The 53,523-nt window shown below is 69.0% G+C and carries 71 protein-coding genes, 1 tRNA gene and 2 pseudogenes (1 of these 74 only partly in view); 10 read left to right on the plus strand and 64 right to left on the minus strand.

The annotated features are described in order from the left end of the window. A partial coding sequence (locus BMZ18_RS16500; protein ID WP_139204009.1) for an integrase core domain-containing protein occupies positions 1 to 294 on the plus strand: 294 nt, incomplete at its 5' end. 396 nt (positions 295 to 690) lie between these two features. On the opposite strand, the gene BMZ18_RS16505 is transcribed toward BMZ18_RS16500, so the two are convergent. From BMZ18_RS16505 to BMZ18_RS16515, 3 genes are all read right to left on the minus strand, one after another. Continuing rightward, on the minus strand, positions 691 to 1,677 hold the full coding sequence (locus BMZ18_RS16505; RefSeq protein WP_068365726.1) for an SDR family oxidoreductase: 987 nt from the start codon (positions 1,675 to 1,677) through the stop codon (positions 691 to 693). A 58-nt stretch (positions 1,678 to 1,735) separates the two neighbouring features. Next, positions 1,736 to 2,962 (minus strand): cytochrome P450, encoded by a 1,227-nt coding sequence (locus BMZ18_RS16510; RefSeq protein ID WP_068365727.1) that lies wholly within the window; start codon positions 2,960 to 2,962, stop codon positions 1,736 to 1,738. Positions 2,963 to 3,028: 66 nt separating this feature from the next. After that, a complete protein-coding gene (locus BMZ18_RS16515; RefSeq protein WP_068365728.1) occupies positions 3,029 to 3,496 on the minus strand; it encodes a type II toxin-antitoxin system Rv0910 family toxin in 468 nt (155 codons plus the stop codon). Positions 3,497 to 3,643: 147 nt separating this feature from the next. Between BMZ18_RS16515 and BMZ18_RS16520 the strand changes: the two genes are divergently transcribed. From BMZ18_RS16520 to BMZ18_RS16540, 5 genes are all read left to right on the plus strand, one after another. Next, positions 3,644 to 4,864, plus strand: coding sequence for an acyl-CoA dehydrogenase family protein (locus BMZ18_RS16520; protein WP_068365729.1), 1,221 nt, complete (start codon positions 3,644 to 3,646; stop codon positions 4,862 to 4,864). A gap of 60 nt (positions 4,865 to 4,924) precedes the next feature. Then, the gene (locus BMZ18_RS16525) at positions 4,925 to 5,620 is read left to right on the plus strand and encodes a TetR/AcrR family transcriptional regulator (RefSeq protein ID WP_068365730.1); all 696 of its coding nucleotides are present in this window, start codon (positions 4,925 to 4,927) and stop codon (positions 5,618 to 5,620) included. Between the two features lie 342 nt (positions 5,621 to 5,962). Then, positions 5,963 to 6,802 carry a tyrosine-type recombinase/integrase gene (locus tag BMZ18_RS20220; RefSeq protein ID WP_211267512.1) on the plus strand — a complete coding sequence of 280 codons (840 nt, stop codon included), beginning with the start codon at positions 5,963 to 5,965 and terminating at the stop codon, positions 6,800 to 6,802. Positions 6,803 to 6,861: 59 nt separating this feature from the next. Then, positions 6,862 to 7,395 carry a DUF2637 domain-containing protein gene (locus tag BMZ18_RS16535; protein WP_068365731.1) on the plus strand — a complete coding sequence of 178 codons (534 nt, stop codon included), beginning with the start codon at positions 6,862 to 6,864 and terminating at the stop codon, positions 7,393 to 7,395. After that, positions 7,392 to 7,925 (plus strand): DUF1942 domain-containing protein, encoded by a 534-nt coding sequence (locus BMZ18_RS16540; RefSeq protein ID WP_068365732.1) that lies wholly within the window; start codon positions 7,392 to 7,394, stop codon positions 7,923 to 7,925. The genes BMZ18_RS16535 and BMZ18_RS16540 overlap by 4 nt, the downstream gene beginning before the upstream one ends. A gap of 170 nt (positions 7,926 to 8,095) precedes the next feature. On the opposite strand, the gene BMZ18_RS16545 is transcribed toward BMZ18_RS16540, so the two are convergent. Then, positions 8,096 to 9,022 carry a tyrosine-type recombinase/integrase gene (locus BMZ18_RS16545; RefSeq protein WP_068365733.1) on the minus strand — a complete coding sequence of 309 codons (927 nt, stop codon included), beginning with the start codon at positions 9,020 to 9,022 and terminating at the stop codon, positions 8,096 to 8,098. 395 nt (positions 9,023 to 9,417) lie between these two features. Here BMZ18_RS16545 and BMZ18_RS16550 point away from each other — a divergent pair, with 395 nt between their 5' ends. Further along, a complete protein-coding gene (locus BMZ18_RS16550) occupies positions 9,418 to 9,690 on the plus strand; it encodes a hypothetical protein (protein WP_068365734.1) in 273 nt (90 codons plus the stop codon). Positions 9,691 to 9,807: 117 nt separating this feature from the next. Here the strand turns inward: BMZ18_RS16550 and BMZ18_RS16555 are convergent, their stop codons facing one another. From BMZ18_RS16555 to BMZ18_RS16805, 56 genes and pseudogenes are all read right to left on the minus strand, one after another. Then, a complete protein-coding gene (locus tag BMZ18_RS16555; protein ID WP_068365735.1) occupies positions 9,808 to 10,116 on the minus strand; it encodes a hypothetical protein in 309 nt (102 codons plus the stop codon). A 170-nt stretch (positions 10,117 to 10,286) separates the two neighbouring features. Continuing rightward, positions 10,287 to 10,454: a hypothetical protein gene (locus tag BMZ18_RS19795; protein ID WP_156511651.1), complete on the minus strand. Its 168-nt coding sequence runs from the start codon at positions 10,452 to 10,454 to the stop codon at positions 10,287 to 10,289. Next, positions 10,454 to 12,454: an SGNH/GDSL hydrolase family protein gene (locus BMZ18_RS16560; RefSeq protein WP_074922311.1), complete on the minus strand. Its 2,001-nt coding sequence runs from the start codon at positions 12,452 to 12,454 to the stop codon at positions 10,454 to 10,456. The genes BMZ18_RS19795 and BMZ18_RS16560 overlap by 1 nt, the downstream gene beginning before the upstream one ends. Before the next feature lie 6 nt (positions 12,455 to 12,460). Beyond that, positions 12,461 to 12,685: a hypothetical protein gene (locus BMZ18_RS16565; protein ID WP_068365737.1), complete on the minus strand. Its 225-nt coding sequence runs from the start codon at positions 12,683 to 12,685 to the stop codon at positions 12,461 to 12,463. A 10-nt stretch (positions 12,686 to 12,695) separates the two neighbouring features. After that, positions 12,696 to 15,227, minus strand: a complete 2,532-nt coding sequence (locus tag BMZ18_RS16570; protein WP_068365738.1) for a hypothetical protein — start codon at positions 15,225 to 15,227, stop codon at positions 12,696 to 12,698. Then, positions 15,228 to 16,286, minus strand: a complete 1,059-nt coding sequence (locus BMZ18_RS16575) for a hypothetical protein (protein ID WP_068365739.1) — start codon at positions 16,284 to 16,286, stop codon at positions 15,228 to 15,230. After that, positions 16,276 to 16,680 carry a hypothetical protein gene (locus tag BMZ18_RS16580; protein ID WP_068365740.1) on the minus strand — a complete coding sequence of 135 codons (405 nt, stop codon included), beginning with the start codon at positions 16,678 to 16,680 and terminating at the stop codon, positions 16,276 to 16,278. The genes BMZ18_RS16575 and BMZ18_RS16580 overlap by 11 nt, the downstream gene beginning before the upstream one ends. Beyond that, on the minus strand, positions 16,680 to 17,111 hold the full coding sequence (locus BMZ18_RS16585) for a hypothetical protein (RefSeq protein ID WP_068365741.1): 432 nt from the start codon (positions 17,109 to 17,111) through the stop codon (positions 16,680 to 16,682). The genes BMZ18_RS16580 and BMZ18_RS16585 overlap by 1 nt, the downstream gene beginning before the upstream one ends. Then, entirely contained in the window at positions 17,101 to 17,583 is a 483-nt protein-coding gene (locus BMZ18_RS16590) for a hypothetical protein (RefSeq protein WP_139204010.1), read from the minus strand. The genes BMZ18_RS16585 and BMZ18_RS16590 overlap by 11 nt, the downstream gene beginning before the upstream one ends. 20 nt (positions 17,584 to 17,603) lie before the next feature. After that, complete coding sequence (locus BMZ18_RS16595; protein ID WP_074922312.1) at positions 17,604 to 18,104, minus strand: holin; 501 nt, start codon at positions 18,102 to 18,104, stop codon at positions 17,604 to 17,606. A gap of 39 nt (positions 18,105 to 18,143) precedes the next feature. Then, complete coding sequence (locus BMZ18_RS16600; protein ID WP_074922314.1) at positions 18,144 to 19,805, minus strand: N-acetylmuramoyl-L-alanine amidase; 1,662 nt, start codon at positions 19,803 to 19,805, stop codon at positions 18,144 to 18,146. Between the two features lie 43 nt (positions 19,806 to 19,848). Beyond that, entirely contained in the window at positions 19,849 to 21,435 is a 1,587-nt protein-coding gene (locus BMZ18_RS16605) for a Gp37-like protein (protein ID WP_068361746.1), read from the minus strand. Further along, positions 21,432 to 22,286, minus strand: a complete 855-nt coding sequence (locus tag BMZ18_RS16610; RefSeq protein ID WP_068361744.1) for a hypothetical protein — start codon at positions 22,284 to 22,286, stop codon at positions 21,432 to 21,434. The genes BMZ18_RS16605 and BMZ18_RS16610 overlap by 4 nt, the downstream gene beginning before the upstream one ends. Beyond that, complete coding sequence (locus BMZ18_RS16615; protein ID WP_068361741.1) at positions 22,283 to 26,044, minus strand: phage tail tape measure protein; 3,762 nt, start codon at positions 26,042 to 26,044, stop codon at positions 22,283 to 22,285. Before BMZ18_RS16615 ends, BMZ18_RS16610 begins: the two co-directional genes overlap by 4 nt. Before the next feature lie 11 nt (positions 26,045 to 26,055). Beyond that, positions 26,056 to 26,340: a hypothetical protein gene (locus tag BMZ18_RS16620; RefSeq protein ID WP_068361738.1), complete on the minus strand. Its 285-nt coding sequence runs from the start codon at positions 26,338 to 26,340 to the stop codon at positions 26,056 to 26,058. Positions 26,341 to 26,402: 62 nt separating this feature from the next. Continuing rightward, on the minus strand, positions 26,403 to 26,753 hold the full coding sequence (locus BMZ18_RS16625; RefSeq protein WP_068361735.1) for a hypothetical protein: 351 nt from the start codon (positions 26,751 to 26,753) through the stop codon (positions 26,403 to 26,405). A gap of 105 nt (positions 26,754 to 26,858) precedes the next feature. Then, positions 26,859 to 27,431 (minus strand): phage tail tube protein, encoded by a 573-nt coding sequence (locus BMZ18_RS16630; RefSeq protein WP_068361731.1) that lies wholly within the window; start codon positions 27,429 to 27,431, stop codon positions 26,859 to 26,861. Between the two features lie 91 nt (positions 27,432 to 27,522). Further along, positions 27,523 to 27,921, minus strand: a complete 399-nt coding sequence (locus BMZ18_RS16635; protein ID WP_068361728.1) for a hypothetical protein — start codon at positions 27,919 to 27,921, stop codon at positions 27,523 to 27,525. A gap of 3 nt (positions 27,922 to 27,924) precedes the next feature. Then, positions 27,925 to 28,242 (minus strand): hypothetical protein, encoded by a 318-nt coding sequence (locus BMZ18_RS16640; RefSeq protein WP_074922315.1) that lies wholly within the window; start codon positions 28,240 to 28,242, stop codon positions 27,925 to 27,927. Positions 28,243 to 28,260: 18 nt separating this feature from the next. Then, on the minus strand, positions 28,261 to 28,527 hold the full coding sequence (locus BMZ18_RS16645; protein ID WP_074922317.1) for a hypothetical protein: 267 nt from the start codon (positions 28,525 to 28,527) through the stop codon (positions 28,261 to 28,263). A 5-nt stretch (positions 28,528 to 28,532) separates the two neighbouring features. Further along, complete coding sequence (locus tag BMZ18_RS16650) at positions 28,533 to 28,892, minus strand: hypothetical protein (RefSeq protein WP_068361719.1); 360 nt, start codon at positions 28,890 to 28,892, stop codon at positions 28,533 to 28,535. Next, a complete protein-coding gene (locus BMZ18_RS16655; RefSeq protein ID WP_068361716.1) occupies positions 28,889 to 29,299 on the minus strand; it encodes a hypothetical protein in 411 nt (136 codons plus the stop codon). The genes BMZ18_RS16650 and BMZ18_RS16655 overlap by 4 nt, the downstream gene beginning before the upstream one ends. Positions 29,300 to 29,322: 23 nt before the next feature. Beyond that, complete coding sequence (locus BMZ18_RS19800; protein ID WP_156511603.1) at positions 29,323 to 30,003, minus strand: hypothetical protein; 681 nt, start codon at positions 30,001 to 30,003, stop codon at positions 29,323 to 29,325. Continuing rightward, entirely contained in the window at positions 30,000 to 30,932 is a 933-nt protein-coding gene (locus BMZ18_RS16665) for a phage major capsid protein (RefSeq protein ID WP_068361710.1), read from the minus strand. Before BMZ18_RS16665 ends, BMZ18_RS19800 begins: the two co-directional genes overlap by 4 nt. 37 nt (positions 30,933 to 30,969) lie before the next feature. Then, a complete protein-coding gene (locus tag BMZ18_RS16670) occupies positions 30,970 to 31,413 on the minus strand; it encodes a hypothetical protein (RefSeq protein WP_068361707.1) in 444 nt (147 codons plus the stop codon). Then, on the minus strand, positions 31,413 to 32,672 hold the full coding sequence (locus BMZ18_RS16675) for a head maturation protease, ClpP-related (protein WP_068361704.1): 1,260 nt from the start codon (positions 32,670 to 32,672) through the stop codon (positions 31,413 to 31,415). Before BMZ18_RS16675 ends, BMZ18_RS16670 begins: the two co-directional genes overlap by 1 nt. After that, positions 32,669 to 34,033, minus strand: a complete 1,365-nt coding sequence (locus tag BMZ18_RS16680) for a phage portal protein family protein (protein WP_211267474.1) — start codon at positions 34,031 to 34,033, stop codon at positions 32,669 to 32,671. The genes BMZ18_RS16675 and BMZ18_RS16680 overlap by 4 nt, the downstream gene beginning before the upstream one ends. Positions 34,034 to 34,047: 14 nt before the next feature. Further along, positions 34,048 to 35,565 (minus strand): terminase large subunit domain-containing protein, encoded by a 1,518-nt coding sequence (locus BMZ18_RS16685; RefSeq protein ID WP_068361698.1) that lies wholly within the window; start codon positions 35,563 to 35,565, stop codon positions 34,048 to 34,050. Further along, positions 35,513 to 35,956 carry a hypothetical protein gene (locus BMZ18_RS16690; RefSeq protein WP_068361695.1) on the minus strand — a complete coding sequence of 148 codons (444 nt, stop codon included), beginning with the start codon at positions 35,954 to 35,956 and terminating at the stop codon, positions 35,513 to 35,515. Before BMZ18_RS16690 ends, BMZ18_RS16685 begins: the two co-directional genes overlap by 53 nt. Continuing rightward, positions 35,934 to 36,788, minus strand: a complete 855-nt coding sequence (locus tag BMZ18_RS16695) for a terminase large subunit domain-containing protein (RefSeq protein ID WP_068361692.1) — start codon at positions 36,786 to 36,788, stop codon at positions 35,934 to 35,936. The genes BMZ18_RS16690 and BMZ18_RS16695 overlap by 23 nt, the downstream gene beginning before the upstream one ends. Positions 36,789 to 37,072: 284 nt before the next feature. Then, positions 37,073 to 37,384, minus strand: a complete 312-nt coding sequence (locus BMZ18_RS19460) for a hypothetical protein (protein WP_139204013.1) — start codon at positions 37,382 to 37,384, stop codon at positions 37,073 to 37,075. 103 nt (positions 37,385 to 37,487) lie between these two features. Beyond that, positions 37,488 to 37,733: a hypothetical protein gene (locus tag BMZ18_RS16705; RefSeq protein ID WP_170851505.1), complete on the minus strand. Its 246-nt coding sequence runs from the start codon at positions 37,731 to 37,733 to the stop codon at positions 37,488 to 37,490. A gap of 5 nt (positions 37,734 to 37,738) precedes the next feature. Next, the gene (locus BMZ18_RS19805; protein WP_074922318.1) at positions 37,739 to 38,449 is read right to left on the minus strand and encodes a hypothetical protein; all 711 of its coding nucleotides are present in this window, start codon (positions 38,447 to 38,449) and stop codon (positions 37,739 to 37,741) included. Further along, positions 38,446 to 38,832 carry a hypothetical protein gene (locus tag BMZ18_RS16715; RefSeq protein ID WP_068361680.1) on the minus strand — a complete coding sequence of 129 codons (387 nt, stop codon included), beginning with the start codon at positions 38,830 to 38,832 and terminating at the stop codon, positions 38,446 to 38,448. The genes BMZ18_RS19805 and BMZ18_RS16715 overlap by 4 nt, the downstream gene beginning before the upstream one ends. Position 38,833: 1 nt before the next feature. Then, positions 38,834 to 39,964 (minus strand): hypothetical protein, encoded by a 1,131-nt coding sequence (locus tag BMZ18_RS16720; protein WP_068361677.1) that lies wholly within the window; start codon positions 39,962 to 39,964, stop codon positions 38,834 to 38,836. A gap of 125 nt (positions 39,965 to 40,089) precedes the next feature. Beyond that, positions 40,090 to 40,515, minus strand: coding sequence for a hypothetical protein (locus BMZ18_RS16725; RefSeq protein WP_139204015.1), 426 nt, complete (start codon positions 40,513 to 40,515; stop codon positions 40,090 to 40,092). After that, positions 40,512 to 40,982 (minus strand): hypothetical protein, encoded by a 471-nt coding sequence (locus tag BMZ18_RS19470; RefSeq protein ID WP_139204016.1) that lies wholly within the window; start codon positions 40,980 to 40,982, stop codon positions 40,512 to 40,514. The genes BMZ18_RS16725 and BMZ18_RS19470 overlap by 4 nt, the downstream gene beginning before the upstream one ends. Then, positions 40,979 to 41,440, minus strand: coding sequence for a hypothetical protein (locus BMZ18_RS16735; protein ID WP_068361672.1), 462 nt, complete (start codon positions 41,438 to 41,440; stop codon positions 40,979 to 40,981). Before BMZ18_RS16735 ends, BMZ18_RS19470 begins: the two co-directional genes overlap by 4 nt. Before the next feature lie 11 nt (positions 41,441 to 41,451). Further along, the gene (locus BMZ18_RS19475; protein WP_139204017.1) at positions 41,452 to 41,697 is read right to left on the minus strand and encodes a hypothetical protein; all 246 of its coding nucleotides are present in this window, start codon (positions 41,695 to 41,697) and stop codon (positions 41,452 to 41,454) included. Between the two features lie 94 nt (positions 41,698 to 41,791). Then, on the minus strand, positions 41,792 to 41,959 hold the full coding sequence (locus tag BMZ18_RS19810; protein ID WP_156511600.1) for a hypothetical protein: 168 nt from the start codon (positions 41,957 to 41,959) through the stop codon (positions 41,792 to 41,794). After that, complete coding sequence (locus BMZ18_RS16740) at positions 41,959 to 42,210, minus strand: hypothetical protein (RefSeq protein ID WP_068361670.1); 252 nt, start codon at positions 42,208 to 42,210, stop codon at positions 41,959 to 41,961. Before BMZ18_RS16740 ends, BMZ18_RS19810 begins: the two co-directional genes overlap by 1 nt. Then, entirely contained in the window at positions 42,207 to 42,959 is a 753-nt protein-coding gene (locus tag BMZ18_RS16745) for an alpha/beta fold hydrolase (protein WP_068361667.1), read from the minus strand. Before BMZ18_RS16745 ends, BMZ18_RS16740 begins: the two co-directional genes overlap by 4 nt. 90 nt (positions 42,960 to 43,049) lie before the next feature. Continuing rightward, positions 43,050 to 43,145 (minus strand): annotated as a pseudogene (locus BMZ18_RS20360) (hypothetical protein); the annotation flags it as partial. Beyond that, positions 43,142 to 43,678, minus strand: a complete 537-nt coding sequence (locus tag BMZ18_RS16750) for a hypothetical protein (RefSeq protein ID WP_068361664.1) — start codon at positions 43,676 to 43,678, stop codon at positions 43,142 to 43,144. The pseudogene BMZ18_RS20360 and the gene BMZ18_RS16750, both read right to left, overlap by 4 nt. Then, entirely contained in the window at positions 43,675 to 44,253 is a 579-nt protein-coding gene (locus tag BMZ18_RS16755; RefSeq protein WP_068361661.1) for a 3'-5' exonuclease, read from the minus strand. Before BMZ18_RS16755 ends, BMZ18_RS16750 begins: the two co-directional genes overlap by 4 nt. Further along, on the minus strand, positions 44,253 to 44,429 hold the full coding sequence (locus BMZ18_RS19815) for a hypothetical protein (protein ID WP_169817709.1): 177 nt from the start codon (positions 44,427 to 44,429) through the stop codon (positions 44,253 to 44,255). The genes BMZ18_RS16755 and BMZ18_RS19815 overlap by 1 nt, the downstream gene beginning before the upstream one ends. After that, positions 44,426 to 44,791 (minus strand): hypothetical protein, encoded by a 366-nt coding sequence (locus BMZ18_RS16760; protein WP_068361658.1) that lies wholly within the window; start codon positions 44,789 to 44,791, stop codon positions 44,426 to 44,428. The genes BMZ18_RS19815 and BMZ18_RS16760 overlap by 4 nt, the downstream gene beginning before the upstream one ends. Beyond that, a complete protein-coding gene (locus BMZ18_RS16765) occupies positions 44,781 to 45,131 on the minus strand; it encodes a hypothetical protein (RefSeq protein ID WP_068361655.1) in 351 nt (116 codons plus the stop codon). Before BMZ18_RS16765 ends, BMZ18_RS16760 begins: the two co-directional genes overlap by 11 nt. Before the next feature lie 193 nt (positions 45,132 to 45,324). Continuing rightward, positions 45,325 to 45,486, minus strand: coding sequence for a hypothetical protein (locus BMZ18_RS19820; RefSeq protein WP_156511599.1), 162 nt, complete (start codon positions 45,484 to 45,486; stop codon positions 45,325 to 45,327). Then, positions 45,486 to 45,809 (minus strand): hypothetical protein, encoded by a 324-nt coding sequence (locus BMZ18_RS16775; RefSeq protein ID WP_068361649.1) that lies wholly within the window; start codon positions 45,807 to 45,809, stop codon positions 45,486 to 45,488. The genes BMZ18_RS19820 and BMZ18_RS16775 overlap by 1 nt, the downstream gene beginning before the upstream one ends. Continuing rightward, positions 45,806 to 47,376, minus strand: a pseudogene (locus BMZ18_RS20345) (DNA cytosine methyltransferase). The gene BMZ18_RS16775 and the pseudogene BMZ18_RS20345 overlap by 4 nt, the downstream one beginning before the upstream one ends. A 94-nt stretch (positions 47,377 to 47,470) precedes the next feature. Beyond that, positions 47,471 to 47,719, minus strand: coding sequence for a hypothetical protein (locus tag BMZ18_RS16785; RefSeq protein WP_068361647.1), 249 nt, complete (start codon positions 47,717 to 47,719; stop codon positions 47,471 to 47,473). Next, on the minus strand, positions 47,716 to 48,111 hold the full coding sequence (locus BMZ18_RS16790; protein WP_068361644.1) for a hypothetical protein: 396 nt from the start codon (positions 48,109 to 48,111) through the stop codon (positions 47,716 to 47,718). Before BMZ18_RS16790 ends, BMZ18_RS16785 begins: the two co-directional genes overlap by 4 nt. Further along, positions 48,108 to 48,446, minus strand: coding sequence for a hypothetical protein (locus BMZ18_RS16795; protein WP_068361640.1), 339 nt, complete (start codon positions 48,444 to 48,446; stop codon positions 48,108 to 48,110). The genes BMZ18_RS16790 and BMZ18_RS16795 overlap by 4 nt, the downstream gene beginning before the upstream one ends. Next, the gene (locus BMZ18_RS16800) at positions 48,443 to 48,625 is read right to left on the minus strand and encodes a hypothetical protein (RefSeq protein ID WP_074922323.1); all 183 of its coding nucleotides are present in this window, start codon (positions 48,623 to 48,625) and stop codon (positions 48,443 to 48,445) included. The genes BMZ18_RS16795 and BMZ18_RS16800 overlap by 4 nt, the downstream gene beginning before the upstream one ends. A 63-nt stretch (positions 48,626 to 48,688) precedes the next feature. Further along, a complete protein-coding gene (locus BMZ18_RS16805; protein WP_139204020.1) occupies positions 48,689 to 48,883 on the minus strand; it encodes a helix-turn-helix domain-containing protein in 195 nt (64 codons plus the stop codon). 92 nt (positions 48,884 to 48,975) lie between these two features. Here BMZ18_RS16805 and BMZ18_RS16810 point away from each other — a divergent pair, with 92 nt between their 5' ends. Next, complete coding sequence (locus BMZ18_RS16810; RefSeq protein WP_074922331.1) at positions 48,976 to 49,302, plus strand: helix-turn-helix domain-containing protein; 327 nt, start codon at positions 48,976 to 48,978, stop codon at positions 49,300 to 49,302. Here BMZ18_RS16810 and BMZ18_RS16815 read toward each other — a convergent pair. Then, a tRNA-Lys gene (locus tag BMZ18_RS16815) sits at positions 49,264 to 49,336 on the minus strand. The genes BMZ18_RS16810 and BMZ18_RS16815 overlap by 39 nt on opposite strands. Before the next feature lie 90 nt (positions 49,337 to 49,426). Beyond that, positions 49,427 to 49,648: a DUF3618 domain-containing protein gene (locus tag BMZ18_RS16820; protein WP_068105176.1), complete on the minus strand. Its 222-nt coding sequence runs from the start codon at positions 49,646 to 49,648 to the stop codon at positions 49,427 to 49,429. Between the two features lie 85 nt (positions 49,649 to 49,733). On the opposite strand from BMZ18_RS16820, the gene bcp reads away from it, so the two are divergent. After that, on the plus strand, positions 49,734 to 50,204 hold the full coding sequence (gene bcp, locus BMZ18_RS16825; protein WP_068361633.1) for a thioredoxin-dependent thiol peroxidase: 471 nt from the start codon (positions 49,734 to 49,736) through the stop codon (positions 50,202 to 50,204). Here bcp and BMZ18_RS16830 read toward each other — a convergent pair. Together BMZ18_RS16830 and BMZ18_RS16835 are read right to left on the minus strand one after the other, a co-directional pair. Continuing rightward, positions 50,182 to 51,540, minus strand: coding sequence for a dipeptidase (locus BMZ18_RS16830; protein WP_068361630.1), 1,359 nt, complete (start codon positions 51,538 to 51,540; stop codon positions 50,182 to 50,184). The two genes, bcp and BMZ18_RS16830, sit on opposite strands and share 23 nt — an antisense overlap. Before the next feature lie 24 nt (positions 51,541 to 51,564). Next, positions 51,565 to 52,698, minus strand: a complete 1,134-nt coding sequence (locus tag BMZ18_RS16835) for a hypothetical protein (RefSeq protein ID WP_068361627.1) — start codon at positions 52,696 to 52,698, stop codon at positions 51,565 to 51,567. Positions 52,699 to 53,048: 350 nt separating this feature from the next. On the opposite strand from BMZ18_RS16835, the gene BMZ18_RS16840 reads away from it, so the two are divergent. Next, on the plus strand, positions 53,049 to 53,523 hold the 5' portion of the coding sequence (locus tag BMZ18_RS16840) for a TetR/AcrR family transcriptional regulator (protein WP_068105175.1). 191 nt of this gene lie beyond the right edge of the window; 475 of the gene's 666 nt are visible here — the first part of the coding sequence; the start codon lies at positions 53,049 to 53,051; the stop codon falls past the right edge of the window.

The raw sequence follows: 53,523 nt of genomic DNA on the forward strand, positions 1-53,523 counted from the left end.
CAATACACCAGTTGGGTTTTCGGTCAACGACTGCGCACGGCAGGACTGCTCGGGTCGATGGGTCGGGTGGCCTCGAGCGTCGACAACACGATGATGGAGTCGTTCTGGTCGACGATGCAACGCGAGCTGCTCGACACCCGATCGTGGGACAGCCGAGACCAGCTTGCCTCCGCGATCTTCGAATGGATCGAGGCCTGGTACAACCCGCATCGCCGGCACTCCGGGATCGGCTACTCCTCGCCAGTGGACTACGAACACGCCTACCATCGACGGGTCACCTCACAAGTGGCCTGAACACCCAACCCGAACTGTCCGGGAAACCGGGTCAAGCTCCGTTCCGACACCTCGCGCCCGGATTGGAAACACGTAGCGCAGAACCTGGACGCCGTGCACCTCTCGCTGGCCGGTCTCCTCGCAGCGCACCCCCGGCTATCCGAGGTACCCCCGAACGACAGTCGCGACGGGTACCGCCACAGTCAATCCAGCCCACGGGCCGGCGTCGGACACTGGTCCACCGTCAGTACCGCGTGGATGAGACTGCCCCACAACTACGAGTGGAACGCACTGCACCGGTTCCGCTGACCGCGGTCCGTGGCCTGCCGTGCCTTATCGCCCCGCGGCGCAGCGCCACCGACCGCGCGCAGGGTACGCCCTGCGCGCACCGGCCGGCGCTGCGCACCGCGAGCCAGGTCAGTCCGTGGTCACGTGTCCCCGCCGACGGGCTTCACGCCGCGCGAATTCCCGGTAGCTGGTCGCGGGACGCTCCAGCAATTCGGGCAGCACGGTCAGGTCACCGGCGGGGAGCCCGTTCTTGTCGTAGTACTGCATCATCCTGACGTAGCAATCCTGCGACTCCCTCGGCCAGTTCCGAACACCCTTCGCGTTCGAGGACTGGCGTGCGCCGCGCACGATCTGCAGCGGCGCCGCGACGGGGTTGTTCCGGAGCGTCGTCCCCACCAGCGCGCCGAGGGACGCGACGCTCCACAGGGGGTTGGTGACCACGTTCGGTGAGAACTTCACGGCCGAGACCTTGTGCCCCAGAACCGCACTCCACTCGGCGGCCATCTCGTGGCGGGTGAGTTCCTGCGTGGACAGGTCGTACACGCCGCCGGCGTGCTTCTCGACGGGAGCCGCCAGGATGCGGGCACTGACCTCGCCGACGTCCTCGGCGTCGACTACGCCCATCACCGAGTTCGGCGACGTCGGGTACGGAAGCGCGCCGCCACGAACGAATTCCCAAAAATCCAGGTAGTTCTGCATGAAGTGCGACGCGCGAAGAAAGGTCGACGGGATTCCCGAGTCCTCGAACACGGTCTCGACGCGACCCTTCTCCTGGTGGTGGAACATCTCGGCGATATCGGGGTGGATCACCGAGTGGTACACCACGTGCTCGACGCCGTGCTTGCGCGCCGCCTCGACGATGTACTCCGCGATGAAGACCTCACGAACGATGCTCGTGGGGTTGGCGTGGTAGATCCTCGTCACGCCGTCCGCGGCAGCGACGATGTCGTCTCGCGATCGGACATCGCCCACGACGATCTCCGTCGCACCGTCCGAGAGCGCAACGCGCCCTTGGTCGGCGTTCTTCACGAAAGCCCGACTCGCAATCCCGCGCTCGTGCAGACCTCGCAGCAGCGAGCGGCCCACGCTCCCGCCGGCGCCGGTGATGAGGATCATCGTGCAACCTTCCTGTCGGTGAATCGAATTGGTGGTGTTCGGTGCGCTGCTCGTGCGCCTACGGCGACTGCGTGCTCCGCGCCGGGAGGTGAATGAATCCCCGCGAGATGAGGTCGGGCTTCCACTCGGGTTTCTTATCCGCGACGATCTCGAGGTCGCGGAACTCGCCCGCCAGCATCTCCGCGGCGATCTGCCCCTCGAGGCGCGCCAGCGGCGCGCCGATGCAGAAGTGGGCTCCGACGGCGAAGGACAGGTGCGCCTTGTCGTCGCGGTCGAGGTCGAATCGGTCGGGGTCGTCGAAGCGGGCGGGGTCCCGATTGGCCGATCCGACTCCCAGCGCCACCATCGCGCCGGAGGGAATCTCGGTGTCACCGATCGTCACCGGCTCGCGTGTCTTGCGGGCGATGATCTGCAGTGGTGCTTCGAACCGCAATGTCTCTTCGACGAAGTGCCGCGCCCTGGTCGGGTCCGCGGCGATGATCTCGCGCAATTCGGGGGTTCGGGCGAGCTGAACGGCCATGTGGCTCAGCAGGTTCGTCGTGGTTTCGTTACCCGCGAGGAGCAGGTGCATCAGATTGCCACGCAGCTCGTCCGTCGTCATGCCGCCGTCGGCCTCGTCGATGGCGGTGAGGGCGGACAGGAAATCGTCCTGCGGCTCGGCTCTGCGCTGGGCGATCAGATCGTCCAGGTAGGACACGAGCGGCGCCACGTCTCGGAGCATGTCGGCGCGGGCGTCGCCCTGCACCTCGGGCTCGAAGACGACCCGGAAGCGATCCGCGAGGAGCCGAACGAACTCACGATCCTCCTCCGGAATGCCGAGATAGTCCGCCACGACCAAGCTCGGCAGCAGGTAGGCGAAGTCCTGCGCGAAGTCGAAGGTGCCCTTCTCGCGGCACCGCTGCAGGAGGTCTCGACACAGGGCTTTCACCTGGTCCCGCCGCGATGCCACTTTCGGCGGAGCGAACGGGGGACCGAGCACTTTCCGCATCGTCGAGTGGGGCGAATCGTCCTTGTACATCATGATGTTCGAGAAACTCTCGACCACGGACTTCTGCACGGCGTCGGACGGATCGTGCATCGACACAGGCTCGTCCCAGAAGCTCTCGTGACCGAAGATCGCCGGCTTCTTCATGCAGAAGGACACGTCGTCGTAGCGCGTGACCAGCCACGCGTCGAAGCCGCCGACCTCCTCCATGAACGTCACTGGCGACGACTCCCGCATCATGTCGTACAACGGGTACGGGCCGGCATCGAACTCGTCGTGGAGAGCAACCGGTCGGGACATTCGACGACTCCTGCTTCGTGAGGTGGGGCGACCGACGTCGAGGTCGGTTGCGACGGTCCGTGGAGGTCAGTGCCGGGAGGGCGTCTCGGTGCTGCCGTCGACCGACGCCACGTACGTCGCGAGGCCGTCGAGCGTCTGCCTCAGCCGTTTCGTGAACGTTCCGTTGAGCGCTTTGCCGATGGGACCGACGAGAAGCGGGCTGGTGACGTCGAGGTCGATGGTCACCGTCGTGGTCTCGCCGGTGGGCTCGAGGCCGAGTCGCATGTGAATCTTCGAGCCGGTCGATCCGGCGCCCCGGAAGACGACCTCACTGGGGGTCCGGCACGTCTTCACCTCGAAGGTGATCGTGTCGACGAGGGCGGCCACCTTGATCTTCTCCACCATCGTCGATCCCACGTCGACGGGGCCCGACGGCATCTCCTCCCAGCCTTCGTGCAGCGCGTGCCAATGCTCGAACTTGGAGACATCGGAGATGACGTCCCACACACGCTGCTGCGGCGCGGGAACGATCCTGTCGCAGGAGATGGCGACCATGCGGGCCTTCCTTTCGAAACGGGGAAGCTCAGTGAGCCACTTTTGTGACTCGAAGTCAATATTGACCTCGAGTCAAAACTGTCTTACGTTCGGGCCCATCGACCACCGCGCCTCGTCTGAAAAGGCGCCCGATCGGAAGGCGGTCCGATGACCACCACTGCATTCGAGCCCTCGACCACCGCCCCTCGCCTCGACAGCGGGGCGGATGTGTTGGACAACCTGCGCGCCCTGCTCCCTGACCTGCGAGCAGGTGCCGCGGCCAACGAGCAGGCGCGTCGACTCTCCGACGACACCGTGGCGGCTCTGCGTCGTGCCGGCGCCTTCCGCATCGCCGCACCCGCCCGTTTCGGCGGGCTCGAGACGAACCTGCGCACCATGCTCGACGTCCCCTCGACCATCGCCGAGGGCGACGGCGGAGCGTCCTGGGTGACCACCCTGTCGAACATCAACCACTGGGCGCTCGGGCTGTTCGACGAGCGCGCGCAGGCCGAGGTCTACGCCGACGGGCCGGACGTCGTGATCTCCGGCGTGGTCTCACCGACCGCCACGGCCCGCCGCGTCGAGGGCGGCTACCGAGTCAGCGGCCAGTGGCCCTACGCCTCGGCCAGCCTGCACGCGACGTGGTGCACCGGTGGAGTGGTGGTACTCGACGAGGACGATTCCGTGCTCGACCAGGGCATGGCGCTGATCCCCAGCAGCGACTACACCGTCGACGACACCTGGTACGTCGCCGGCATGCGGGCCTCGGGCAGCAACACCGTCGTGGCCGACGACGTGTTCGTTCCCGAGCACCGGATGCTGTCGATGATGGGCGCGTTCAGCGGGTCCTACGTGGCCGAACGCACCGACTCGGCGTTCGCACGGTCGGCCTTCGGCCCGATGCTCGTGATGGTTCTGGTGGGCCCGCAGCTCGGAATGGGCCGCGCCGCACTCGATCTCGTCACCACCAAGGCAGCGGAGAAGTCGCTCGCCTACACCGTGTTCGAGCGGCAGGCGGATTCCGTCGCGTTCCAGATGATGGTCGCCGAGGCCGCACTGAAGATCGACACCGCGCATCTGCACGCCTACCGGGCGGCGGACGATGTGATGCGGTGGGCCGAAGCCGGGGTGTACCCGGACCTCGTCTCCCGTGCCCGCGTGCGTGGTGACGCGGCGGTGGCGCTGCGCGGCGTCACCGAGGCGCTCAACATCCTTCTCGACGCCACCGGGGCCGGTGCGTTCGCCGATGTGAATGCCCTGCAACGGATCTGGCGCGACTCGAACGTCGGAGCTCGGCACGCGGTGATGCTTCCCCGAGTGTCCGTCGAGACCTACGGCAAGGCGTTGCTGGGTGTCGAGCTGCACGACCACATCACCCCCATCATCTGATGGCGACGTCGCGGACGTCCGCGGACGTGGCGGTAGCCCCCACCTCGTTACGATGAGCCGATGTCCCGGCCCGCCACGAGAAGAGAAGCCCGCACCGCCAAGGCCGCGGAAACCCGTCGACGGCTGATCGAGACGGCGGTTGCCCTGTTCTCCGAGAACGACTACGACAAGGTGGGTGTCGGCGACATCGCCGACGCCGCCGATGTCGCGCACGGCCTCCTGTTCCACTACTTCACGAACAAGCGTGGCATCTACCTCGAGGCCATGCGCGCAACGGCCGAGTCGATGACGGCAGTCTTCACCGACATTCCCGTCGCGACGCCGGATGTGGCAGTCCGAGCGGCCCTGACGGCTCATCTGAACTACCTGCGTGGCCATCGGGGTCTCGCCCTGCGCCTGGTTCTGGGCGGACGAGGCGCCGACCCCGAGGCCTGGCAGGTGTTCGAGGACGCCCGCACCGCGGCACTGCAGGCCGCCGCGCACCTCCTCGGGCTCGAGGCCGACCGGCCCGCCGTACGGCTGGTCGGTCGCACCGCCGTCGCGGCGATCGACGAAGCCACCGTCCAGTGGCTGCACCTCGACGACGACGCGACCGAAGGGATGGACGTGGCCGATGTCGTCGAAACGCTCGTTCACCTCGTCGCCGGCTGCCTCCGCGCAGCACCGATACTCGACCCGACCGTCGACGTCGAGCCGGCCGTCCTCGCCCTGATCGGTCCTGCAGCACCGGTCGACGGCGACGGTACGGAGGCATAGTTCCGGATCGACTCCCGCGCTGCGCAGCGCCCGGAACCCGAACACAGAAAAGCCCCCCATCAGCGATGGGGGGCTTTGCCTGTGCGCCCACAGGGACTCGAACCCCGGACCCAGTGATCAAGGTCCGAACGTCCTCGACCTGCGGCGACGCCGCGCGCTCGAACCGGCCTTCTTCCCCGCTTCGTTGCCGGCCACGGCATGACCGGCTCGGAGCCGACGCCGATTCGGATGGGTCGGACAGTTGGGACATTTCACAATGAATCGGGCGACACGCCGGACCGAAGTCTCAACCTGAACAAAACGTCCAGACCGGCTCGCTCGGCACCGGTACCGATGGATGGCATGAAGATGCTGACGATTTCCAAGGCATGGGCTTCCGCCATCGGCGCCTGGGACGAGTACCTCCGGTCCGCCGGCCACCCCAAGGACACCCGGTACACCCGCACCTACCATCTCCGCCGGTTCGGCGCGGACCACGCGAAGCTCAGCCCGTGGTCGGTCACCCTCGATCACCTGCTCGCGTGGACCGCCAACAAGGACTGGGCGCCGAACACGCGGCGCAGCTACCGCGTGAGCCTGCGCGTCTTCTTCACCTGGGCCCACGCGCGCGGTCACATGCAGTCGAACCCAGCCTTCGAGCTGCCGAAGGTGACCGTCCCGCGCGCGCTTCCCCGGCCGGCCCCGAACGACGTCGTCGACGACGGTCTCCGCACCCTCGACATCCGCGTCCGTCTGATGATCCTGATCCTGACCGACACCGGCATCCGCCGCGGCGAGCTGTGCAGGGTCCACATTCGCGACCTCGAGCGCGATCTGATGGGCTGGACCCTGCGCGTCGTGGGCAAGGGCGGCCACGTCCGCGTCCTTCCGATCGACGAGCGTCTCGCGAGCGCGATTCATCGGATGCCCGGCGGATACCTCTTTCCCGGCCAGATCGACGGGCACCTCTCGGCCGCCTACACCGGGAAGCTCGTTTCCCGCGCGCTCGCCGACGGATGGACCGCCCACACCCTCCGGCACCGCTTCGCGTCCCTGGCCTATGCCGTCGACAAGGACATTCGCGCCGTGCAGGAGCTGCTCGGGCACGCCTCGGTGAGCACCACGCAGATCTACACGCTCGCGCTGCCCGACGCGATGCGCCGCGCAGCCGCCGGTGCCCGGGTGGGCCTCACCGCGGCGTGACGCGGGACAGACCGACAGATAGTTACGTGCGCCACGCATTCACTCTCAGGAGCCCCACCATGCTGCTCGCCCGTCTCACCTCGCTCGCGATCCTCACCGTCGTCGCGACCCTCGCGTTCGTGCTCAGCTTCACCGCCCTCGCCGATCTCGCCGCACGGAACGCGGTGCCGAAGCATCAGGCCTGGATGGTGCCCGTCGTCGTCGACGCGACCATCGTGGCCGCCACCCTCGCCGTGGTGACGCTGCGGCACCGACGGTGGTACGCCTGGTCCCTTCTCGCGCTTGCGGCCACCTTGTCCGTCGCCGGCAACGTCGCGCACGCCTGGTCGGCCGGCGTCGTGGCGGTCGTCGTCGCCGCCGTACCTCCGCTGTTCGTTCCTCCTGGCCATGACCGAGCTGGCGGTGCTCCTGGCCCGCGACCCACAGCGGCGTACACCGGTGACGCCGCTACTTCCCCACGTCGACCACCCGGACGTACCCGACCTCGCCGGCTCCTGGCGGGCAAAGAACGCACCGCACCTCGTTCCGGCGGCGTAACACGCTGGGAAACACGCACACTGGAATCGACCGGTCTGGTAGGAATCCCGGCATGAAGCGCACCCTGATCCCCACCGTGCTCGTCGCCCTCGCCCTCACGGCCGCGTGCACCTCGACGTCCACACCCGAGACGGCCACCCTCGGCGGCGGAGACTCCCCCGCGACCAGCGCCCCCGCCGAGGGCGGCAGCAGCGGCGGGAGTGACGCCCCGGCCGCCGCCGGGTCTGCTCTGACCATCGACAGCAACGGCGCCACCCGCGAGGTGACCATCGAGGGCTACGGCCCCGCCACCCCGGCGCAGTACGGGCTCCCGGCGACCGGCGAGCTGGTCCAGGTGACCGTCACGATCCGCGGCATCGAGGGCACCACCCAGCTCAACCCGCTGTATTTCACGGCGCGCGCCGAGGACGGCACCAGCTACCAGGCCGCGCTCGGCGCGATCGACGGCCAGCTCGACGTCGGCACCGTTCCGGCCGGCGACGTGATCCGCGGGGCCGTGGCGTTCGACGTCACCGGCGCTCCCGTGCAGTCCATTCGCTACACCGACGAACTCGGCGGACAGTTGGGCACCTGGAACGTGCAGTAGGCACGGCGCACGACCTCCGGGCACAGCAAACGGCCCACCCGAGACGTCTCGGGTGGGTCGTTCCAAGTTCGGCACCGACAGAGATAGTTACCTGCGTGCAGCAACCACCCGATCACCCTCGCGCGGTGCGCGACGCTTCACGTTGCCAGCGGTCGAACTCGCGCTCGGCCTTAAGCGACTGCTCCGAGGTACGCCGCGAGGGTGTGCGAGGCGTGCGTGTCGAGATTTGCGCGGCCGCGGTCGTACACCGCGATCGTCGTCGAGATGTCCTTGTGCCGCATTGACACCTGCACCTCGCGCAGAGGGACGCCGGCGTCGATCGAGTTCACGCAGAACGAATACCGGAACGTGTGCGGGGAGACAGTCATCGCAATCCCGGCGACCCGCGCGACCCGCTTCACGATGCGGTCCGCCGACCGCCGCGTCATCCTCGTGCCGTCACGGCGCAGCAACAGCGGCCCGGACGTGCGGCCGGCGATCACCGCGTCGATCGCGCGCATAACCACCGGCGGCTGCGGCACCGTCGCGATGTCACCACCCTTCTGCACGAACTCCATCACCCGGTGGCCCTTGGAGAAGGACAGCACGTGGTCGACGTCGAGCGAGCACACCTCGGAGACGCGCATGCCGGTGTAGCCCATGATCACGACGAGGGCGTAGTCGACCGGGGAGCTGTCGTACGCGGCGCGCGCCACGGCCTGCATCTCCGCTCGGTTCAGGTGGATCTTCTCGCCCACGACGCGGCGGCGTTTCGGGATGCGCAGCAGCCGCGTCGGGTTCTTGATGATCAGGTCGTCGTCGACGGCCAGCTCGTAGAACAAGCGCAACGTGCCCAGGCGGTGCGCGACAGTCGTCGGGCAGTTGCCGCGCTCCTTGGCGAGGTACTTCGCATACACCTCGAGGTGCTGGCGGCGCAGCTGGAACGGCGAGAGGTGGTGGCGGTCGCACCACTCGAGGAACCGGCAGAGGTCGGCGGTGTACCGCTCGCGGGTCTTGCCGTCGTAGCGGGAGAGGAACGAGGCGACGAACAGGTCGACGTCGAAGCGGTCGAGGGTTTCGGTCGCGGCGGGTGCGGGCAGACGGGTACCGTCAGGCAACGGTCATCACTCCAAGCTCAGGATTGGATGGTGGCAAGGCCCCGTTCGGTGTTGGTAGCACCGGGCGGGGCCGCTTACGTTCAGCGACGGTACCCCCGAATCGGACTGTCCGCCACGACGTTTGCGCACACGCACCAGGTCGGTGCGCCAACGCACGAAGAGCGCCCCACCTACCCGAAGGCAGGTGGGGCGCTGTGGCGCGATCCGACAGCAGGGGGGTTGCGTCGAGCCGCGATCGAGACTGTACCGACCCCCACCGACACGTCGCATTGCATCGGGTCAGGACCCGGTGAACACACCGGGCAGCAGAGACCAGAACCACGGCTGGTAGAAGATCCACGGCAGCATGCGACACACCTCCTCCCCCGACTCGGCGTGCGGGTACCGTCCGCCGGGTGACGGACGGTGAGCGGTGGGGTCGCGCGGAGCGGTTGCTGCGCGCGCTGCGGCGGCGGCTGGCGGCCGAGTACAACGGCGCGCACGTTGCCGACGGCGGGTGGACGGCCGGCCCCGAGGAGCTGGGCGCGCTGGCCGCCGAGGCGGAGCAGGCGCGCTACGGCCGCGGCGAGGTAGCCCTCGACCTCGAGGAGCGGGTCACCGCGTGGCTCGGCCCCGGGTGGGACGAAAGTCCGGAGCCGGACCCGTGGGGCCGACCGGGACGCGAATAGCGTCGATCGCATCCCGGACGACCTCGACGACCGGGACCCCGAGCACCTCGGCCCGTCAGGTGCAGCCGCCCGTCCAGCTCCTCCGGAAGCCGGAGGGTCATCGCCTTCACGAGGTCGTCAGACGCGCGGGGGCCAGGCCCAGGTGCGCGGGCCCTTACCCTCGCTGACGCTGCACGCCCAGAAGGTGTCCGTCCCGTCGAGCAGCACGTGCAGGTTCGCCGAGCCGGCGGCTTCCCAGACCCGAATGACGACGGCGGGGAAGACGTCGCCCTCGCGTACCTGGTTGCCGACGTGCGCGACGTACCCGGTGTCGCGGTAGTCGTCGGTCTTGCGGTGCTCGGCGAAGTCGGCGCGCCGCTTGGTGATCGCGGCGGCGTCGTCCGCGCTGAGGGTGTAGAGGACGGTGCGTCCGATGCTGAGTGTCATGGTGCGTCTCCTTCTCGTGACATGCGAAAGCCCCGCACCAAGTCGGTACGGGGCCAGTTGTGGGGCGGGGGGCGGGCGAACTCGTTGTAGTGCTCGCGGCCGCGTTACCCCCCTATGCCGGTTGCAGCTTTCCGGAATCCCCGGACGGTTCGAGCGGGGCATAGGCACCGCTATCGGGCGGGCGAGCCGTCCCGCTCGATGCCGAGGAACGCGACCATGTCGAAGTCCGGGTCGGGTTCGACAGGGGCGGCAACCGCCTGCAATGACAGTGCCGTGATCGCGGCGACATCGTCGGCAGCCACCACCACGCTCGGGTCCGGGGCCGTGTACTTACTCATCACGCCACCTGCTCTCGAACGGCTTCGATCATGAACGATCCCGTAACAGACATGCACTGTTCGGCGTACTCCTGGCCGCCCGCGTAGTTGTAGTGGATGCCGTCTGTCGACGTCCGCGCGGCCTGCGGCGTCTGATTCGGGGCCGCCTCGGAGCCGGAACCGTAGAAGAACGGGTCGGCCGGGTTGTTCGTGTCCACGTAGCCGACGACGTCCTTGCGGGCGGCGACCACATCGAGGTACCCGGCGCGGGTGCGAGCGACGTTGACGTTGGTCAGGTTCTCGGCGGCTCCGGGTTCACCGAAGTTGTACGGCTCCGGCCCCCACAGCACGAACCTGATGCCGGGGTCCCACGAGCTGATCTTGTTCAACCCTGCGGTCAGCTTGTCGATGACGTGCTGCTTCGACTGCCACAGCTCGCCGTCGTTGATCGTGCCGTTGATGAGGATAAGTCGAATCTTGTTCTTGCCTATGGCCTTGATCTTGTCGATGTTCGAATCGTGGAAGAACGGGACGGGGTTGCCCGCCGTGCCGTTGGCCGGTCCGTCGATGTTCTGCCCGCTACCGTTGTTGAGGAGTCCAGTGCCGCCCTGTCCCATGCGGACATGCGCCCACCCGGTGCGTTCCTGAATCCAGTCGCAGATGCTCGCCGTGGAGTACGTCTCGGCGGACCCGGCGACGTACATTCCCGACCCTTCGAGGAAGGAGTCCGACAGCGACAGCATCAGCGTGCGATCGGGTGGTCTGCGCACCATTGCGGTGCCGGGTATGACCAGTTGGTAGTAGGCGGCGTTGGCCTGCCCGACGAAGCGAATGCGGCGGGTCCGGCGGGTGGCGAACTTGATCAGCCGGAACCCCGTCGAATCAGCTCCGGTCCACACCAGCGGTCGGGACCGCAGCGGGCGCATGACACCCGCTTCGTCGGAGACGTACACCTGCGAGTCGTAATGCCCTCCGGTGAGAGCCGTCATGAGCGCCAGGACGTTGCCGCTGATCTCCCATTCGAGGTCGATGACGGCGCCGAGGGTGCGTGGCGTAGGTCGGTTCATCCCGCCGCCTGCCACGTTGGACGGGTTCACCGCCACCATCTGGGAACTCTGCGTGTTCTGCTGCGTGGTCGAGTTCCACGGAACCGTTTTGATGCTGGCGGAGAAGTCACCGCCCTCGTTGTGGTCGGTGGTGTACTTGTCCACCAGCACGTCGGAAGCGGGGTAGACCTCACGCGAGTACGGAGTCCACAGGTCCCGCAGCCTCACCATCCGCACATAGTTCTGGTCCGCGACCGCTTTCGAGAGCTTGGTGTCGACGACCTCCGACAGCCCGGCCGCAGCCTCGAGCGTCGCGTACCGCTGGTCACCGACCGTCGCCACACGGGTGTCGACGGCGTCGCGGGTGACGCCGGCCGTCGAGACCAGCGGAGCCACCGCGGAGTTGGTGACGTTCGCCGACGGGGCGGCCACGCGGCCCACCTCCGACTGCGCCGCCGGATCGTCCTCGGGCCCGGCGAGGAACACCAGCTCCCCGTCGTCGTTCTGCACGTCGACGACGCCGTACCCGCGGGGGCCTCGAATGATCTGCACCGCCGTCGACGACGGTGCGACGTTGATGTGGTCCGCGAGGTTGATCTCGCCGCCTGGCACCGCGTAGAAGAAGATGTCGTCGACCTGGACGGCCTTCGCGCCGTACTTGACGTTCTCGAACTTCGCCCGCCACTGCAGTTCGGACATGTTCGTCGTCGTCGCGTCGGGCGCCGGCACCTTCACGTAGTCCCGGTCGCGATCGACGATGTCGCCGAGCGGACCGATCTCGACCTCGATGCGGGTGAGCGCCTTGAGCTTGGCGACCCCAGCGTCGTTGTACTGCAGCATCTTCCCCGGCTTGACCATCGGCTCGAGCGCCAACGTCGCCGACAGCGGCACCGAATCGGGATGGTCGTCGGCGTCGACACCGTCGATCACCAGGGCGGTGAGGTTCACCCTCACCAAGCACGAACCCAGCGGCATGGCAGATCAGTTCCCTTCGGTCGTGGTGCCGCCGGACGGCGGCGGGTCGGGCTCGACGATCGGCTCCGCGTCGATGACCTCGGGCCCGGGCACGGGCTCGAGGACACCGACGAACGCCGTCACCTTGGTGGCGCCGTCGACGGCGACCGATACTTGCTCGGTCGCCTCGTCGTAGGTGACGGTCACCCCGCCTTGCAGGTGCTCGAACGAGATCTCGTGGGATTCGGGCACGGCGGGTCTCCTACTCGGGGTCGGGATAGTCGGCGGCGCGGAGGTAGTCCCAGCCGCCGGAGTTGACGAGGAAGAACCGGTCGACGCCGATGGTCACGTACCGGTTGTCGACCCCGCGCGGGAGCACGTTCGACGAGTCGACGTACTGGCACAGCGTGGTGGCCGCACCGTTCGCGTCGAGGCGCGACGCGGTGTAGACGTTGCCGACCGCGGAGAACCGGAACGTCGTCCCGGCGCCGACGGTCATCGACGCCGACGCCAACGTCGCGCTGGACGATCCACGGCGCTGGATGGACACCGAGTCCTCCCGCACCGCCATGACGATGCAGTTGTAGCCGGAGGCGTCGGATCGCAGACCGAGGTACGACGGCCGCGAGTTCACCGCGACGAGCGTCGACTCGACCGCGTGGTCGTCGCGGTTCAGCCGGCGGGTGTACTGGTAGTTGGCTTCGCCGTCGCTCGACCCGCTGACCTGGAACACACCGTTGCTGATCTGCGCTGCGATACCGGAACGGCGCACGAGAGCAGACGGCATCGTGCTGCCGTCGAAGTTCTCGTAGTACGCGGTCGGCGCGGGCACCGGGATCACGAGGGACGGTCCGATGCCGAGCCAGGGCAGGGTGTCGTTGGAGAAGTCCAGCGAGCCTGCGGACAGCGTCGTCCCGGCGGTCATGGCCGTCGACCGGCCGAATCGGGTGTTCGGCTTGGCCGGGTGCAGCAGTCCGTCGCGCTGCAGGCCCGCGAGCGTGATGCCGTACAGCGGCCGGACGCCACCCGAGCCGTACTGGTGGATGCCGACGAAGATCGTCTCTCGGTCCTCGATCAGCACCCCGTCGGGAATGGTGACCACGAATTCCCCCGACCCGGACCCAATCACGGCGGTCAGCTCGTCGGAGACCCACAGGATCACGACGTTGCCGTTCGTCGGGTCGAGTCGGCCGATCATCACCTGCATCGGGCACGGCGACGTCACCGGGCCGGTGGCGAAGGTGAACGACTCCCGCAGGCCGCCCCACGTTGCCCGGATGAAGCCCGCCGTAATCGTGTTCGCCGCCGGAACGAACGTCGCATTCGAGACCTGCGGCGACGCGCTGAACGTGTCCGAGTGCGTATGGCTGCCGAGGTTCTCGAGGCCGGTGTTCGACCCACTGGACGGGATGGTGTGACGGTGCGACCCGAGTGAGGTGGAGGACACCGCACCCGAAAGGCTCACACCCGTTACCCGCGGTTGCAACAGCACCCGGTCGAACGTCATCTCCGAGTTGGTCATCGAGTGCGAGAAGGGCCGCAGCGGCAGGCCCTCTTGGAACGTGATGACCGACGCCTGCACGGCCTCGACCTGATTCTTCACCGGCGCGATCGCCCCGGACACCGCACCCGCCACGGCGCCGGTGGCGGCGTTCGTCGCCTCCGTCACCGCGGTGTCGACGGCGTTGTCGGCAGTCTGCTGCGCGGTCTCGGCCTTGACCGTGGCCTGCTGCACCGCGGTCATGTCGTTGTTGCGGACCGAGAACGAGGCGAACCCGGGCGAGAACTGCGGCACCGCGAGGATGCCCGTCCACGTCGACAGCGAGAACCCGGACGTGCGGTGCGCCGTGTCGATCGGGAACGAGGAGGTGTCGGTGTGGTCGAGGATCACCACGTCGTCGATGACCACCTGATACCGGGTGCCGGCCATCCGCAGCTCGGGGGTGGACGAGTTCGAGTACGCGCGCGAGGTGGTCTTCCACTGCGTGCGGTTCATCGTCAGGCCGGACCGAGTGAAGCGACCGATGTTCGTCTTGTCGCCGAAGAAGTCGACGTAGACGCCCTCGGTCATGTCGGCGTTGCACCGTCCGTACAGCGACGTGCGCGGGTTCGGCGGGCACCCGCGCGGGTGCACCACCGCGGCGACGCGGTAGTCGTTCGACGTCGCCAGGAACGGGCACCGGGCGTAGCGGGTGCCGTCGTCCGGGAGCGCGTTCCGGCGAACCTGTGCGGCCTGGTCGTAGACGCCCATCGGCTCGCCGTCGCCGAACTGCACCCAGTTGGCCACCACACCCGGCTCCGGAGAGCCCAGCGTGGTCTCGTTGTCGCCGCGCTTGAAGTTGTCGAAATACTCGGCGCCGACGGCGATCTTGTTCTCGATCGCCGCCACCCGCGACGCCAGCGCGACGTCGCGACCGAACAGCAGGTTGGCGAACGTGCCGAGGTCGGTGAGATCGCCGTCCTCGACGCCGGTGAGCGCCTCGACGATGTCGCCGACCACCGGGATGTCGCCGGTGATCGCCGACAGCGCGCCCAGTCCCTCGCCGCCGGAGAGTATGTCGAGCATCTGCTGCGGCAGCGACGCCTTGCCCGCGGTGCCCTCGAAGATCGCCCCGAACACCAGATCGGCGGCATCCTGCGTCGCGGTGAGGTCACCGCGGTTGCCGAAGGCGTCGAGTTCGTCGCCGGACGCGGAGTACTTCATCGGCATCTGCTCGTACCGCTCGGCCGGGTACGCCTCGAAGTCCGGTGACGCCGACAGCGGCCGCTCGAAGTAGTCGTACGTCGACGACACCTACGCCACCCGGGTCAGGCGCACCCGCAGCTGCGCGAGGTCGGGGCGGTAGGACCATCCCAGGGTCACACCGGCCTTCTTCACCGCCGACAGGTACAGGTTCACGATGGTGCCCGGCTGCACGACACCCTCGGCCGAGCCCGGCTGGATCGCCACATCGGAATGCGCGCGCAACGCCACCTCACGCCACCCTTCGCCGTCCTGGCCCTTGCCGTAGCCGACGATCGCGCCGGACACTGCGTCGTCGCGGCGGATCTCGAGGTCGATCTGGTGGCCGGCGTTCGACTTCACGTCGACGCCGCCAGAGAAGTCGAACCGGTACGGGTACGTCTTCGCCGGGATGGTCACCGCGACGAGCTGCTGCCGGGTCACCGTCGACGCCTTGTCGAAGGCGGCCGGGAACCCCGACGGGGGCACCACGTACTCCTCGATCGCCGACGGCGGGTCGAACCAGTGCAGCTTGCCGTCGGCGCTGCGCCACCGCAGCGACTGACCGTCCGTCGGGTCGCCGTCGACGTCGACCGAATCGATGACCGACCCGGACGGTCCGGGCGGGCCCACCGGTCCCTCGGGGGGCTCGGGCAGGTCGAGGTGCAGCGCGTACGGGCCGCCGGCGGAGCCGGTGATCTCCATGACCGCGTCACCGGCCACGGCGCCGTCGTAGGAGACGGTGCCCGGCTGCAGCGTCGGCGGGTCGCCCTTGTCGCCCTTGAGGCCGTAGGCGTTCTGGTAGACCACCCAGCCGTCACCGCGCCAGACGTACTGGGCGTTGGTGTCGGTGTTGCGGTACGCCCAGTTCAGCTGCGCCTGACCGTAACTCGTGCCGAGCGCGGTCAGCTGCGCGGTGGTGCGCTCCCCCTTGTGGATTGCCCCGGGCGGGCCGGCGGGGCCCGGCTCACCCTGGTACGCGGGCAGGCCGATGACCGCACGCTGCGCCGAGCCGTCCTGGCGGCGGCGCACGTGCAGGTACGTGTCCGTCATCGGCGGCATGTCGGGGGTCTGCGGTATGCCGTAGATTTCGAGGTCGACGGTGATCGTCTCGATCGGGTCAGTTGCCATCGCCGTTGTCTCCGTCCCGTGCGTCGCGCTCGTGGGCGCGGACCTTGTGCTTGAGCGAGCGCAGCGCGGCCTCGCGGGTTTCCTCGAGCGCGACGATGCCGGTGGGGCGGTGCATCAGCCGGAACGCTTCGTCGTCGCCGATGGAGCGGATCTCGATCTCACCGAAGTCGGGGGTGACCTCTATGTCGAAGCGGGTGACCCACTCGCCCTGGTCGTAGACGACGTTGGCCTGCCAGTTCAGGATCGCCTGGGCGAGGTGGTTGGTCAGTCCGTTCTGGCCGCCGGGCAGGTTCGCCACCGTGCCGTTGGCGAGGGGGACGGCGGTGAGGAACGATCCGAGGTCCTGGACCTCGGGGTCGCCGATCTTGAAGCGGGGCTTGACGACGTCGGGCACTACCGCGGCTCCTCGTGGTCTGCGAGCGCCGGCGCGCGCGGAGGCATCCGCGCGGCCATGAACTCGTGGAAGGTGATGTGCACGGGCGGCGGGAAGTCCCACCCCTGCTCAGCTGAGTAGATGTTGTGGTCGCGGTGCCAGCGGGCGTCGTACTCGAGGTAGTCGTCGTACAGCGCCGCCGTCTCCGACAGCGCCCGCACCCGCCTGTCCAGGGTGGTCACCTGCCGCTTGAGGTCGGCCAGGTCCGCGGCCTCGGTGACCCGTCGACGCTCGGCACGGTTGCGGAACCACTGTCCGCCGGGCAGCACCTTCGCCCAGAACGTCGACCCCTCCGCGAGGGTCTGGCCGATGTACCGGTACGCCACCGCCGCCCCGATCACGTACAGAATCCACGGGTACTGATCGACCAGTCGTCCGATCTCAGCGGGCATTGGCGGACCTCCATGCGTTCATGGAGCTGCGGTAGAGCGCGGCGTGCACCACCGCGGCGCCGACGATCCACCCCAGCCCGGTGCGGAAGCCGAACAGCGACGAGTCCGTCAGTGACGCCCGCTCGAGCACGTCCGCCAGCGACCCGATGCCGAAGACGACGTACACCGCGACGAGCAGTCCGTGACCGACGGCGCACACCCGCCAGCGTCCGAAGTGTGCGCCGACCGCCCCCACGGCGGCGCACAGGATGAAGAGGTACCCCCAGGTGTCGAGCGGCGCGGCGCGTTCGACGGACGACAGCACGGCCGGGACCGTGTCGGCGGGCATGGCGACGTAGTCGAGTCCGCGGAAGAACGCGACGGTCAGCATGCCCATCTGGACGAAGAAGGCGTCCGCGCTGTCGATGCGGAAGTCGGCGCGCAGGCGGATGAAGCGAGCCGCGAGCGGGAAGCTCGCGACTCGCCGGAGCACCCGGCGCCGCCACCGCACCATCAGTCGCCGTCGACGCTGGAGACGCTGCCCGTCGGATCGATGACCGGGACCGCGACGGGGATGACCGGGGCGGTGGACGGCAAGCCCTTGGTGGCGCCGAGGTTCAGGGTTCCGAGCGAGGTCAAGACGGAGACGAGGGCGGCGGTGCCGGCGAGGGCGAGGGCGTTCTTCCAGTCGATGTCGGCCCAGCCCCCGGCGACCGGGATGGCGCCGACCAGGGTGCCGGCGAAGGTGCGGGCCGCGCGGTCGAGTATGTCGACGAGCGGGTTGCCGGAGGTGAGGGCGGCGGCGGTGCTGACCGCGACGAGGACGGTGACGAGGGTGGCCAGGCCTGCGGAGCCGAGGACCTGCGTCCACGACACCGACAGCACGGTGCCGGCGAGAAGGAACAGCGTCACGTTCTGCACGAACGTCTTGACGGCGCGGTCGGTGAGGTCGAGGAAGAACGCCTTGGTGCCGAGGGCGGGGCCGAAGCTCACCTCGGTGGTCGCGTGGGTCATGACGGTGGGTCCTTTCGTGGTGGTGCGGGGGTGGGTGGATCAGAGGAAGCCGAGGGGGGTCGTCGGGGCGACCCACTCGACGGTGACCTCGTCGTCGGTGTCCAGGCCGAGTCCGGCCAGGACCGTCGGGGAGACGTCGACGACGCGCTTGGTGGGTGCCGGGCCCCAGTCGGCCGGCCGCAGGACGACCGAGCGGCCGCCGCCGGTGACCTTGACCCGCTTCGAGGCCAGGACCGTCTTGAGGCGCATCTTCTCGGCCGGGGTGATGTCGGTGCGGTCGACCGGTCCGACCCATCCGGGTGTGCCGGTGCGGTGCTGCGCCAGCCCGACGTACCCCCACCGCATGGCGCAGTAGAACGGGTCACGGGGGTTGTCCGCCGGTTCGCCGGAGACGCCCATGTTCCGGCCGCGCGTGGAGGCGTCACCCGGGGTCGCGAAGTGGCTGATGCCGCCGACCCACTTGTTGTCGCGCGGGGTGAGCTGCCGCTCGTCGTCGGAGGGGACGTACCCGGCCGGGGCGGGCGGGGCGGGCGCCGGGGCGACGGGCGCGCGGGGCGGCGAGATCGGCCGCACCTTGCCGGTCTCCCCGACGAACGCGATCGCCGAGTTCGTCGCCGCGGTCCAGTAGACGACGCCGTGCTCGAAGCGCTGCCACTTGCCCTCGGCCCAGTCCATCTCGTCGGACAGCGGCCAGCCCAGCTCACCGCGCTCGTAGTCCAGGGAGGCGTACTTCTCACGGATGGTGCCCTGGACGATGTAGGCGTTGACGGTGGTCGGTTCCTCGGCGCGGTCGTAGACGGTGCCGTGCTGGAATGCCTGCACGACGCCGCCCGCGACGGGGCGGCCCGTCGATCGGGTGAACGGGAGCAGGTCGAGCTTGGGACCGCGCGGGTAGCCCAGTCGCCCGGCCTCGTAGCCGGTGGCGGCGAAGGCGTCGCCGATCGGGCCGAACGGGATCGCGTACGCGGCGCGGCCCTCGTCGACGGTCGGCGACCAGTACACCCACCCGTGCTCGTACTGGGCGAAGCGGCCGGCGCCGTCGGGGGTGGTGACCTCGCGGCCGTCGGAGACCTTGGCGCCGAGCCAGTCGTTCGCGGCGCGGCACTGCTCGATCACCGTGGGCAGCGCGGGGTCCGGACCGGCCGGGACGACGTCGGTGCCCTCCCGGACGAAGCGGTCGACGTGACCGGCGTAGACGTCCCAGGGGAAGTTGTCGCCGACGTCGGTGTGGCCGGGTCCGCCGAGCACGGCCATGTTGATGCCGCGGTGGTCGGTGAGGCCGTTGCGCTTCGAGCGCAGCTCGTCCCATCCGCGCACCACGGGGTCGAAGCCGTACTTGCGGGCGTCGAGCACCTGCAGGTACGCGGCGATCTCGATGGCGTTGCCCATCCGGTCGAGCCACTCCTGCTTGGACCACCGCACGAACGACCCGGCGAAGCAGACGTTGACGACGCGGCCGTTGGCGTTGCCGACCGACCACGAGGCGTCGTCGGTGTCGACGACGGCGACGACGTTGCGGTCGTTGTCGACGGTGTAGTGGTAGCTCACCTGCGAGGACGGGTTGCACAGGTAGTTCGCCAGGGACGCGGCGGTACCGGGACCTTCCTGGGTGTGGATGGCGCCGAAGCGGATGTCGCGGACCGGGCGCGCGTGGTGGTGCGGGGACCACTGGATGCGCTCGTCGTAGGCGGGTTTGGGCATGGTGGGGCCTCCGGATCACTGGTGCTGCGGTGGTGGGGGTGCGCTACGTGCCGAGCGCGACGCGGGAGAGCCAGGCGCCGACGCGGCGGATCTTCCCGAGCGCGAGCGCGCCCGGTTCCTTCTCCGCTTCGCCCGACCCGATCTGCAGGGTGAACTTGCCGTGCACGCTGCGGGAGTACTCGTAGGAGATCTCCATCAGCTTCTCGACGCGGATCTTCCCGCTCGGTGTCTCGTAGCCGACGGGATAGCCCTTCCGGACGTCGCGGCCGACGAAGTACGGTGCGCCGTGGGAGACCTCGACGGATTGCGAGACGAAGCCGCGGTGGTCGTAGAGGGTCTTCTTCATCGAGGCGAGCGCGTTCAGAGACAGGCCCGTCACCGACGATTCGCCGAACGCCTCCCGGAACCGCCACGGTCCCGCCTCGCGGGCGAGCCGCAGATCTTCCTGGGAGTGGAACGCCATCACGACGTCCTTGACCTGGTCTTCGAAGATGCCGAGCTGCAGCACCGGGAAGCCGGGGATGATGCTGCCTGCCGCCGAGGAGATGACGCCGAGGAGCAGGTTCGCCCCGGTGACGATGGCCTGGTTCAGCCAGTCGGGTGACTTGCCGCCCACGGTCACCTTGGTGGCGAACGGGATGTGCGTGACCTCTTCGACCTTGTCGATCGTCGAGTGCTCACCGGCGCGGTATACCGGGATGGCCTCGATCTCGGGGTCCCGCTCCCCCGGTTTCAGGATCGGGTACGTGATCCACTCGATGGCGTCCTGCGCCATGGCCAGGCCCGTGCGGATGAGACCGCCGATCGCGTTCCCGGAGAATGCGATCGGGTCGCCGAGTGGGACGAAGTCGACGATCATCGTCGGCCGGTCGAGGACGGTGAACTCGGGGAACGGTTGCTCGTGCTCGCCGGGGTTGAACCACGTCATCGTGATCGAGAGGTTCTCGACCTGGCAGATGTCGAGGGCCCAGTCGAGGAACTTGTCCATCCGAGCGACGCCGGGCAGCCACCCGGTGCCGTCGGCCAGACCTTTCCGGCGCGGGTTGACCATCAGCGGCCACATCGCGTTGCGGAACAGGTTGTAGGTCTGCGGGTCGAGCAGGTCCCCGGACGGGATCGACCAGAGCGGTGCCTGCACCCGAATGAGGTTCGGCGTCAGCGCCATCGAGAGCAGAGTGGCCGCCGGGGCGAAGCCGCTCCACTCCTTCGGCCACTGGAACTCGGGTGGGAACCACGCATTCGGGTAGATCCGATACCAGTTCAGGAACTCGATCGGGTGCACGGCGACGATCTGAATGAATCGCTTGCGCGTCAGCCGATCTCGCACCCGAGCGAACGTGGTGGTGAACCACACCGTCTGATACTCGGGCAGGTCGACGACGATGGGCCGGACCGCGTACTGCGACTGGCCGTAGAAGTACTCCTCCCAGACCTCGTTGTCCGGAACCGTCATCGTGAGGCTGCCGGCGGCGTTCTCCTTGTCGTTGAACTTGAGCTCGCCGAAGTCGCCGCACGGGGCGTAGAGGTCCATGAACTTGGTCATGAACCGCACCCGCGGGCGCGGGTTGCCGTACGTCGCCTGCTCCTGCGCCGCCTCGGACTGGTACTGCGCGTACGCCTCCCGGCTCACAGCAGACCCTCGTGACGCTGCGGGACGGTCGCCCACAGCTTCGTCGTCGGGCCCGCGCCCGTGATCTGGAACCGCACGCGCGTCACCTCCCCTGCCGGGATCGCCTTCGGGAAGTACTGGGCCTTCATCTGCGCCCACAGGCTGCGGCCGCGGTCCGACGAGCGGGCCGCGCGCTCGCGGATGGTCTGCACCCGGGTGTCGGTGTCGATGAATATCTCGCGTCCGACGCCGATGGTCACCGGCATGGTGACGTCGTTGCCCGCGTACACCAGCCGCAGACGGCCGGGGCCGGTGAAGACGAACTTCGGCCACCCCGGCGACTGCGGCCCCGGGTAGAGGTAGAGCACCCCGGTCCCCGCGCCCGTGGTGTTGGCCCACTCGTCCTCGTCGTCCTTCGACCGGGCGTGCGGCTTGTCGGCGATGAGCATGGTGTCGAACGTCGCGCCGTTCGCCGACGCCGGGTCGGAGCCGTACGCGGGCTTGAACGACCCGCGCCGCGCCGCGACCATGCGCCACCCGGTGCCGGTGGTGAACGCGCACAGCCACCCGAGCCGGTCGCGCGGGACGAGGGACTTGAAGTGCTCCTTGCGGCGCTGGAAGTCGGCGTTCGAGGTGCCGAGAATGTGGATCGGCAGATCGATCTCGCCGTGGTCGACGACGCCGCCGAGGTAGTTCTCGCCCTCGTCCATCGCGGCCGCGTCGAACAGTGCCTTGACGTCGACGTGGCCGAGCCCTTCCGGGCCGGACCCGACCCAGATGCCGGGGTCCCCGACGACGCCGTGGCCCGACAACGGGACCACGACGCCATTTGGGGACACCCACTGCAGGATCGACTTGTCCGCACCGATCATCCGCCCCAGCCTCCGATCGACGCCGCGTCGGAACGCGCCAGGTGGTTGAGTTCGGTGAAGAGTTTGCGGACCAGCTCATCGATCGACATGGTCTGCACGTCGCCCATCTGCACCAGCGGCCCGGCCGGGGCCTCCGCCGGGGGCGGCTTCTGCCCCTCGGCGCCCTGCGGATCGACCGGCGGCTGCGCGAGCGCCGGCGACGGCTGCGACACCGGAATGATCGGCAGGTCCGCGAAGTCGCCGAACCCGAAGAAGTCCAGGGTGTCCCCCAGGGTCTCCTTCGCGAAGTTCGACGCGGTCTCCCCCGCGTAGTCCGACAGCGACATCGACGACGCACCCGACGACGAAGACGGCGTCGACGAGGAGGACGGCGTCGACGAGGACGACATGCCGGCCGACGACGAGGACGACGTGCCGGCCGACGACGTCGACGGCTCGGTGGTCGACGACGACGCCGACCCGGTCGAAACGTCCGGCGACCCGGCCGACCCCATCTCGGTGTTCAGGTCCACCCCGGGCAGCGCGTCGCCGCCGACGAAGAACTCCGGCGGCAGGTGCGCGTGATCGGTGAACGACGGATCGTCCGCGCCGGCGGCTGCGCCGCCGACCTGACCGTTGCCGCGGCCGCCGCCCATCTCGACGTTCGTGCCGTCGGGCAAGGTGCCCGCGGTGTGACCGCCGTACGGGCCGCCGTTGTACCAGCCGAGGTTGAACGACCCCGGCGGGCCCAGACCCGGCTCGAAGCCGCGCTCGGCGAGCGCCTCGGCCATGTTCCCCGTCGCGAACCGGGACCCGAACGGGTCGCGGCCGGTGGCGAAGTTCGCCAGTGCCGACATCGCCCCGGAGCAGTCACCCCAGTTGACGCCGCCCCAGACGTAGTCCGCGCCCTCGAGGCCGTTCTCGCGGGGGAACCGGTTGAGGTCGTCCGCCGAGATGAGACCACCACCGGCCAGGCCGGGCAGCATCCCGGCCAGGAACTCCGGCGAAGGTACCCACCCGGCATTCAGCGCCGCGACCACCGCCGCGCCGCCGCCGGTCATGGCGTCTTCCTTCACCACGCCCTCACCGGCGGAGACCCGCACGATCGGCATGCCGCGACCGTCGACCCCGAGGAGTGAGTCGGAGGTGCCGGTGCCGGGCCCGAACAGGGTCCCGTCGCCGCGGCGCCCCGCGATGGTGCCGCCGGTGCGCAGCGACTGCAGGGTGTAGGCGAACGCGCGGACCGTGGTCATGCCGGGGATCGAGAACCCGAAGATCTTGTCCGGGATCTTGGCCAGCAGGTTGCCGATGCCACGCAGCGCCGGTCGGGCGACGTCGAGGGCGCTCGAGAAGGCGGACCCGATGGCGTTGCCGACGGTGTCGAAGACGCCGCTGATGGCACTGCCGGTGGCGCCGAGGAAGTCACCGACCCCGCGGAAGGCGGAGACGATGCCGTCGAACGCCGGACGCAGCACGTTCTCCCACATCCACTTCCCGGCGTCGGCGACCGCCGTGAAGGCGCCCTGCACGATGTTCCGGAAGGTCTCCGAGTTTTGATACGCCAGCACGACACCGGCGACCAGCGCGGTCAGGGCGATCACGACCAGGCCGATCGGGTTCGCATTGAGTGCCACGTTCAGCGCCCACTGCGCCGCCGTCATGATCCCGGTCGCGGCCGCGCCGGCCACCATCACCGCGCGCTGCGCGACGAACGCCGCGCCCTGGGTGGCGAGCGCGCCGACCGTGGTCGCGGTCGAGGCGACCCAGGCACCGGACGACACCAGTGCCTGCGCCACCGCCGATGCGCTCATCGCGACGAACGAGCCGACCGCGCGGGCCTGCATGGCCACCCATCCGGCGCCGACGGCGAGTTGCGACCCGATCCAGGCGCCGGTGGTCAGAGCCGCCTGAGTGATCGCGGATGCCGACGACGCGACGAACGCGACCGTGGCGCGGGTCGCGGTGAGCGCCCATCCGGCCGCGACGCGTGCCTGCGCGGCGAGCCACGTCCCCGCGGTCTTCGCGGCCTCCACGGTGGCGGCCGCCGACGTCGCGATGAACGAGCCGACCGCGCGGGCCTTCTGCCCTACCCAGTCTCCGGCCTTCGACGCGGTCTCCCACGCCGAGGTGATGCCGTCCTTTGCCGAGACGAACCCGTCCTTGACCGACGAGACACCGTCCTTGACGGAATCGAACACACCCTTGGCCTGCTCGAAGCCGCCGAGCGCACCGGACAGTCCGGTCATTCCGGCCACCGTGGCGATCAGGGACCCGTCGGTCTCGGCCAGGCCGCCGGTGAACTCGTCGAGCATCGGCAGGGCGTTGTCGCCGAGGATGCCGACGATGTTCGACTGGATGCCGCGCCCGAACTCGGTCAGCCGGGTCGCCACGTTGTCGTTGAGGGTCGCGCCCATCTCGTCTGCGGAGCCCGCGGCGTCGCGCATCCGGTCGGGCACGTTGGCCAGGCCGTCGAGGAACTGCGGAATCTGGTCGACCGAGAGGTCCTCGAGCGGGGTGCCGAACAGGGCGATGGCCGCGTTGGCCCGGTCGGCCGGGTTCTCGATGGCCAGTAGTCCCTGCGCGGTGCGCTGCAGCGCCTCCTGGGCGCCGTCGCCGCCGGCCGCGACCTTCGCCGACATCTCCTCGGCGTTGAGCCCGATCGCCTCGTACGCCGCCGTCGACGACGTCGACATGTCGGAGCCACGGATCGTGAACTCCTTGAGCGCATCACCGGTCTTGTCGAGCGCGAACTTCCCGTTCTGCGCCGCGCCGACCAGGATTGAGAACGCCTCGTCACCCTCGAGACCGAGGGCGCGGAAGTTGGTGCCGTACTCGTTGAGGATCTCGGGCAGCTCACCGCGCATCGCCGCGGGGACCTTCTGGAACGAGGACACCAGCAGGTCGAAGCCCTCGTCGGCGGTGCCGGCCAGCCCGTTGCCGATCAGCTGGTTCACCGTCTGCACGGACTCGGTGACGTCGGTGCCGAACACCGACGCGAAGTCCAGGGCCTTCTTGGTGATGCGCTCCATCGACCCGTCGTCGAGGTACGCCCCACCCTCGTCGAGCCCGCCGAGGGTCGAAGACACCGCGTCGATGGCGGTGGTGACCTCACCGAGGTTCTCGCCGTACGCCTGCGCGTAGACCTTGCCCGCCATCTCGCCGTACTGCTTCGCCGCCTCCGGGGTGGACCCCAGCGCTGCGTTCAGCTTGTCGGTGGTCACCTCGTTGGACATGGCGGTGCTGATGCCGCCCACCGCGGTGGACAGGCCCGCCGCGCCGGCGGTCAGCGCGGCCAGCTGCTTGATCCCGCCCCCGACGGACGAGAACATGCCCTTGAGCGCACCGTCGCCGCGGCGAGCCGAGTTCGACACCTCGTCGGTCGCCGACGACGCCCGCGCCTCCGCGGCAGCGAGCTGGTCGGCGGCGGTGGTGGCGTTGCGGGTCGCGGCGGCGACGCCGCGCTGCGCCCGCTCGACCGCCTCCACCGCGGAGGTGTACCGGGCGCCGGAGGTGATGCCGCGGTCGGTCAGCTCCGCGAGACGAGCCTCGGCGACCGTGCGCTTGCCGACGGCGTCGGCGGCCTTGTCGTTCGCCGCCGCCACCCGGGCGGTCGCCTTCTCGACCGCCGCGCGGGACGCCTCGACGCCTGACGCCATGGCCGACCCGATGGCGCGGCCGGCGCGTTCACCGGCACCGGCCGTGCCCTCGGTCAGACGACGCCCGAAGTCCCGGAACGACGGGAGAATCGGAAGCCAGACTGTGTCGTCTTCGTCGGCCACGAGTGCCCTCCCTACGTCGAGGACGGCGGGGCGATCGACCGCAGGTAGTCGACGACGTCCTGCGACGTCGCCTCACCCCGATCACCCACCGTGAGCTTGTCTTTCGACCACGGGAAGGTCTTGAACTTCGGCCACTTCGGGCGTTTGCGCTTCTGCCACACCAGACGGGCATCGAGGTGGTCGAGCTTGTGCCAGATGCCCCACAGCAGGGACTCGGTGTTCGTCCACTGCTGCCCGTCGAGGTGGGCCCGGTGCCACGCCCCGCCGGGTGAGAGATGCTCCTTGAGCACCCGCACCTGGCGGAGCGTGACTTCCCCGCGCCAGAACGCTCCGATGACGTCGAAGTGGTACTCCGCTATCAGCGCGGCTTCGAGCGCCTCTGCATGCGGTTGGAGTACTTGCCGGACCGTGTAGGACCCAGGTTGTCGCGAGTGTGTTCCTGCCACGCGGTCAGGGCCTTGTCGATCTGGGTGGTGCCGCCGCCGGCCGCGCGAAACTCGTCGGCCTGGTCACCGAGGTAGAAGTCGATGATGCCGTCGAGGTCGCTCGGCGCGATGTCCTGCAGCTCGAACTTCTCGGTGTCGGTGATCTCGTTCGGGTCCTTGCAGTTCCACGTCTGCCCCTTGAACACGAAGGGGAACGTGTCGGCCGAGCCGAGTTCCTCTTCACGCTTGGCGGCGATGGCGTCGAGATCGATCTGGAATGCCATGGTGGGTCTTCCTTTTCTGTGCACTGGTGGGCCTTGCTCGATGGAATGACGACGGCGCGGGCGAAGGCCCACCACAGACAACCCGCGCCGCCGCCGTCATCGGGATCAGGCGGGCTTGGACCAGCCCTCCTTGAACTTCCGCTTCACGGACCAGCCCTCGGCGCCGGGGTAGGCGGTCACCGTCACCGGGTAGCCGGTCAGCTCGCCCTTCGAGTAGGTCTGCGAGCCGCGCTCGGTGACCTCACCCAGGGGCACCTCGAACCGGCGGGCGTAGACACCGTCGATGATGTCGATGCCGAAGGCGCGCAGGTCCTGGTCCTTGATGTTGCCGTCGACGAACGAGGTGACCTCGTCCGTGGTGGTCATGTCGGCGGCCTTGACCTTGTAGAACAGCGAGATCGAATCGAACGTCGTCGACCAGATCGTCGTCTCCCACGAGATGACGTCGCTGGTCGTCGCGACGCGGATCGGGGAGTTCGACTGCCACGGCACGAACGGCGTGGTGTCGGTCTCGCGGTTCTCGGTGATGCCCTCGTCGGAGATCCAGCCGGCGTCGGCCCACGGGGATGCCCACACCGCCATCGCAGTGGGGAACGTCGATCCCTTCGGTGCGAAGCGGAGTGCGCCAGTGACGCCGATGCGGGCGACGTTGTCGCCGTAGGGGTTCGGAGATGTCATGACAGATGGCCCCTTTCGTGGGCATGACGAGATGCCCTGACCGGCGAAGGCGCAGAGCTGGATTCACGGGATGTGGTGGACGGTCAAAGGGTCACGGCACGCGCGCCGCGGTGAAGCGCACCGTGGAGCCGAACCGCAGCAGCGAGGAGTTGAAGTCCGGCAGCCGGGTCGGGCGGCGCCGCTCGTCGACCGTGACGCCGGGTGAGGACCAGGCGTTGATCACGTCGCGGACCTGCTGGGCGAGGTCGCGGGTGCGGCCGACAGCGTCGGGGACGGTGCTGTCACCGAACACCACGACGTCGACGTCGTACTGCTCGGTGAGCGGTGGCCCGTTGAACGGCTTGTGCAGCGCACCGCCGCCGGGGATCTCCGCCAGCTGCACGATCGGGGCGACGACGTGCTCGGGGAGATCGGTGACGCACCGGACGTCGCCGATCGCCGGCGGCAGCTGCGCGCACAGCAGCGCGAGGACGTCCGGGAACGCCGTCACCGGTCAGGACTTCGACTGGTCCGCGGGCGACCCGACGACCTCGCCGGCGTCCGTGGGGTTCTTCGTCGCGGCCGCGGAGCCGCCGCGGGGTGCGGTGCGCGCGGAGCGGGCGGTCTCCGGAGCGGCCGACTCGGCCTGACCGCTCGCCGCGTCGTCGGCGGGCGCGGTGTCACCCTCGGTCGCGCCGTCCTCGGCGGCGTCGACCGGGACGGCCATGCCGGTCGAGATGTACCGGTCGGCGAGGAAGTCGTCCTCGATCGTCTCGGTCTGGCCGATCTTGCTGTCGTCGCGGTGGATGGACCACTGCACTGTCTTGCTCATGATGGACGCCTTCCGGTGTCAGTTCGCCCGAGCGGCGCGGCCCAGCGCCCGGATGCGGGGGGTGGTTTCGGTGCCGTACTCCTCGTCCCTGCTGGACGAGACGACGTTGGTGTACGCGCGGCCGCCGGGGCGGACGCCGCTGACGACGGTGATGCTTGCGGTGCCGCCCTCGTTCGCGGTTATCGAGCGCGCCGTGGCCGCGACGCGCTGCGCCTTCCGCGCCACGGCGTCCTGCACGGCCCGTGACCGGTTGATCTTCTGAAACGTTCTGTTCGACAGTCGCATTCGACTCATCCCTTCACGAATCGCAGCGTCGCTTCGAGGTGGTGCACACCGTCCGGGCGCATGGGGTGCGGCCAACGCATGACCTCGGAGATCACCTCGAGTTCGCGGCCGGCCCACAGGACGTGGTCGACGGAGTCGAGGTCGAGGTCGATGCCCGGCTGGGTGCGGAGGCGGAAGGTCTCGACGGTGCCGATGCGGTTCTCGCGGTCGCCGACCTCCGTGGAGGACTCGGGCTGCAGCGACACCAGGTCGTCGACCGGCACCGGCTCGACGTCGTCGTACACCAGGCGCTCGTTGCTGTACCGATCCGCGACCCGCTGCGGCTTCTTGATCGCGATGGTCGAGGTGAATCCGAAGCGGCTCACCGTGGCTCGTCCCCGAAGTACCACTGCGGTTCGGACGACGGTCCGACGCCGAACAGCTCCTTCTGGGCGTTCGTGAAGTACATCGTCGCCGACGGGTTGATCAGCTTCGCCGACTCCGCGATGCCGCCGACCGACGTCGAGTACTCGGACTTGTTGTAGACCTCGTACCCGACGGCCAGCGCCGAGATGACCATCTCGATCGAGACGTGCCGCGCGATCAGTTCCTTCTCGTCCTGCGCAGCGAGGTCCGGCGAGTCCGTCATGTCGACGTGCCGACGGATCAGCACCCCGGCCAGTTGCAGGGCTTCCTCGGCCTCGGTGCGCTGCTCGGTGGTGAGAGAACGCCCCGTGAGGCGTTTCCACTTCGGTTCCATCTGCTGGGTCGTGGCGTACGACGTCAGAGACATGGGGGCGTCCTCTCACCGGTCGATCAGGTCAGCAGGTTGATCAATTCCTGCTTGCTCAGCTGCTCCGCCTCGTGCTCCGGGACGCCGCGCTTGATGGCGTACGCGAGCCACGTCTCCTCGTCCGCGACGTTGGCGGGACGCTCCGGAACGTCGTCGCCGCCCTGGTCGGCGCCGTCGGCGGGCGGCGTCGCAGCGTCGTCTCCATCACCGGGGTCGGCTGCGGAGTCCGGCGCCTCGTCGGACTCGGTCAGGCGAGCGATGAGGTCCTTCTTCGTCAGCTTCTCGGCGTCGGCCTCGGACCACCCGCTGGCGACCGCGTAGGCCACCCAGTCGTCCTTGGACGCGGCCTTCGGCGGCTGCACCGCCTCGGCCCGGTCGGACGTCGCTCCGGGTGCGGACACGCCGTCGACGGAGGCTCCGGTCTGCGTCTCGAGCACCTCGCGGCGAATCGAGTCCGGCAGCTGGGCCAGTGCCAGCTCGTACGCGGCGCGGGCGGCCTCGGCCGCCGCCTTCTGACGCGACCCGGGCGGCACGACCGCGCCGGCCGCGACCAGCCGCCGCGCCTCCTCGACGTCCAGCGTGACGATGTCGCCCGCGCGGTACCGACGGAAGTCGAACGGCTCTCCCGGCTTCGACACCTGCTGATCCCAGAGTGCCGCGACCAGCTCGTAGTCACCCGCGGTGACCGTGTTCGGGTCGGTCATGCGGACTGCACCCCCGTGATCCACACCGCGGCCTTCGGCTGGTCGATGCCGATGACGCGCTTGTAGGTGGTGTCCGAGCGCCACGACTCGGTGGGCCCGCCCATCGGGCCGTTGCCCTCGGGGTAGAGCCCGGTCGAGGTGAGCGGGCGGGTGTCGGAGTAGAAGCCCGCGACACCACGCATGAGCACCAGCACGCGGTCCTTCGGCCACGTGCGGCTCGTGAGCGCGTCCATGCCGAGTACCTGCTTCGGCATCTTGCCGGTGTAGCGGAGGTCCTCGGTCGACAGGTCGTCCTTGTAGACCTTGAGGAACTCCTCGTTGTCGAGCAGCAGCGGCTTGATCGAGCCGGGGAAGACGATGGTGTCCGCCTCGAACCCGAGCAGGTCGTCGCCCTGCGAAGCCGCGGGCTTCGCGTCCGCGACCAGCTCCTGCGCGTTGGCGAGGTCGCGACGGATCTTCGCCGTCGAGCCCGTCCAGGCCGCGGTGGCCGCGATGGTCGGGATCGCCGCGTTGCTGAACGCCGCCCGCAGTGCCCGTTCCTGCGCCCGGATGGCGGTGTTGGCGGCCTGCGTGATCTGGATGTTCACGGCGTCGATGTTGTTCTCGTCGCGCATCTCCTGCGAGACGCGGACGCCGAAGCCCTTCTTGTTCGCCACGGCGATGCGCGGCAGGCCGCGCTGGCCGGCGACCACGGGGATCTCACCGAACTCGGCGACGTCTTGCAGGTCACCGTCGAGGTAGAGCGGGGTCTCCTCCTCGTACTGCACGAGGCCGTTGCGGTTCGGTCCGGCGTTGCGCAGCAACGACTCCGACAGAAACGCATTGCTCAGCAGCGAGAGGATGCGAGCGGGGATTGCCATCGGAGCACCGACGAGCTGCGAGACCGTGGTCCGGCCGCCGTCGCCGACGCTCAACACACCTACAGGCATGAGAATTGTCCTTCCGAGATCGAGTGTGTGAGTGCCGTCAGACGGTCCGCATGAGACCGACGGGGTTCGTCGCGACGACGACTCCGCCCGGCTCGGTGCAGGTGCCGACGATGGTGCGGGCGTCCGGGGTGGCGCCCGCGGGGGTGACCGTGCCGTTCGCGGCGGCCACGAGGCGATCGCCGAAATTGGCGTTCGCCGCGAAGGTCACGGGGACCTCGATGCCGCCGTACGCGACCGAGACGAGCGTCGCCAGGGGCGCCGCGTTGAGCTGCGGTCGGCCGTTGACGACGGTCGGCGTGGTCACCAGCGCGTCGGGGCTCTGCCCGTCGACGACGGCCACGCCGAGCACGCGGGTGGACCCAGCAGCAGCGACGCCGACGCGCGAGGCGCTGCGGCCCTCGACGAGCTGGCCGCCGAGGATGGGCTCGGCCGGGGTGAAGGTCTTCGGTCCGGTCTTGGTGACCTGCGGGATGCCGCTCATCAGAAGCTCCAGTTCTTGTACTCGGGGGTGCTGGTGATGTCCGCGAGCTGAGCGGACGCGCCGACCACCTCGGCACCGTGCGCGCCGTCCTGGCCGTGACCGATCTCGCCGACTGGGACCGCGGCGCCGGCGGGCATGGCTTCCAGGACGTCCTTGATGCCGGGGTCCTTGGCGAGCAGATTCTTCCAGTGCTCGACTCGGGCGGCGGGGATCTTGCCGGCGCTGACCGCGTCGTTGACGACGGCGTCGCGCTCGGTGGCGGCCTCGCGGTCCTCGAACGCGGCCAGGCGGGCCATTCCGGCTTCGAGGTTGCGCAGGCGCTCCTCGTCGATGGTGACGACGCCGGGAACGGTCGACGCGGCCGCAGCGGCCGGGGCGGGTTCGGCCTCGGCTGCCGGTTCGGTCGCCTCGGTGGCCGGATCGGTCAGGCGCTCGAGTGCCAGTTCGAGCAGCTGCTCTTCGGTTGCTTCCGGATCGGCGCCGAGCCGCTCGCGGAGGCCTTCGCTCAAGGTGGTCACCTTGGTCTCCTTCTCCTCTTCGGTTCCCTCCACGCGCTCGGCAGAGGTGGTCATCGCCGCGATGCGCGGCGGTTCGGGGGCGGCGCGGCGGCCGGCGAAGTTGAAGATCGACAGGTCGAACCGGTTCTTCGCGTCCTGCGTGGCCGTGCCCTTGTCGATCCGGTCGACGAGACCGGCGTCGAGGGCTTCCTTGTCCGAGTACCAGGTCTCGGTCTTCATCGCGGTGCGCCACTTGGCGACGCCGCCGCCCGCCTTGTCGGCGTACATCGAGGCGATGTTGTCGCTGATCTGATCGAGGCGGGTGGACATCTCGCGCATGTCCTCGGCGTTGCCGACGGAGACGCCCCAGGCGTCGTGGATCATCATCTCGGCGTTGCGGCGGATCACGACGTCGTCGCCGGCCATGGCGATGAAACTCGCTGCGCTGGCGGCGATGCCGTCGATGTAGGTCGTGACCTTGGCCTTGTGCGCGCGCAGGGCGTTCATGATCGCGATGCCGTCGAACACGTCGCCGCCGGGCGAGTTGATTCGGACGTCGATGCGATCGGTGTCGATCTCGCGCAGCTCGTTCACGAAGTCGATCGCGGTGACCGAGTCGTCCCAGAACGACCACCCGATCTCGCCGTAGATCAGGATCTCCGTCGGTCCGTCGGTGGCGGCGTTGTTGATGCGCCACCACGGTTCGCGGGCGGCGTCGGTGTCGCGGAGTGCGGCGCGGACGCGAGCGTCGATGCGGTTCACGATGGGGCTCCTTCGAACAGCGATCCCTGCGCCGGGTCGATCCCCCGTGCGCGGGGACGGCGGGTGGTCGAGGCAGAGTCGGATGCGGTGGTGTCGTCCGTCGACGGCGCCGGTGTGCCCTTCGACGGGAGGCTGTACCGCTCGCGCACCGCTTCCTCGAGCTTGCGGTCCGGGAACAGGATTCCGGCGTCGACGAGCGTCTTGAGCGCCTCGGCGACCGGAGCGTGCTGCGATCCGATCTCGTCGAAGACGAGCAGTGGGGCCTGCTCCGTCGGGCCCCAGTTCCAGTCGACGATGTCCTCGACGACGTGCTGGTTCGCGATGTCGCGGATGGTCTCGGCGACCGTCTGCAGGGTCATGATGAAGAAGTTCGCGAACTCGGTGCCCAGCGCCCACGACCCGGTCTGCTGGCCGAGGTTCAGGAAGTGCGTCAGCGCGGCGCGGCCGATCTGCTCGTCGTGGTACTTGATGCCGGGCAGCGCGTCGGGCAGGTTGCCGTCGACGCCCTGGAACTTGAGAGTCGCTCCGTACGGCAGTCCGGCGCCGGCGTACCGGCCTGCGCGGGCCTCCGACGCCATCCGACGCCCCTTCGAGAGGTCGTCCGAGGTGGCTCCTTCGGCGCCGGTGTACACCGGCATGCCGAGACCGTTGCGCTCGACCATGGTCGCGTGGGTTCGCAGCAGGCGATCCTTGAGCATCCAGTGCTTGTAGGCAGGGCGCAGCAACGACCGGCCGGTCCAGACGCCGGGCTCTTGGTCGAAGACGTAGGCCACCAGTCGGGACACCGGGATCGGCTCGTTCTTGAAGATCGACATGGACGCCGGGGGCCGCTGCACGATCGACTCGAGCCCACCGTCGAGAGCGACGTTGATTCGCTCGATGGTGTTCTGCTTGCGCGCCGCCAGCTTGCGCAGGTGGAACAGTCCGGTCTCTTCGTCGAGCTGCGCGACCTGCTCGAAGAATGCGTGTCCGTACTTGAACATCTCCATGGCCTGTTGCAGGTGCGCCGTCCACGAGAACCGGCCGCGGGTGCGGGCCAGGGGTGTCTCGTCCGACGGCTCGCCCTCGACGGGCAGCCCGAGATCGGCCGCGATGTGCCGGTACACCTCGGGGCGTGCCCCGTTCGGCCGGACCCGCCAGATCGTGCGCTGGATCGGCAACTGCACCGCGCGGAGCATCGAGGTGACCTGGGCGTCCTCGCGGCACATCTTCGCGTAGGTCTCGATGGACGCCGGCCACTGCAGCTCCGGCGTCGTCTCGGCCTCGTCGACCATCCAGTTCCAGCTGTTACCGCTCCCGTTGACGTATCCCGACTCGAACTCGGGCGCGGTGCTGGGCTTGGTCGGGTCGGTCGTGGCCACGAGCACCTCCTTCGTCAGAATCCGGCGGACAGCATGTCGTCGACGAGGTCACTGGCCGAGGTGGTCTCGGCCGTGTCGAAGTCGGGCGAGGCCGGCGGTGGGTTGTCGGTGATGGTGGAGAGCAGGCCGTGGCGGGCGAGGGTGACTGCCACCAGGGGAGAGATGATCGAGTCGCCTTTTCGGTCGAATCCCCAGCCGTCGCCGATGCGCCGTTTCTTCGCACCCTTGACCGCGTCGATCAGAACGGGATCGCCTGTGTGCGAAACGTCGTCGTCGTCGACCGCGCGCTGCATGCCGACGCACGCCTGCGCCATCGACGCGCCCGTGACGTCCTCGGGCTGGATCTTCTCCTTCATCAGCAGCGGCCGGAGATACGCCGCCGATCCCTTCGAATCGATCACCAGGGCAACGGGATTCCATCGGGCGATGAGAGCGATCAAGTAGGGCACCACCGCGCGCGACGGCTTCTCGTGGTAGCCGACCTCGACGTGCACGCCACCGTCGGTTCGGAGCACCGCGGCAGCGATCGAGCACCACCGAAGCTCCGGGTCCATATCGACCGCGATCGCGATCTGCTGCGTCAGGCCGGGCGCCTTGTCGCTGCGCCGCTGCCACGTCTCCGGGTCGATCGGGGGGACCTTCTCGCTGTCCTCCGTAGGCCAGAACCCGATGCCGAGTCGCTCGACGAGGTACATCCGGCTCGGCATCGACCGGCGTTCCTTGGCGATGTGCGACAGGGTCAGTCGGTACCCGATGCCGGGGTTCGCCGCCATGATCTGGCGCGGGTCGGCCGGGTCGATGATCAGCGAGTCGTCGTCGCGGCGGGTGTCGTCGGCCGAGTGCTCGATGTACGCCAGCGACGGGTCACCACCCGCGACACCACGATTGCGGATGCGCGTGAACGTCATGCCGTGTTCGTGGATCTCTTCGTCGACCGCGGAGCCGAGGTACCAGAGCTGGGCGTTCGGGCGCGCGGACATCGTGGGGAGCAGCGCGCCGACCGACTCTTCGGGCAGGATCATGGCCTCGTCGAGGATGACCGTGTCACCGGAGAAGCCTCGGCCGCCGGAACGGGTGCGCGCACGGAATCGGATGCGGTTGCCGTTCTTCAGCTCGATGCCCTCTTTGCCGTGGGCCTCGTTGATCTTCTTGACCTGTCGGTCGAGATCGGGCGTGTTCTCGATCCAGAACCGCAGCCGCCGAAAAGCCTCGAGCGAGGTGTCGAACTGGTGGGCCGAATGAATGATCAGCCGCTCGCCGAACAGGAAGATGCCGGCCAGCTCGCGCGCCTCGATGATGGCGCCCTTGCCGTTCTGGCGGGATACGAGCACGCCCACCTCGAACGACGACCACTTCCCGTCCGGCTTCTCGCGCAGCGCGACGTCGAGGATGTTGCGCTGCCACGGGTCGAGGTGCAGGCCGGCGGACGCCGCGAGGTCGACCGCGTCCTGTCCGGACGACGAGAGAGCCGCGGGTGCGCTACAGATCCGCGGTGTCTGCCAGGCGTCGGTCTCGCCGCTGCTTGATCTCATCGACACCGCCCTGTGGCCGGTCACCGCCGTCGGCGCCGCGGTACGAGTTGTTTGCGGCCGCGCCGTCGATCGCGGCGACGTTCGTCAGCTGCGCCAAGGTCAGCCGGAACACCGTGACCGTCTGGCGGCGTTCCGCGACGATCGGGTTAATGGTCAGTTTCAGCTCCGCGCCGTCGATCTCGGGAAGCTCGACGGTCGCCCACGCTTCGGACTCGGCGCGGATCAGGCCGTCCATCATCTCGAGCGTGTCGGCCAGTCGAGCCGCCTCGGCGACCAGGACCGCCCGAGCGGCGTCGGTGATCGTGTCGCCGCCGAACGCGGTCCACAGTGCTTCGCCTCGGTCCCCGAGTCCGACGGGCTTGAGCGCGTCAGCGAGCGGGTTCGACGTCATCGAGCAGTCGCCAGTCGCCGATGTTCAGCCGCTCGACGAGGAACACGTTGTCGGGCAGGAACTGCCGCTCGCGCTCGATCATCTCGGGGCGGATGCGATCGGGTACCGCCGGATTTGCCGCGGCAACGGCTTCGTCGCGATCTGCACCCGCCGCCAACCGCGGACCGTCTTCGTCGGTCACGACGAACTGGGCAGCCGACCATTCACACCAGCTCGTCGCATCGGTGCCCCGCAGCGCCAGATGTCGCATCCTGGCGAAGCCCGCCGCCGCGCGCCGCGAGTTCTCGTCGGGGTACGGAGCCGTACCGAGCGCAAGAATCTGGGCGGACTGCCGGGTCGCCGTTGCTACGGTGGCGGCGGCATACGCGGATGCGTCGAACATTGACGCTTCGTCGACGATCAGCAGATCGACCTCGGTTGCTCGTTGTGCGCCGAACCGGGTTCCGAACGTCAGCCGGCCGCCGTTGCGGAACTCGATGCGTGTTCGCCCGAGTGCACTCGTCGTACGGATTATCGAGTCGTCGAGCAATTCGTTGCGCTGCAGCTGCTCTCGCGCGCGGCGGAACGTGTTGCTGGCCAGGGCCTGGCTCGCGACGGAGTAGTGGACGTGACGTCCCTCCACCGCCGCATCGAAGATCGCGCGGGCCACCGCGGCTTCCGTCTTGCCCTGCTGGCGTGGGGTCGACACTCCGGCGAGGTACGCGGTCGACGACACAGCTGTCGCCTGCCAGTAGTCGAGTCCCATCTCCTCCGTCAGAAAACCGCATCTCACCGTGTCCACGGTGTAGTCCTCGGAAACGACGGCGGGCGGGCGCTCGGTGGACGTGGTCATGGTCGGTTCCAATCTGCGGCGTGGTGGGCGGCGCTGTACAGGCTGGGTCTATCGGTCACTGGGGTCGAGACGCAGGACGTGGACGAGCCAGTAGACGAAGGCGAAGATCAGTCGATCGATCATGGGGTCGCCTCCACGTTTGCGCTGCTCAGGACGTCATTCGTTCCGGCCCTGGGGAGAGAAAGACAGATCGGAGGTGGGAGAGTCAGGCCCCCCACCCCTCGGATTTTAGGCCGCTGACCTGCGGTTATGCCGTTGCAAGCCTCTGACCTGCGGTTATGCAGTCAGGCCCACTGCAGCAGCGTCCACTGACCCCGGTCCGCCCGCGCCGCCCTCACCGCCGGCGTCGGCGTCGTGCCGTCCTTGCGCGACCGGTTACACGAAGCGTGCAGTAGACGGTTCGCGCGGCGGCCACCGTGATGACGGGCCAGCTCATGGTCGGCATCGAGCGGCTGCGTGGCCTTGAACATCGGCTTGCCGCAATGCCCGCACGGTGTTCCCTCGACGTGCTGTGACAGGAGCTGCTTGCGGACCTGCTGGTGGTCCCAGCCCAGTCCCTTCTGCGACGTCGTCTTGCCTCTGCGCTGTGCAGCCATGGCCACTCACCACCTCGGACATGCGAGTGGCCCGCACCCTGACTTGGGTACGGGCCATCGCCGTGGTCACATCATGCCTGTGGATAACCACATCCGCAACAGGTCACGACGTCGGCGTGTCGGCGACGTTGCTGGCGGCCGTTCGATCCGCGACGCGCCTGACTTCGATCCATGTGATCGAGTGCCCCTCGTCATCGTCAGGGTTTCCACTTACGGTCACATCGGTCCATTCGTCCATACCCGTGCACCGTTCGACCAGGGCACGCAAGTCGCCCAGCTTGATGGTGGTCCGACCCACGCACAACACCGACGTTGTCTCGGTAACTGTCACACTGATGTCCGACTCCATGGTGCTCACACTGCCTCTCGTGTTCGGTTGCTGGGGATCTGGATGAGTTGCTCTGCGAGCCAGTTCCACTCGCGCTGCACCCACGCCGGGTGGCCGCGCCACTGCTGGCCGCACGCGGCCGACGGTGGCCGGCAGTTCACGCCGAAGCAGAAGATCAGCGGCTCGTCGTCCTTGTCGTCGGGGTCCGGGTACCGGATCTGCAGGGTCCGCTCCCCCAGCCCTGTCGCCGTGCGGCCCTGGCACCACGGGCACACCCCGTTCAGGACCTGCCCCGAGCGGACATCGCCGAGCAGCCGCGCCGTCGCCGAGACGATCGGGTGGATCATGGCGTCCACCCACGGGATCGTCTTGTCGTCGCGGTCGTGCGCCTGCGACACCCACGTCGCGATGACGTGCAGCCACGGGCGCGGGTCCTTCGATGCCGCGTTCAGCGGAAGGAACTGGGCACCGAGGTCCGCGACGTCGACGACGGTGCGGGCGACGTCGTCGGCGATGCGGGCGTAGTCGGCGAGCAGGTCGAGCACGAAGACGGTGGCCGGCGCGGCGCGCGGGACGCCCTTCTTGCCGAGGCGGTCGGCCGCTTCCGGGGTGAGTTCGCCGACCTGCGGGGTCTCCACCCAGGAGCGGGCGGTGCCGGGCAGCTTGCAGTTGACGACGTGCGGCCACGACTCCTCGAGGTATGCGAGGTCGCGGTGCACCTGGACGGTCCTGCTCACGCGAGTCTCCTCTCGGCGGCGGGCATCTTCGCCGCGCGGTGTCGGTAGAGCATCTGCTGGTAGAGCGCCTCGCCCTGTCGGACGCGGTCGGTGCGGCCGCCCTTCTTGTAGCGGGCGTGGGCCCACTTCAGGTCTGCGATGGACCAGGCGAGCTGCGGCGGGCGGGCGGCGGACGGTTCGGCGAGGCTGGCCACCGACAGGGCGAGGGCGCTGAGGTGGGTCCAGGACATGCCTCGGGTGATCCGCTCGACCGCGGCGACGTCGGCCGAGTGGACGGCGTCGACGAAGGGCTGGGCGATGGTGTCGATGCGGTCGATGGTGTCGGCGTCGAGTCGCCCGCCGGGGCAGTCGTCCCACACCTGGTCGATCTTCTTGGTGGGCAAGTCATTCTCCGATCGGAGGGGTGGTGGTTCTGGTGTGCCTTCGGGACCTGCGTTTGCGACGGGACCGAGGTGAGTTGGCAACGGGGACAGGTGGGTTCGTCGTGTCACCTTGGGCGGGTGGGCGACCGACCCGACCCGACCCGACCCGGCCCGGCCCGTCCCGACCGGTGCCGACAAGGTCCGTACCCTCACGTCTTGTCGGATGTTGCTGATTCTTGACAAGAGCGCCGTCGGTGCTGGTAGACCCGCGTTTCTGGCGTTCGCCGACTGGGTGTCGGTTCGCGGTGTCGACGGGGGCGTTCACCGACTGGGTGTCGGTTCGCGGTGCAGGAGCGCCGCCGCTGGCGGTCTTCGGGGCGTTCACCGACTGGGTGTCGGCTCGCTCTCCTGCGGCCGAACTCGCCGCCGTGGTGGCGGGGCTCAGGCCGGTCGACGTGGTGGCGCTGCCGGTGGTGGCGGCGCCGGGTGCGGGGTCTCCGGGGCGGACGTTGCTGCGGCTGCGTGCTGGTGGCTCGTAGCCGTTGCTCTGTGCCCACTGGTGGTTGGTGATCCACTCGACGGTGTGCTTGGAGAAGTACGGGACGGAGGGTGCGGTGAGCAGGGTGCGTTCGCCGCGGGGTTTGGTGCCGTCGCTGCGTGCGGAGTTGCAGGAGCGGCAGCAGACCACGTAGGTGTCGACCGTGGCGGGCTTGCCCGGTTCGAGGTGGTCGTACGTTCCGCCCCAGGCGCCGGTCTTGGCGCCCCAGTTGACGACTCGGCCGCAGTAGCGGCAGGCGTCGCCGTCGCGCATCCGCACGGGGATGATCAGCGCGGGGTTCGAGTTGTCGGAGCGTCGTTGGCGTTCGAACTCGACTTCTTCCCTCAGTCGGAGGTGCAGGAAGTCGTGGTCGGTGTCGACGAGCTTGTATCCGACGCGGCCGTCGATGTCGACGGTCGTCATGTAGCCCGCGAAGATCGCTACAGCCACGAGCACGTCGACGCGAGACGGACCAGCGATATGTGCCGCTGTGCCGCGGTTGATCACGTAGTCGGTCAGGTGCGCGCCGGCCTGCTGTGCGCAGCGATTCACGAAGCCGTTGACCTCGTTGACGAGTCGGTCGTCGCAGTCCTCGTGCTCCAAGACTGACAGCACAATCGGGTGATTGGCTGCGGTGTCTCCCCATCGAACGAATGGCACGAGGCTGTCCTTGTCTTGGCGCTCAGATCACGGTGATTAAGGGTCTCGGGGTGGCGGCGCGCGCGCCGCTGCGCGGGCCATCAGCAATCCCCCGGGAGGTGGACAGTGCGGATCGGCCGTTCGGCGCCAGACTGCTCGAGCTGGGCGATCTCGACGGGTCGCACGATGCGGGTGGTGAAGCGGGTCAGCTCGAACACCTCGTGGTCGTCGAACCCTTCGGCCCACAGCTGCACCATCTGACCGTCTGCGTCCTCGCGGGTGTCGTGGACGGTCATTGGGTCGCCGACCGCCTGTCTCAGCTCGTCGTCGCCCAGGCCGGCCACCACGTAGCCGACGACCTCGCGGTATGTCTCGTTGCGGCTGCTGACTTGCCCGGTGGCAGCCCGCACGTCGACGTGCTCACGTCCGCATTCGTCGCACTTCCACAGCCGCGGCATCCGCCCCAGCTCACGGACAGGTCCCTCAGCCCCGCTGAAGCTGGTGCACGGCCAATTGCGCGTGGTCACGACGGGTCCTCCACGACGTGCAGGCCCGGCTCGTGACCGATGCACAGGACGGTGCACGGGTCGCCGTGTGGTTCCGCCATGTAGCCGTACGGTTCGATCTGACAGCGGTTCTTTCCGCCGGGCCCGGCATGGTGCCGGTGCTGACCGTTGGCGTACTGCTCGATCTGTTCGCCGCAGTGCTTGCACTTGAGCGCCGAGAAGTCGTGGTCCTCGTGGGTCTCGCACACCTTGTGGTCGTCGACGAGGTACGTGTAGTCGGTCGACTTGCAAACCTCGCAGGGCATCTTCTCGACGCATGTCGGGCAGTAGTCAGGGTTATCGCGGTCGCCGACGATCCAACCGTTGTCGGGAAGGGAGTCAAATGGAGTGCCGGGATCGCCCCACGCGGAGTAGTCGCCGTAGTCCGTCTCGATGTACCCGCAGCCGTCGCACTTCGCCTGGTAGTAGGTGACTTCGTGAACGCTCACGGTTGACCCCCGACGGACTGCACGGCGCAGGCGTTGCACGGACCGCACGTCTCGCAACCGAGTTCATTCGGTGTGGCGCACGGTCCGCCGGGATTCCAGCATTCGACGGTGCCCGAGCCAGCGCACTGCTCACACGCCAACGACGGATTCTGGCCGGCGCGATGGGCCGCAAGCCCGTCGGCGTACACCTGCCGGGCGACGTCCATTGCCACGAGAGGCGGAACGACGCGCCCTTCGAGTGCCATCGTCAATGGATGCGCTGGTGGCAGGGCGATGATGGCCACGTCGGGGAGGTCGGCGATCACAGCGGCCAGGTGTTCCGCGAACCCGTGCCACGTGTGGAACTCGGGCAGCACTCCGTTCTCGATGCAGCCGAGGCACACGCCGTGCAGTGACCCGTCCGCGGCCGTCTTGACGTGCCATGAGTGCGGTTTGAGGGCCTCAGCGACGAGGTCCATGGGTGTGCTCGTCACCGCGGGTCCGCCGATCGCGCGGCTTCGTTGCGTGCCCGGACGGCCGCCATGGCGGCCGATGCCCGGGCAGCGCTGTAGCGCTCGATGGCTTTGACGATTCGGAGCACGCGGATGTGGGCGCGCAGTTCCCATTCCTCGCGGCGGGTGGCGTAGGTGATGGCGATGTTCATGGCGGACCTCCTTGCGAGTTCGGTGGCTTCGGGTGAGGTGTGCGGGTAGCCGAAGGCGTGCGCCCACTTCACGATTGGCGGGTGTCGCGGTAGATCAGCGCGCCGAGGCCGACGCCAACGGCGGCGAGGGTGGCGGTGGCGCCGACGAGGCACCAGCCGAACGCGGTCACTGTGTGCCGCCGTGGGCGGTGGTGGTGGCTTCGACCGATCGGGCGACGAACCCGTGGGTGCTGGGGTCGTGGACGGAGCGGCAGGCGGCTCCGCAGTACCAGCGGCCGGCGTAGGCGTAGAGGGTGTGGTCGGGGTGCTTTGCCCCGCAGACGCAGCACTTCATCACGACTCCCGTGCGGTGATCGTGTACGTGGCCCGCTCACCCGGTCGGTCCGGCGAGCCCGAGCTGAGTTCTACTCGCGAGTCGTCGGCGAGGTCGAGCGAACGGCAGGCCTGGACGACGGCCTCGAGGTCGCCGACCGTGAGCTTGTCGAGCGCCGTGGTCTGAATCGAGCGCAGAATTCTCGGCCTCGCGCGGGTGGATCGCGGGCCCGTGGCGCGAGCATTGGCGCGGGCGTCGTCGCGGTGGCTCATCGCATCTCCTTGTTGAGTTGGGCGCCGAGCTGGGCGAGCATCGGCGGGTAGTGGCGGACGTGCTCGCCGCGTCGGATGTAGCCGTCGAGGTCCCACAGCGCTTCGCTCATGCCGAGGACGTTGGTGGGCTGGAATGCGCGGGTGACGAGCTTGGTGTGGAGTTCTGCGCCCCAGCCGCCGAGGTCGGATAGGGACATGCCGGTGAGTTGGTCGGCCAGGGTGCGCAGCGGGGACAGCAGCGGGCAGCAGCAGATGGCGTCGCCCTGGTGGGCGACCCAGGTGAGCATCCGTGACCCGTCGGGCGTCCAGATGCTCTTGCCGCCGGTGATGCCGGACGAGTTCGGCCGGCGGGTGCCGACGAGCTGGTCCAGGCGGATGGAGGCAGGCATCGCGGGGTCGGCGACGAGGATCGCGCGGGTGACCTTCGCTTGACGTTCGCGGTACGAGAGCATCCGGAGGGCGGTGTTGACGACGGCGGCGCCGGCGCTGAACCCGCCGACGACGAGTGGGCCGCCGTCGTGCTCGCGGATCTCGTCGGCGAGGGTGACGGCGGCGGCGCGGACGCCGTGCGTGTAGGCGCGGCCGGTGGGGCGCGGGACGGGTCCGAACTCGGCGGTCCAGTCGGCTTCGCCGTCGATGAAGAACCGGGTCTTGTCGAGCTGGTCGGTCAGGGCCGACATCATGTTGCGGCGCGGGTCTTCTCCGATACCACGGCGCAGTTTCACAGTGACCTTGGGCAGCGCGCTCATGCTCCCTTCTCGAAGGACGGTGAGCGGATGGTTCGGTGTTGCGTCGATGACCCGCGTTGCGTGATAACCGCGCATGGTCATCGACACCCGGTCTGCGACGTACAGGAATTGGCACGGGTGATCAGGGGCCGCGCCGCAGACCGTGCATGGGATCACCCTGGGGTCGACCGACCGTTCCCCGCTCATGCTCCGACCCCTTCGCGGAGGACGGTGATGGGGACCTGATGCCGAGCGATGTCCTCGGACCTCACGGACTTCGAACCGCCAGCCAGGTACCACGTCGGCAGCGCGTTGGGGAACTGGGTGCGGTGAAAAACATCGCCGCCCCACTCGATGTCCACGTCGGTGGTGATGATCGACCCGACCGGCAACCCGTCCAGGGCTGCGGTCACCGCCTCCACATCCCCCGTAATCACACGAGGGCGCAGACGGCGAACCTCCGCCACGAGAGCCAGCACCTCAGAGTCCCCCGAACGGAAGTGGGTGTACTTCGACCGTCCGTAGTGCTCGGACTGGGCCTTCCACTCTGGGCTACCCAAGCGGGCGAATCCGGCGGCGTAGGGACGCGGGCAGGCATACTCGGTCGCCCGCCCCCCGCCCATTGACGCCACTTCCAGCTCCGCGTGACACACCCGGCAGTCCGGTATCGGGTCCGCGGTGAAGCGACGTTCGATTGCGTCGAGGTCGAGGGCGGTGTCCGCCCCGGTGGTGGTGCTCATCGCGTCACCACAAGGTGCTCGAAGATGCGCTGGGCGAGTTGGGCGTCGGCAAGCGCGGTGTGCAGGTCGGCGTCTTCGTGCTCGATGTCGAGCTTCTCGGCCAGGGCGGCGAGGCCCATGGGGCGGCCGTCGGTGCCCCATCCGACGTGCGGCAGGGCCATCGACTCGACGCAGACGAGGCGGTGGTGCCAGCTGGGGCACAGTCCGTGTCGGCGGAGCATGGCGGCCAGGCCTTCGGTGTCGAAGCTGGGCACTGCGCCGACAATGGTGGCGCCGCGGGTCCACGCTTCGACCTTCTGCGCGACGGTGGCTTCCTGCAGCGACCAGACGCCCGACGGCAGCGGCTCCGGGTTGGGCCCGGTCGTCGGTCGGTGGTTGGGGTGCCGATCGTGGAACCGGCCGAGTTGCAGTGCTTTCAGGTCGGCCTGGGCGAGGTCGACGTCGGCGACGAAGACTGACACGGTGCGCTCGGTCTTCTCGGTCACGCGGATCATGGCGAGTTCCCAGATCCGACGGTCGGGGTGCAGGCCGGTGGTTTCGGTGTCGAGGAACACCAGCGGTGCGGTGGGCGACATCAGCTGGTTCCTCCTTTCGCGTCGGGGGTGTCTGGTAGGTCGAGTTCGAACTGGCCGGCGACTGGGTGGTGGCCGCGGGCGGCGGGGTCGATCCATCGGTGGATCTGGCACTTGCGTTCGGGGTTCTGTGTGGCCCACCAGATGTCGGCGGCCTGCACGTCGGAGAACGAGGTCACCTCGGCCCCTTCGGTTTCGGGGGCAGGTGCAGTCGGACGTGGGCGGGGCGCGGGTTGAACGGCTTCCCGGCCGGGCAGGTCTTGGAGTGGAGCATGAACAACTTCTCCTTGTCGGCGATGGCCGCGGTGAGAGCGTCGCCGGTGAGGACGTCGACGAACACCGTCTTCTCCTTGCGTCGGCGGCGTCCGCCGGTGCTGCGGGCGGGCAGGTGCGTCTCGGTAGGTTCGGAGACGGCGGTGATCATCACGGTGCCCTCGTCGGGGTCAGGGGACGGGTCGACGGCCACGGGGGTGCCGCGCTCGCGGGTGGTGAACCACAGCACCGGCTGGTTGCACTTCTGGCAGGTCGCGCTACCACCCACTGCGGCCTCCTCGGGTGAACGCGGCGCCGCTGATGCGGTCCGCGGTGTCGGTGCAGCCCATGCGCCGCAACAGGTCACAGCACGCGGACAGCACCGCGGCGTACGGGAACAGGGTGGTGGGCATCGAGGCGACACCGACGATGGTGTGACCGTCCGGGAACTCCGCTGTCGCCGACCACAGCTGCGGCATCGGCACCTGCAGGCACAGCGGCACGAGCAGGTTCGGCGCCGCGGTGCTGGTGAAGTCGACGCTGTCGGCGCCGGCGGCGCGGACCGTGTCGTACACCAGAGTCAGCGCGTCGTCGTACGACGACAGGGCGGTTCCCGGAACGGTGGTCATCGGCGGGTGAACCTCCGCTCGAAGTGCTGTGCGGCGTCGGCCCACACCCGCACCTTCGCGGCGGCGGGTTTGCCGGCAGCGGCACGCACGACCCGCTGCGTCGGCTGCGGCAGCCGCGTGATGCACCGGTCGCAGCAGAACAGCGATCGGCGGAGCACGCGGCCGCAGCCGCCCGGGCAGGCCCGACGCCGGGTCACCACACCCACCACCACGGGCGACCGAAGTCGGCCATGCACTGACGGCAGGCCTCTTCCCAGCGGTCGCCGTCGCGTTCGTGCGGGTGCAGCGGGCAGAACCCCACCGGCAGCGGGTTGCCCTCCACGTCCGTGATGCCGGACATCTCCTGAGCGGGCATCAGCGACGCACCTCCACCTTGATCAGCAGGTCCCGGAATCGGTGGAACGGCTTCTCGCACTCGGCGCACTCGGCGCGGCCGCCGGGTGAGCGGTGCTGCATGTCGGTGAACGCCTTGTGCGCGGTGACGACGTGGTCGTGGCAGATACGCACACGCACCCAGGCGTGCTCGGGCTGGTCGAGGATGCAGCCATGGATGTCGGCGACGTGCTCGGCGCGCTTAGTGCACCGCGGTGTGCCCACCGCGCCCTGCGGCAGCTCGCACGTCTGCTCGACCGGGATTACGGGTCCATCCGTCGGGAGGACGATCCGGTTGTCGGTCATGACGCGACTCCCAGCGACTCGGCGACGCACGCGACGAGGTCCCGGGCGGCCGGCGGTGTGACCGCGTTTCCGGCCATGCGGACCTGCTCGCGACGGTTCCCGAGGACGACGTAGTCAGACGGGAAGTCCATGGCCGCGACGATCTCCCGCGGTTCGAGCATCCGGAACCGGACGTCGTCGAGGTCGACGCCGAGGTTCGTCGCGACGCCGTCGGTCTCACGGGTGGTCCGCGTCGGCATGGGCTCGGACGTCGACGTCGCCCGCTCCCGCCATGTCCCACCGCTGGGCGTGACGAGTCCGTGCCGTTGCAGCGTCGTCACCGTCGACAGCGCATCGCTCGCGGGTGTGGTGCTGCCGTTGCCGTAGTACGTCGTCACCAGGCCGTGGTGGTTCCCGGACGCGGTGACCGTCGCGAGCGCTTCCTTCACCGGTCGGGCGACGGACCCGCCCCCGCGCAGCTCGGCGATGAACGCGAGGCCGGTCTCGCTGCGGGTGGTCATCGTGCGCATCGGATCAGCGGCGATGGCGGCCGACTTCCCGTCGCGTCGTTCGACCGGAACGACGAGCGCCTTCGACGACGTCGTGTGCACCGTGCGTAGCGCGTCGTCGATCGGCCAGGCGCGCATGTAGCCGTCCGGCCGCCCGTGCGCCGGGTGACGTGGGTCGGCGGAATCGTAGGTGTTCCCGGCCGCTTCGACGATCAGTGGGGACCAGTACCGCTCGATGCCCGCCCGGATGCGGGCGAGGGTCTTGTCGGCCAGCGGGCGTTGCCGGTCACCGATCCGTTGGCCGGGCAGGTCCCAGTCGATGATGTCCGACGCCGGACGGAAGGCCGGCTCCACCACCGCATTACGGCACTTCACGTTCGGGCAGCGGTACACGTACTGCGCCCGGTACCTCCCCCACGGTGCCCGGTCGGAGCGCTTCCACGACTGCATCGCCCGCACCGGCCCGCACTGAGCACACACCGCCTGCGGGCGCGCGACACGGTGCAGGTCCGGGGCACGGTTCCCGTGCTGCCAGAACACGATGTACATGCGGTCCCGCGACTGCGGCGCCCCGGCCCGTGCACCTGCGCGTGCATGCTGTTGAGGTAGACGACCTCGTGGTGGTAGCCGAGGGAGTCCATCGCCATCAGCCACGCCCGGAACGGGGTCCAGTTCCAGGCGTCGACGACGTTCTCGACGAGGACAGCGCGGTACCGGTGCACCTCGGTGAACCGTACGACGTCCCACATCGTCGCCCGCGACCGTTCGGCGGCGGCGTCGGGCAGCACCTCCCCGAACAGGTCGGGGGTGGAGTCGGCGCGTTTCTTCCCCTTCGCGATGGAGTGATTGGTGCACTCCGGGCTGAACCAGCCGATGTCGGTGGTCGGGAAGTAGCGGGGGTCGATCTGGGAGAGGTCGGCGCAGACGTGGTCCGCATCGGGGTGGTTCTCGTTGTGGGTGTCGACGGCGAGTTTCCAGTGGTTCGACGCGACGCGGACGGTCACGCCGGGAACCTGGGACGCCCCGGTGGACGACCCACCAGCGCCGCAGAACAGGTCTGTGAGGGTCAGCTCGGTCACGACGGCACCCCCGGCACGAGCTGAGCAGCGATGAGCGCGACGGGCAAGAAGCAGGCGAGAGCGAGGTACGCGCGCGCACGGGTGAGCCGGTGTCTCATCGCGCACCGCCCGAAGCCGGCTCGCCGTAGTACAGCCCTGTGGTGTAGTCGAACCCGGCCTCGTTGATCGCGTACATGCGAAGCGCGACGATGGCCATGGTCTCCACCAGCCTGGCGCGCAGTTGTGACGACGGTGCCTTGCTCATCTGGCGGAAGGCCTGCGCCTCAAGACGCTCGACGCGAGCTTCGATGGCCCGGTCGCGCCGATCGACCGGACTCTGCGGGGACACCGCGGCCGCGCTCACTGGGTCTTCGCCATCTCGTCGAGCACCGCGGTGATGCCGTTCCGGTCTTCGGCCAGCTCCTCGATACGGTCGATCAGTCGGTCACGCTCGGCGACCAGCAGAGCGGCGCGCACCTTGTCCGGTGTCTGCCGGCTGGGGTGGCCGAAGTTGGCGGGGTCGACGTCGTTCCGCAGCATCTCCACGACAGAGAGGGCAGTGGCGAGGTCGTCGACGGTGAACGCGGAGGCGAAGTACAGGCTGTCCGGATCGCCGACCCAGTACCGCGCGAGGTCGCGGAGATCGGGCAGGTGGGTGCCGGGGACGCCGTTGGTCCCGACGTACTCCGCGTAAGCGATTCCGGGCGTGACCATCTCGACGATGACGTTGTCCCAGATGTTCCAGTCGGTGCTCATGCGGCACCGCCGGCGGCGAAGAGGACGAGCCCGAAGACGAACCCGAAGAACACGAGCCAGGCGAGCGCCGTGAGGTTGCCGCGGCGCGTGCCGGGCGCGATCGGCGGCAGCTCGGGGATGGGTGTGATCTGCAGGCGGTCGAAGCGCTCGTACGGGTCGACGTCGTGCTCGGTCGGCCACCCTGCTCGGATGAGGTTCGAGAGGTGTTCCCCGTCCGCAACGACCAGCCCGCCGTCGGCCATGGTGCAGGTCCACACCTTCGGGTTGTCCTGCAACCGATGCATCTCCACGACCTCGATCCCGTTGATGCTCAACGGGATTGCACGCGCGCTCACCGCACACGCTCCAACGGTCCGAACCCCGATCGGGCGTTCAGCGCGTTGGCTGCGGCGACGGCCGGCGGCAGGGTGACGGGTGTGCAGTTCGCGCACTCACCACTGTCGAGATCGACCAGCAGGTCGAGTGAACGGCGTGCACAACGCGTGCACTCGATGTAATCGGCTACTCTGGCCATCAGATTTCCTTCCGGGGGATCACCGCCCGTCGCGAGTTGCAGTCGCGGCGGGCGATTTGCGTTTCAGGCGGGGTTGCGCTCCGCGCTCATGGACTCGACGTCACGCTTGTTCACCAGGAACGGAGCCCGGAGACCCTCGTGCACTTTGTTGCCGCGGAGCTGGCCGCGACGGATCATGCGATGAACGGTTCGGACGTCGACACCGAGCGTGCGCGCAGCCTCGGCTGCGGGGATCTGCTCGAGGTCACTTTTTGACACGTGCACAAAGTTAGCCCAGCGCCGAACGATGTGCAAGAAGTCGCCGAACCGTCCTGTTGCCGGCTTTCGGTTCGTGGTCTAACGTTGGGCGCATGACGACGGAGACGACGTGGGCGGTACCGGTGCCGCGGTTCACGGTGCACGACCGGCTCAAGAAGGCGCGGGAGGCCGCAGGCCTCGACCAGCGCGAGCTTGCGGAGCGCATGGGTGTGTCCCGCGGGACGATCAGCAACTACGAGGCAGATTCCGGCAAGTCGTTGCGCAAGATCGTCATCAACGCGTGGGCGCTGGCGACCGGCGTGCCGGTGGAGTGGATCGAGTCCGGAGACGACGGAGGCCCCCGTCCGGATCATGATCCGGACGGGGGCCTCTGCCCTCGGTGCGCCCACAGGGACTCGAACCCCGGACCCAGTGATTAAGAGTCACTTGCTCTACCAACTGAGCTATAGGCGCCGAAGCGGTTGCCCGCTCCGTGGTGCGAGAAAGACACTAACACCTGCCGGCGCGCGGAGTGAAATCGGCGCCCTGATCAGGGGAAACGGGTCAGCTGACGATCTTGCGGACCACGAGGATCGCGACGACCACACCGACTCCGATGAGGGAGAACTTCACGGCCGGCTCGTTGAGGGTGGCGACGGCGCTGCGCTTGGTGTTCTCGGCGAGGCGCTTCGGATCCACCCGCACGCTCAGTTCGTCGAGGGTGGCGGCCAGCTGGTCGCGTGCGGCCTCGATGTCCCGCTCGATGTTGTCGGTGTTGCGTGCCACGTGGCCCTCCACAGGTGATCGTTGCCCGGTCGAACCTCGAGCCTAGAGCACGGCTGCCGCGCCCTTCTCGACTAGGTTTGCCGGTGTGACCGACTCGAGACTCTCCCCCGGTGATCCCGCGCCCGCACTCTCCCTGCCCGACGCCGACGGCACGACGGTGTCGTTGGCGGACTACCGGGGCAAGCGGGTCGTCGTGTACTTCTACCCGGCCGCCGGGACGCCCGGCTGCACCAAGCAGGCCTGCGATTTCCGCGACAGCCTGGCGCAGTTGAACGACGCCGGCCTCGAGGTGCTCGGCGTTTCGCCGGACAAGCCCGCGAAGCTGGCGACGTTCCGGGACGAGGAGGGCCTGACCTTCCCGCTGCTGTCCGACCCGGAGAAGACGACGCTCGAGGCGTGGGGCGCGTTCGGCGAGAAGACCATGTACGGCAAGACCGTTCGCGGCGTCATCCGCTCGACGTTCGTCATCGATCCGGACGGGGCCGTGGAGGTCGCGCAGTACAACGTGCGCGCGACCGGCCACGTCGCCAAGCTCATCCGCGATCTGAAGCTCTGACCACCCGCTCGAGGAACAGCGCTTCCGCGACGGCGAGATTCTCGATCTCCGACGGGTCCACGCTCTCGTTCGGCGCGTGGACGCGGCACAGGGGTTCCTCGACGCCCATGAGCACGATCTCGGCGTCGGGGAGCGCCTCCTGCAGGGCGGTGCACAGCGGAATCGACCCGCCCTGCCCGGCGACGGCCACCTCTCGCCCGTAGACCTCCTGTATGGACTCGGTGAGGGCGGCGTAGGCCGGCCCGTCGGTACGTGCCGCGAACGGCTGCCCGACGGCTTCCTCCGCGACGGTGATTCGTGCGGACCAGGGCACCCGCGCACGCAGGTGCGCGATCAGAGCGTCCCGGACCGCGTCGGCGTCGGCGCCCGGCGGGACGCGCAGGCCCAGCCGCGCCGACGCCCTCGGTACGACGGCCGCCGCACTCCCGACGACGGGCGGGCAGTCCATCCCCATGACCGTCACGGACGGCCGCGCCCACAACCGGTCGGCGATGGACCCGTCGCCGGCGAGCCCGACCCCGTCGAGGACTCCGGCGTCGGCACGGAACCGATCCTCGGGATAGTCGGCGCCGGACCACGTTCCGGACGCGTCGACCCCGTCGATCGTGGTGTTTCCGGCGTCGTCGTGCAGCGTCGCGAGCATGCCGATCAACGCCACCAGGGCATCGGGTGCCGGACCGCCGTACATGCCGGAATGCACAGCGCCGCCGAGGGTCTCGACGTCGACACGCACGATGGCCATGCCGCGCAACGACGTCGTGACCGTCGGCTCGCCCACCGCGACGTTCCCCGCGTCGGCGATCACGACGGCATCGGACGCCACCAGGTCGGGACGCTCGGCCACCAGGTGCTCGAGTCCGCCGGTGCCGGTTTCCTCGGATCCCTCGCACACCACGACGACGCCCACCGGTGACTCCCCCACGGCGCGCAGCGCGGCGAGATGCATCACCAGGTTGCCCTTGCAGTCGGCCGCACCCCGGCCGTACCAGCGACCGTCACGCTCGGTGAGCGTGAACGGGTCACTGGCCCAGGCGGATTCGGGACCGGCGGGTTGCACGTCGTAGTGCGAGTAGAGCAACACCGTGGGGGCGCCCTCGCGCGCGGGCCGACGACCGATCACCGCCAGCGACCCGTCCGACGTCTCGTGCAGGTCGACGTCCGGAATTCCCGCGTCGACCAACGCCCGACGCACCCAGTCGGCGGCATCGCGGTTGTCTCCGGCGACCGAGGCATCGTCGGCCACGGACCGGAACGCGACCAGCGCGGCCAGTTCCTCCCGCACCCGAGGCATGTCGGCGGACACGGACGCGCGGAAGCGGTCGACAGAGGCAGTCATGGCACCCGAGTCTGCCTCACACGGTCAGCCGCCGAACTCCTGGTTCAGCCACTCGCCGGTCTGCTCCCAGTGCCGGGCCCACGCCTCGTCCTGGAGCTGCTGCGGCGACTTGTTCGGATCCTGGTCCGGCACCGGCACCGCGAACACCGGCGGCGGCACGGTGGAGGTGCGCGGCGTCGGGGACCACGTGGTCTGCGGCGGGACGCTCGGTGACGTCGGCGCGGGCCACGACTCCTCGGTCGCCTCCGGATCCGGCTCTGCGGTCTCGCTGGTAGGCGCGACGACCGGCGCCGGCGGAGCAGGCGGCGGAACGGCCGCGGCGCCGGTGCCCGCCGCCGGCACATCGGCAACGGGCTGCGCCGTCTCGGGGGCGGCGTCGGTCACCGACGCCGTGCGGGCCGGCTCGTCCCCCGGCTTGCCGACGACGACGGCAGCCCCCGCGATGCCCGCGGCCACCAGGATTGCGGCGGCCGACGCGGCGACCAGCGTGCCCGCGCGTCGGGTCCGGCGTCCGTCCGTCGTCGACACGGGGACGGGAGCGGGCTCGTCGTCGACGACGACGGCGAAGGCCTCGGTCACGTCGTCCGACGATGCGGGACCGGCGACGTCCGGCGCTCGAGCGTCGTCGTCCGCCGGTGCCGGACGGGCGTCGGCCGGCGGTGCCGGCAAGGTCTCGCCCGCCTGCGTGAGCGCGGCGGAGGCCACCCGGCCGGGCCGGGACGCATCGGAGGCCGGCACGGACTCCCGCGTCGGCTCGGCGGGTCGACGGCCGGGTGCCGCGGGGACGGGACGCGCGGGACGCAACCGCTGCGGCGCGCTGCGATCCCACGGGGCGGACCCGCGGGAGTCGACGACGACCGTCGGCGACGGCGCGCGGTGGACGGGCACGTCCAGGGCGAGTTCGAGGATCGGTGGCGCGGCGTCGACGTCGGCCGCGAGTCCGGTGACGACGACGCCGGTGACCGTGACGTCCGCGTCGTCGATCAGGCGCCACAGCGAGGGCACGGAGAGACCGATCTGCTCGGCGGTGAGGTCGTCCAGCGTGACGACGGCCGGCGGGCCGACGACCGATCCGTCGGCCGCGGCAAGCAACTCGGCGGTCACCGTGCTGCCCTGTACGTGGTAGGCCAGCACTGCAGCCGGCGTGGTGTCCTTCATGGCGAGCCCTCCCTGGTCTCGACGCGTGTCGGGGCGGTGCCGCCGCAGGCCACGCCGCCATCCACAGGGATGAGCGACGCGGACGCAGCGCACCCGGAACCTCACGCAGTCCGAACCACCCCCGTCGATCCGGGGCGCGAGGGCGAACGAGGCGGACCTTTTCGGTCCATCTCCCTCTCAACGCTGTCCAAACATACCGGATGTTCACAAACGGCGGGGCCGATCGGGGATGCTCGGTGGTGAGGACGCGCCGGACCGATAGTCTCGATGTCGTGGAGTCCACCGCCGGGTCACCGTGGCCGCACCAGCCGAGCACACCCGGCGAACCCGACACCCTCGACGAGTCGGACGTGCGCGACGGCGCCGACACCAGCGAGAACGCGGACACCAACGAGCCCGTGGAACTGCTCCCCCGGCGTCGCCCGACGCAGGAGCGGAGCAAGCGCAAGTTCGACGCCCTGCTCACCGCGTCGAGAGAACTCCTGGTCGACGTGGGGTTCGAATCGTTCACCTGCGAGGAAGTGGCCTCGCGGGCGGGCCTGCCGATCGGCACGCTCTATCAGTTCTTCGCCAACAAGTACGTGATCGTCTGCGAGCTCAACCGGCAGGACCTCAAGGGTGTGCAGCGGGAGCTGGCGGAATTCGACGGCGAGATCCCGTCGATCGACTGGCTGCGGTTCCTCGACGACTTCCTCGACCACATGTCCGGGTTGTGGTCGTCGGACCCGTCACGCCGGGAGGTGTGGTTGGCGATGCAGAGCACGCCGGCGACGCGGGCGACCGGCGTGATCCACGAGCGGGCCTTCGCCGCACAGATCGAGCGGA

Origin of the sequence: Rhodococcoides kroppenstedtii (assembly GCF_900111805.1) — a bacterium.
GTDB classification, from domain to species: domain Bacteria; phylum Actinomycetota; class Actinomycetes; order Mycobacteriales; family Mycobacteriaceae; genus Rhodococcoides; species Rhodococcoides kroppenstedtii.

Bases quoted from the DNA above. Each gene is read 5' to 3' on its own strand.
- BMZ18_RS16535 (WP_068365731.1), top strand. From the start codon at position 6,862: ATGCTGCTCGCCCGTCTCACCTCGCTCGCGATCCTCACCGTCGTCGCG.
- BMZ18_RS16625 (WP_068361735.1), bottom strand. From the start codon at position 26,753: ATGGCATTCCAGATCGATCTCGACGCCATCGCCGCCAAGCGTGAAGAG.
- BMZ18_RS16755 (WP_068361661.1), bottom strand. From the start codon at position 44,253: ATGTCGCCCACCGCACCGCTGGTGTTCCTCGACACCGAAACCACCGGC.
- BMZ18_RS19810 (WP_156511600.1), bottom strand. From the start codon at position 41,959: ATGAAGTGCTGCGTCTGCGGGGCAAAGCACCCCGACCACACCCTCTAC.
- BMZ18_RS16735 (WP_068361672.1), bottom strand. From the start codon at position 41,440: ATGGACCTCGTCGCTGAGGCCCTCAAACCGCACTCATGGCACGTCAAG.
- BMZ18_RS16585 (WP_068365741.1), bottom strand. From the start codon at position 17,111: ATGCCCGCTGAGATCGGACGACTGGTCGATCAGTACCCGTGGATTCTG.
- BMZ18_RS16690 (WP_068361695.1), bottom strand. From the start codon at position 35,956: ATGACGTCGAACCCGCTCGCTGACGCGCTCAAGCCCGTCGGACTCGGG.
- BMZ18_RS16520 (WP_068365729.1), top strand. From the start codon at position 3,644: ATGACCACCACTGCATTCGAGCCCTCGACCACCGCCCCTCGCCTCGAC.
- BMZ18_RS16655 (WP_068361716.1), bottom strand. From the start codon at position 29,299: ATGTCTCTGACGTCGTACGCCACGACCCAGCAGATGGAACCGAAGTGG.
- BMZ18_RS16610 (WP_068361744.1), bottom strand. From the start codon at position 22,286: ATGATCGGTGCGGACAAGTCGATCCTGCAGTGGGTGTCCCCAAATGGC.
- BMZ18_RS16810 (WP_074922331.1), top strand. From the start codon at position 48,976: ATGACGACGGAGACGACGTGGGCGGTACCGGTGCCGCGGTTCACGGTG.
- BMZ18_RS16705 (WP_170851505.1), bottom strand. From the start codon at position 37,733: ATGGAGTCGGACATCAGTGTGACAGTTACCGAGACAACGTCGGTGTTG.
- BMZ18_RS16750 (WP_068361664.1), bottom strand. From the start codon at position 43,678: ATGAGCACCACCACCGGGGCGGACACCGCCCTCGACCTCGACGCAATC.
- BMZ18_RS19820 (WP_156511599.1), bottom strand. From the start codon at position 45,486: ATGCCCGCTCAGGAGATGTCCGGCATCACGGACGTGGAGGGCAACCCG.
- BMZ18_RS16630 (WP_068361731.1), bottom strand. From the start codon at position 27,431: ATGACATCTCCGAACCCCTACGGCGACAACGTCGCCCGCATCGGCGTC.
- BMZ18_RS16830 (WP_068361630.1), bottom strand. From the start codon at position 51,540: ATGACTGCCTCTGTCGACCGCTTCCGCGCGTCCGTGTCCGCCGACATG.
- BMZ18_RS16835 (WP_068361627.1), bottom strand. From the start codon at position 52,698: ATGAAGGACACCACGCCGGCTGCAGTGCTGGCCTACCACGTACAGGGC.
- BMZ18_RS16745 (WP_068361667.1), bottom strand. From the start codon at position 42,959: ATGAGCGCGCTGCCCAAGGTCACTGTGAAACTGCGCCGTGGTATCGGA.
- BMZ18_RS16775 (WP_068361649.1), bottom strand. From the start codon at position 45,809: ATGACCGACAACCGGATCGTCCTCCCGACGGATGGACCCGTAATCCCG.
- BMZ18_RS19800 (WP_156511603.1), bottom strand. From the start codon at position 30,003: ATGACCGACCCGAACACGGTCACCGCGGGTGACTACGAGCTGGTCGCG.
- BMZ18_RS16685 (WP_068361698.1), bottom strand. From the start codon at position 35,565: ATGAGATCAAGCAGCGGCGAGACCGACGCCTGGCAGACACCGCGGATC.
- BMZ18_RS20220 (WP_211267512.1), top strand. From the start codon at position 5,963: ATGAAGATGCTGACGATTTCCAAGGCATGGGCTTCCGCCATCGGCGCC.
- BMZ18_RS16595 (WP_074922312.1), bottom strand. From the start codon at position 18,104: ATGACCCACGCGACCACCGAGGTGAGCTTCGGCCCCGCCCTCGGCACC.
- BMZ18_RS16800 (WP_074922323.1), bottom strand. From the start codon at position 48,625: ATGGCCAGAGTAGCCGATTACATCGAGTGCACGCGTTGTGCACGCCGT.
- BMZ18_RS16765 (WP_068361655.1), bottom strand. From the start codon at position 45,131: ATGACCACCGTTCCGGGAACCGCCCTGTCGTCGTACGACGACGCGCTG.
- BMZ18_RS16515 (WP_068365728.1), bottom strand. From the start codon at position 3,496: ATGGTCGCCATCTCCTGCGACAGGATCGTTCCCGCGCCGCAGCAGCGT.
- BMZ18_RS16505 (WP_068365726.1), bottom strand. From the start codon at position 1,677: ATGATCCTCATCACCGGCGCCGGCGGGAGCGTGGGCCGCTCGCTGCTG.
- BMZ18_RS16645 (WP_074922317.1), bottom strand. From the start codon at position 28,527: ATGCGACTGTCGAACAGAACGTTTCAGAAGATCAACCGGTCACGGGCC.
- BMZ18_RS19460 (WP_139204013.1), bottom strand. From the start codon at position 37,384: ATGGCTGCACAGCGCAGAGGCAAGACGACGTCGCAGAAGGGACTGGGC.
- BMZ18_RS16540 (WP_068365732.1), top strand. From the start codon at position 7,392: ATGAAGCGCACCCTGATCCCCACCGTGCTCGTCGCCCTCGCCCTCACG.
- BMZ18_RS16640 (WP_074922315.1), bottom strand. From the start codon at position 28,242: ATGAGCAAGACAGTGCAGTGGTCCATCCACCGCGACGACAGCAAGATC.
- BMZ18_RS16575 (WP_068365739.1), bottom strand. From the start codon at position 16,286: ATGGCAACTGACCCGATCGAGACGATCACCGTCGACCTCGAAATCTAC.
- BMZ18_RS19795 (WP_156511651.1), bottom strand. From the start codon at position 10,454: ATGAGTAAGTACACGGCCCCGGACCCGAGCGTGGTGGTGGCTGCCGAC.
- BMZ18_RS16790 (WP_068361644.1), bottom strand. From the start codon at position 48,111: ATGAGCACCGACTGGAACATCTGGGACAACGTCATCGTCGAGATGGTC.
- BMZ18_RS16665 (WP_068361710.1), bottom strand. From the start codon at position 30,932: ATGCCTGTAGGTGTGTTGAGCGTCGGCGACGGCGGCCGGACCACGGTC.
- BMZ18_RS16695 (WP_068361692.1), bottom strand. From the start codon at position 36,788: ATGACCACGTCCACCGAGCGCCCGCCCGCCGTCGTTTCCGAGGACTAC.
- BMZ18_RS16740 (WP_068361670.1), bottom strand. From the start codon at position 42,210: ATGAGCCACCGCGACGACGCCCGCGCCAATGCTCGCGCCACGGGCCCG.
- BMZ18_RS16510 (WP_068365727.1), bottom strand. From the start codon at position 2,962: ATGTCCCGACCGGTTGCTCTCCACGACGAGTTCGATGCCGGCCCGTAC.
- BMZ18_RS16560 (WP_074922311.1), bottom strand. From the start codon at position 12,454: ATGCCGCTGGGTTCGTGCTTGGTGAGGGTGAACCTCACCGCCCTGGTG.
- BMZ18_RS16525 (WP_068365730.1), top strand. From the start codon at position 4,925: ATGTCCCGGCCCGCCACGAGAAGAGAAGCCCGCACCGCCAAGGCCGCG.
- BMZ18_RS16670 (WP_068361707.1), bottom strand. From the start codon at position 31,413: ATGAGCGGCATCCCGCAGGTCACCAAGACCGGACCGAAGACCTTCACC.
- BMZ18_RS16555 (WP_068365735.1), bottom strand. From the start codon at position 10,116: ATGACACTCAGCATCGGACGCACCGTCCTCTACACCCTCAGCGCGGAC.
- BMZ18_RS16600 (WP_074922314.1), bottom strand. From the start codon at position 19,805: ATGCCCAAACCCGCCTACGACGAGCGCATCCAGTGGTCCCCGCACCAC.